Below are 57,671 nucleotides of genomic sequence, written 5' to 3'. Positions count from 1 at the left end.
CTGCGCCATAGAAGCTTTAGATGCTTTTGCTCTAAATTTCTCGATCAACTTCTCGGTTTGCTCTATTTCTTTTTGCTGATTCTTCTGCGCTGCAAGTTGCTGCTCTCTTAGCTCTCCTCGCAATTCTAAATATTTGGAATACGGCTTTTTATAATCGTAAATTCTACCCAAAGATATTTCTATAGTACGATTGGTTACATTATCTAAGAACATTTTATCGTGAGAAACCAGAATCACACAACCGGGATAAGAATTCAAGAAACTTTCTAACCAAATGATACTTTCTATATCCAGGTGGTTTGTAGGCTCATCCAGCAACAAAATATCGTTATTTTGAAGCAAGAGCTTCGCTAGTTCTATTCGCATTCTCCAACCTCCAGAAAAGGTATCAGTTAATTTTTTAAAATCTGCTCTACTAAAACCAAGCCCTAGCAATACCTTTTCGGTATCTCCCTCATAATTATAACCTCCAATAATCTCGTATTGATGTGTTACATCAGTAAGTTCCTGAATTAATTCGGTATAAGAATCGCTTTCATAATCGGTACGGGTCGCCAGTTGATGATTAATCTCATTCATTTTGGCTTCCAGGCGTTTAATCTCTTCAAAAGCCTGATATGCTTCGTCCAAAACAGTACGTCCCTGTACAAAATCTATATCCTGTTTTAGAAATCCAATTCTAAGCTCTTTGTCTTTGGCAATTTGCCCACTATCATATTCCTGATCGCCAGCAATAATCTTAAGCATAGTAGATTTTCCCGCTCCGTTTTTACCAATTAGACCTATGCGGTCTCCGGCTCCTAAACGAAAACTAATTTCCTGAAATAAATATTCTCCCTGAAAAGAGACTGAAAGATTATGGATGTTGAGCATTTATATATAAAGTAACTTAGGTTTGTGCAAAGATGATTAAATTTGTAGTGCAAAAAAAATTTTATGAAATTCTTGAAAGGCACGAAGTTGTATAGCATTTTAACGGGAACCTGTCCCGTATGTCAGGAAGAGAGCATGTATAGAGAAAAAAATCCTTTTAAACTAAACAAAGTTTACGAGATGCATGATCATTGTTCTCACTGTGGTACCAAATATAAGATTGAGCCGTCATTCTTTTACGGAGCAATGTATGTAAGTTATGCGGTAGGAGTTGCATTTTCTGTAGCTGCTTTTATCATTGCGCACTACTTTCTTGGTGGCGGACTATTAACTTCTTTTTTTGCTATCGTAGGCACACTTATCGTCTTTATGCCAATTATTATGCGCTTATCCAGAAACATCTGGATCAATTTATTTCTGAAGTACGATAAAAATGCAGCAAAGAGAAAACAAAACAGGAATTAGTTTTTGTAATATTTTTTCTGAAATCGAGTAATATCAACTTCCGGAGGCAGTGGAATACCATCCTCTATAAAATTTAATAAATTTTCTGAAAGCAAAGGGCCAATAAGTACACCTCTACTACCAAAACCATTGCATAAAAAAAGATTTTTATGCTGAGGATGATTACCTAACAACGGTCTTCTATCTGCTGTGGCAGGTCGAATTCCTGATACCTGATCTACAATTTCGTATTCACAGCTAATTAGCTTATCCAAATCTTTTTGAAGCTTTGTTCTCGCTTCTAAAGTAGGTTCCTTCGTTTTATCCTTATGATCGTATGTTGCGCCTACCTTGTAGAGATCATTACCTAAAGGCAAAATAAAAACAGATGATTTTACAGCTTGTTTTAACTTCAAATCTTTCGATTTGATAATTAAATATTCTCCCTTATTTCCTCGTAATGGTAAATAATTAAAAAATGGGTTATCTACAAGCCCAAAACCATCACAAAAGATAATATTTTTAGCTTTCTTATCTTTATAAATAACAAAATCACCCTCGATTTCTAAAGCCGAATAATCGAATTTTTCTTCTTTTAAAATGGAATACTTTTTTAGATAATCTCTGTTTGCTGAAATTAACTTTTCCGTATCTATGGCGCCAGTTTTCTCTAACTTTCCAAATGAAAAATCTCCGGAGATATTCGAGTTCACCTCTCTTACTAGTTGAGTGCCCATAAAAGGGGCTAATCGCAAATTATCTGCCGCTTCAAACCAATTATTTTGTTCCTCTATAGATTGAAATCTCCTATAAATATTAAATGGCTGAATAAAATTAGTATTTAGCTTTTTTTCAAGCTCTTCATAAAAAGGAATTGAGTAACTAATTTGTTTATCTGCTTCCCAGGCTAATGTAAACCGTTTTAATATAATTGGATTATAAATACCACCGGCAACCTTCGAAGATTCTTGAGAATTATCCTCAAAAACAACGAATTTCTTATTTCTTTTTTCAAGATGGTTACTAATTGCTATTCCGCTTAAACCTAAACCAACGACGATATAATCCAGCATACTTTGTTATTTTCAAATACAAATTAAGCATAAAAAAAGCGCCTATTAAAGGCGCTCTATTTATTATTTGCAGAATTACGAATTAATAATTCCACATATCTTGCTCAAAATTACGAATCTGTTCTTTAATACGCTCAGACTCTAATAATTGCATAAAGCTATTATCTACAATATAATCGTTAATTGCTCTATCGCCCTGTACGTTGTCTTCCTTAAAAATAACAGAATTGAATCTTCTGGCATTTAAAAGTTGATCGTACGAGATAACAGTATTATTCCCTATATATGCTTTAGCCTCGTACAATGCATCACGAGCATCTGGATACCAAACCCAAAACAAATCAACAAGGTCGTTAAGTTCTGAGTCGTCGATAAAGTTTACATCTGGAGCCCTTGGTGCAATACCAAGAATTCTATACTTAAGCTCTGCTTGTCTTTTATCGAAATACCAAATTCCACGTATTTTATACTGAACGATATCGGCAGCACCCAAATCTCTTCGATCAATAAATTGCTCATCAACTTCTTGACCGGCATTGTATTGTTCGATACCATAATCTGTAGTATCTACACGAGAAATTGTTGCTCTAATATCCTTTAAAGTTCTTTTCTCCGTAAAGTAGGAATCGGCATAAATATTTTCAATTTTACCGTTTTTTATAGCACGAATTAAAACATCGTAAAGTGACCTTCTGTTGGATGAAATATTCATTGTATCCACAGGGTAGTACAAAGGAAAATTAACTCTCTCATTCAAATCGATGATCTCCCAAGTCCCTTTAGACCAAAGTACATCACGATCATCTACATAACCATATTCTAATGGCCCACCTTCAGTATTATCTTCGGAGTCTGTTTTAGACTTCCCAATGTCTTCTGGCTTTTCTGCATTTAGAATACTCGCTGTTTGTGACATACCGGTAAAACCGATAAATAACAATAAGCTAAATATTATATATTTTCCTTTCATAAATAATTACTTTTCTTAATTCGTAAGTTCTACAAATACTGGTGCAATTTTTTTAAGTCTATATCCACTGTTTGAATTAAGTGAAGCTTCAATATCAAAAATTTGCACGGTTTCTCCTCTTCCTGCTCTACGTAAAGCAGCTTTCGCTGCATTATCCAATCTATTACCTCTAACAGTCACTGTTGGCTGCCCAGAAACCTTAAAACTAAATCCAGTTACTCGAAGACCTATATCAAAATCGAAATCAGGCAATTCTGCTCCAACTTCAGAAATCTCAAGACTATTTCTCTGCATTTTAACTGAACCGGTTTCTTTACGAATAGAACCAACCGGACTAGGGATATCTTTAATTCTAAATGTAGAACTAGAAGGATAACTTTTACCGTCAATTGTTCCGGTTACATTAATTTTTACTTCTCTCGCTTGTACACTAGTTACATCCATAACGTAACTACTTCCCGAAACTCGGCTCAAACCAGGTGCACTTGCACTAATATTATTATCCTGAACACCAGCCATTGAAATTGTAAGCGGGTTTTTAACTCCACGATATACAACATTCATTTTATCAGCTGAAATAGTTGCACTATTAGGCTTAGGAATTACTGCAAATTCTTGTTCTACAGGCACTAAAGTTTCTTCTCCATCTTCAGCAAAAATTAACTGACCTGTTAACTTATGACTACCAGCATTACCCGCAGGAACATTTAGAACAACTTTACCGCCTTGTAAAGAATAATCGTCACCAGAAAGTGTTCTCCCGTCTAATTTCAATTCTACCTTATTTGGTTTAGTAGTAGCATCTGTCCTACCAAGAACAATAGCTCCATTGAATGTTTCCCCTTGATAATAAGCAGACTTAGGTGTTTCTAACAATGTTGAATAATTTGTCATTGAAACTTCTTCCTGCAATTGTCCCGATAACATTGAAGAAAGAATATCATTTTCGGTCGTTTTAACATCCGACTGAATTTGCGTCATCTGAGTAATGGAAGCAATTAATGGAAATCCTTCAAAATTATAAGTTAACCAAGGCTTTTTAGTACCTTCGCCATCTTCTTCTTCTGAAGTATCAAATTTTGCCGCAATCTCTTTGTTAAGAGCGCTATAATCCTCCCCTAATGTATTAATTACACCCTCTCTATATTCGTTAATCTTATCTACGAATTCCTGACCTCTTGGACTAACTTTTCCACCAGTGAAAAATCGTTCATCCAGAATATCTGTTTTATCCATTGCCTGATAATCCTGTGGATCATCTAAATCGGCAGTCAATTCGCTTTTAACCCCCTCAATATAAGAATCTAAATTCTGTGATAATTGATTAATAGTTTCCGCTTTTTGCGCTAGTTCAGCATATTTTTCTGCCTGCTCATTTGCTTTTGATTGCAAACCTTGCATAGCTGATGCGTTTCGCTGTTCGGTAGTGGCGTTTGCCTGCTCCAACTTCTCATTCATAGAACCGAAGGCTACCAAAACTTCTTTAGACATATTAAGTGCCATCATTGCGATAAACACTAAATACATCAGGTTGATCATCTTCTGCCTAGGGCTTTGTTTTCCTGATGCCATGTATTATTTTCTAATAAGTTTATATTATAAAGTTCTTAAAATTAAGCTCTACGTTGACCATTCATCGCAGTTAGCATACCTCCATAAACACCGTTTAAAGAAGCAAGATTCTGTGTTAAAGAATCCATTTCAGCTCTAAGTTTACCAGCATTTTCTGCAACAGCTTTGTTAACCTCAGCTTGTTTTGAAGCAGATTCTACCTGAACTTTATAAATACTATTTAGAGTTTCCATTTGCGTAGCAGCAGTTGTTAACTCCTGGCTATATTTTTTCTGAGAAGCCATAGCATCTACTGTTGGAGCAATTCCTTTAGCTGCACCTTCAAAATTTCTAATGCTATCTCCAAGACTTGACATTAAAGCCGCGTCTACTTTAGCATCTCGTAACATTTCATCAAGCTTTTTAGAAAGCATACCCTGAGCGTCCTTTGTTTCCTCTACAACTACCTCTTTTTTCTTAGGAGAAACCATAGCAGCACTCCCTTCAGACAGTTCGGGATATACAAGAGACCAGTCGTAACCTTCGTCTACAGGTTCAAATGCTGAAACAAGGAATACAAATGCCTCAGTCACAAGACCTGCGATTAGCATCTCGTTACCCAAAGGCCAGTGCATAATTTTAAAAAGCGCTCCAATAATAACTACGGCCGCACCGATACCGTAAACCATGTTCATCACCTTCATTCTAGTTTTTGATTGTGCCATAATAAATAATAATTAAAATTTAAGTTTTAGGAATGTATTTAGGGTTAAGTGGTTACTCAAAAGTAGTTTGTTGATTTAATGGAACATCGTTGCCAAGATAATCCTGCACAGTTCTAAAGCCAATATAACTTCTCGCAGAGTCTGCATATTCATAATCTCTTGATGAAACTTGTAAGAAATAAGCCACATCTTTCCAAGATCCACCTCTCACAACTTTTCGTGCATCATCATAATCATTTACAGTAGGATTCATAGAAGACATATAATCATAGCTAGATGCATCGTAAGAAGAGTTAACCCATTCTGCGACATTTCCTGCCATATTATATAAACCATAACCATTTGGATCGAAAGATTGAGCTTCAACAGTGTATAATGCCTGGTCGGCAGCATAATCTCCTCTTAAGGGCTTAAAATTAGCCATAAAACAACCTCTATCATTTTTTGTATATGGTCCACCCCATGGATAAGTTCCTCCTTCCAGTCCACCTCGCGCAGCATACTCCCATTCTGCCTCTGTTGGCAAACGGTATGATGGCACATTACTATCTCCTCTAGATTTGCGGAAATCATTGTTATATTTTGTTCTCCATTGTGCAAATGCTCTGGCTTGTTTCCAGTTCACTCCAACAACAGGATAATCATCAAATGCGCTATGCCAAAAATAATCGTTGTGCATAGGCTCATTATAACTATAATTAAAATCTTTAATCCATACTGCTGTATCAGGATAAACTTCTACAACTTCAGTCTTCATATATTCCCGACGATTTCCTTTACCTCTTGCAGCTGCCTGAATATCCATCCAGCTGTACTTGAATTTCAATTTCTCAACGTCGATAGTTCGAGTGCCATTATATGCGTCTTCCTGCGGAATATATAACTGGTCCATCACTCTTGCGTAAGCAACATCTGGATAATCCTGCGTATCCCATATAATATCTACGTCTTTATTTAACTTACGGTTTTCATAAGCATCCATTTCTCCACCAGAACCATAAGTATCCAACATGTATTGTTGATAAGGTGTAAGATCAGATTCATCGGCATCTGCAAAAGCATATTCACCAATACCTTCTGATCCAGCAGTAGCGCCCTCTAGCTCGGCTTCCATAGCCAGCATCACGCGAACAACCGAATCTTTAACATAATTTACAAATTGGCGATATTCTGCGTTAGTGATTTCAGTCTCATCCATATAGAATGTATTAACTGTAACCGTTTTTGGGGGAGCGTTTAATTGTCCTGCTATATCATCATCTGATTTCCCCATGATAAATGAGCCTCCAGGCACTAAGGCCATACCAAACGGCTCCTCTGGGTTCCATCTTTCTCCTTTCGCACCTACAAGCTGCCCTCTGTCATTACTACCACAACTGTAGATTAAAGCAAGAACAGCAACCAGCGAAACAATTTTCTTCATAATACTTTTAGGTTAAGACATCTCAAATTTAGGCGGTAAACCTATCCAATTATTTTCTAAAAAACAACAGTTTTAAGAAAATAACCACATACAAAGGCTATGCCTAATTATTAAACTTCGTTTTTTCTTTTTGCTTTATACCATCTTTCTGGAATCACCTGATTGCAAGCTTCCAGATAATCTTCCTCACTACAAGGTAATAACGTAGTCCTCTTTAATTTAGTATGGAGGCTAGCTACGTAAGGAATTTCGATCCACCAGCGCCCACTTGTAGGACTTTTAAAAAACACTAAAATATCATCATCTATAGGGACTTGATATTTTATAAAATCCTGTTTAGCGGCAACTGTATTTTCGTTATTTCTATAATTAACACCTTCAGCAAAGTACCAAATCATCTGAGCCACAAGCATCTCAGACAACGCATTCAAATTAGAATTATATTCAAAAATACCAAAAGAACTCACTTTATCACTTAGCCCTGCATACCTGGATATAGCACAAATTTCTTTTCCATTAAAGCCGTTTGGCGATTTGAAGTATGAATGCCCTATTGAAGCTGCATCTATACTATTTAAATCTACGCTTACCAAATTCGCTGCTCGCATTATTGGTTCTATTAGGGAAATGTCATTACTAATTTCTCCCAAGCGGTAGGCATCGAAAAATAACCGATCCATTAATTCTATTTCTTCCTGAGAGTTAAAATAAGTTTGATATCCTATATTAGAATAGTTAAAAAGATTGTAAGGCTCATTAACTATAATTTTAGAAACGTAAGATTTATTAGAAATCACCTGCTCTGCATCACCAAGATCAAATCTGGCATCTACATTTACAAGATTTACCATCTCATCTAAAGTGTCATAAGCTCTGTATTGCGCATAAAGCAGATCCTGAGAACCGCCAAGCAAAACAGGAATTACGCCTTTTTTCACTAAATCTGCAACCGTTTTTTCTACTGCAAAATAAGTATCTTTTACAGTAGCTCCTTTCTGAATATCACCCAAATCGGCAATATTTAAATGCCAATTCCCCGGAAAAAGACTGTAAAAAGCTTTTCTAATGCTATCGAAACTGAGCAAATCATCTTCATCATTTTCAGATAAACGGCTTTCTCTAATACCAACGATTGCAATTTGAACATCATCAAGATCCGGTATCCCAGTAAATTCTGAATTAAATTTAACCTTAGAACCCATACTATGCGCATTTAAGCTTTTTGCATAGTCAATTAAATCGTTACTAACAGGACTTAAAAAATCCAACTCCATTCAGCTTATTTTTTCGATGTTTTTTTTGTGGTCTTCTTGGTCGCTTTTTTCTTAGGTGCTTTTTTGGCGATTATGTCTTTAGCTTCTTCCAAAGTAATTTTTGTAGCGTCTACTGTTTTTGGCAATTCTACCTTGGTTTTACCCTTAATAACATTAGATCTTCCCCATCTGGCTTTTTCGACTCTAATCCCTTCCTCTTCCCAGTTATGAATTACTTTTTCGCGCTCCTTACGCTTTTTATCTTCAATAAGCTCTTCTATATCTTCATTAGAAAGATTATCAAAATCGTATTTCTTATTTACATTTATAAAAATACCATTCCATTTTAGATAAGGCCCAAAGCGCCCTACTCCTTTTTGAACCGGCTTTTCCTCGTAATGATATATTGGAGCATCGGCTTTCTCTTTTTCTTTAATTAGCTCCATAGCGCGATCGAAATCTACACTCATAGGATCTTCTCCTTTTTCAAGAGAAACGTATTTTTTACCGAATTTCACATAAGGGCCAAAACGGCCATTATTTACCTCTACTTTTTCATCCTTATATTCCCCTAATTCCTTCGGAAGCTGAAAAAGATCCATTGCTTCCTCATAAGTGATGGTATCTAAAGTTTGATCTGGACTTAAACTGGCAAATTTTGGTTTTTCATCATCTTCTACCGAGCCAATTTGAACCATTGGACCAAATTTACCTAAACGAACACTCACCGGCTTTCCGGTTTCGGGATCTTCTCCTAAAATTCTTTCCCCAACTTCACGATCTGCATTTTTAGCAACGTCCTGAACATGAGGATGAAAATCGGTATAAAAATCTTTCATCATTTTTGTCCATTCTTCATTTCCTTCGGCAATATCATCAAAGCTTTGCTCTACTTTTGCTGTGAAATTATAATCAAGAATATTAGAAAAATGATTTACTAAAAAGTCATTTACTACTTTACCTACTGCGGTTGGCACCAATTTACCTTTATCACTTCCTACGGTTTCACTTAATTTCTTTTCTGAAATTTTTTCGTTCTCAAGGGTAAACTGGATATATTCACGTTCTGTCCCATCTACAGAACCTTTTTCTATATAATTTCTATTCTGAATTGTAGAAATCGTTGGTGCATAGGTAGACGGCCTACCAATACCTAACTCCTCTAGTTTCTTTACCAAAGAAGCTTCAGTATATCGATAAGGCGGTCTTGTGAATCTTTCCGTAGCATTAATAAATATATTCTGAAGCGCTTCATTTACCTTCATTTCCGGCAACATTCCGCTTTGTTCTTCAGAATCTTCATCATCGCTACCTTCCAAATAAACTTTTAAGAATCCATCGAATTTCAAAACTTCACCGTTTGCCGTAAATATTTTATCGTGTTTATTTGCTTCAATCTTAACATTAGTTCGCTCTAATTGCGCTTCAGACATTTGAGAGGCAATAGCGCGTTTCCAAATCAATTCATACAAACGTTGCTCGTCACGATCTGCTTTAACCGAATGACTTGCGAAATTAGTAGGACGTATGGCTTCGTGAGCTTCTTGAGCTCCTTTAGTTTTACCTTTAAATTGCCTGGTTTTAGCGTATTCTTCTCCGTAAGCTTTTAAGATTTCTCTATTGGCTCCTTTACGCGCATCTTCAGAAAGGTTTACGCTATCGGTTCTCATATAAGTAATGTGACCAGCTTCGTAAAGACGTTGCGCTAAAGTCATCGTTTTACTTACCGAAAAATATAATTTCCTGGAAGCTTCCTGCTGTAACGTAGAAGTTGTAAATGGCGGTGCCGGAGATTTCTTAGCAGGCTTTTTAGTAAGATCGGCTACTTTAAAATTAGCACCAAGGTTATCTTTCAAGAAAGTCTCTGCCTCTTCTTTTGTATCAAAATTTTTAGGCAGTTTAGCCCTAAACGTTTTACCTTCAGCATTGGCAAATTCAGCATCTATTCTATAGGAAGCTTCGGCTTTAAAATCTTCAATCTCACGTTCTCGTTCAACAATAAGCCTAACCGAGACACTTTGCACTCTTCCTGCAGAAAGTCCTCCTTTTACTTTTCTCCATAAAACAGGAGATAATTCGTAACCTACAAGCCTATCTAAAACTCTTCTTGCCTGTTGTGCGTTTACCAAATTATAATTAATCCCTCTGGGATTATCAATAGCTTTTAAAATGGCCGTCTTGGTAATTTCATGAAACACAATTCGCTTAGTACGATCGTCTTTTAGCTTTAGCTCCTCAGCAAGGTGCCATGCGATAGCTTCTCCCTCACGGTCCTCATCACTAGCAAGCCAAATGGTCTCTGCTGTTTTAGCTAAACCTTTTAGTTTCCTAACTACATCTTTCTTATCCTTGGAGACTATATATTTAGGAGCAAAATCTCCCTCAGTATCTACACCTAACTCTTTTGTTGGAAGGTCGGCAATATGCCCAAAGCTAGAAGCCACCTTATAATCTTTACCCAAAAACTTTTCAATCGTTTTGGCTTTGGCAGGAGACTCCACGATCACTAAATTTTTTGCCATAGTTTACAGTTTTGTAAGTGCAAAAGTATATCAATTTTTTTTTAACGTAGGAAATGAATCATTAAATCGGTTTTAAAATGCAAGTATTTAGTCTTAAACTGCTCCATTTTGGAAGCTATTTATGTAAAATAACATGCCCGCAATACTGCAGGCATGTAAAAAAATAACCAAACATAAATAACAATAGTATTTAATACACTTAATAGATTGATTTTACTATCTTTATAACCAATTACAACTAGTGTTTACCCCGATCTCTAACAGTCATCATTAGGCAGAATTATTTCATAGGTGTTATATTTTCATTGATTTTGTTAGCAACGATCGGGGGTTTCACTCTTTTCTTTATTTTTCTGAAAGAAAACATCCTCAGCCTTCCATAAAAATTGTTTCGTTTTCACAAAATCAAAAGGTTCTACCTTTAGCTTTTTTAATTGCTTTTCTCATCTTAGATGCAGAAAAACATAAAAGGTTGCTTAAAAATTATAAAAAAAATTACTGCCACTTTGGCACAATAACCTTAAAACGTATCTTTGCCATCTAATTACCTAAGCTTAGTATAGCATTATGGAGAAGATTATTGATGAAAAGCAGCAGGGAAACACCCTGATTATTGAGCCAAAGACCGAAAATAAAAGAAAACTCTTTATTGAAAGTTATGGTTGCCAGATGAATTTTAGCGATAGCGAAATCGTTGCTTCCATCCTTTCTAAAGAAGGTTATAACACAACACAACAGCTGGAAGAAGCCGATTTAGTTTTAGTAAATACCTGCTCGATTAGAGAAAAAGCAGAACAAACGGTAAGAAAACGTCTCGAAAAATATAATGCTGTTAAGCGCATCAACCCTAATATGAAAGTTGGGGTTTTAGGTTGCATGGCCGAGCGTCTTAAAAGTAAGTTCTTAGAAGAAGAAAAAATTGTGGATTTGGTTGTTGGGCCAGATGCTTACAAAGACCTACCAAACCTTATAAGTGAAGTTGAAGAAGGTAGAAATGCTGTAAACGTAATTCTTTCTAAAGAAGAAACTTATGGTGACATTTCTCCTGTACGCTTACAAACTAATGGAGTTTCTGCTTTCGTATCGATTACCAGAGGATGCGACAACATGTGTACTTTTTGCGTCGTTCCTTTTACCCGTGGTAGAGAACGTAGCCGAGATCCACAGAGTATTATCGAAGAAGTAAACGATCTTGCTGAAAAGGGCTACAAAGAAATTACCCTTTTGGGCCAAAATGTAGATAGTTATCTTTGGTATGGTGGCGGATTAAAAAAAGATTTTAAAGACGCCACACCAATGCAAAAAGCAACAGCTACCAATTTTGCTGCTCTATTAAATTTGGTTGCAGAAGCTCAACCAAAAATGAGAATTAGATTTTCTACGTCTAATCCGCAGGATATGACGTTAGATGTTATAGAAGTTATGGCTGCACATCGCAACATTTGTAATTATATTCACTTACCCGTTCAAAGTGGTAGTGACCGTATGCTTCAAAAAATGAATCGCCTTCACACTCGTGAAGAATACTTCACCTTGGTTGATAATATCAAAAAATTAATCCCAGATTGTGGAATTTCTCATGATCTTATTACGGGATTCCCTACCGAAACTGAAGAAGATCATCAGGATACTATTTCTTTAATGAAATATGTGAAATATGATTTTGGTTTTATGTTCGCTTATTCTGAAAGACCGGGAACCATGGCTGCCAGAAAATTTGAAGACGACATTCCACACGACATCAAAAAAAGACGTCTTTCTGAAATTGTTGCTCTTCAGCAGGAACATAGCAGATATAGGACTCAGCAATTTTTAGGAAAAACTGTGGAAGTACTTATCGAAAAATCATCAAAAAAATCTGATGCACATTGGAGTGGTCGAACTTCACAAAATACAGTAGCTGTTTTCCCAAAAGAAAATTATAAGGTTGGTGATTTTGTAAATGTAAAAATTAATGATTGTACCAGCGCAACATTAATTGGCGAACCTGTTGGATACAGCGACAATAATTAAGACGATTTTCAGTTTAATTTTTCAGGAATTAATCAGTAATAATCAATACTGCATATTTTTAAATGGAATCAGTACAGGCCATAAAGCAACGTTTCGGGATTATAGGAGACGACCAAAAACTTAACCGGGCAATTGAAAAAGCAATACAGGTTGCTCCAACTGATATTTCGGTTTTAGTAACTGGAGAAAGTGGTGTTGGTAAAGAAAGCATACCTAAAATAGTACATTCGCTTTCGCATAGAAAGCATGGAAAATATATAGCGGTAAACTGTGGTGCAATACCAGAAGGCACCATCGACAGTGAGCTTTTTGGACACGAAAAAGGTGCATTTACCGGTGCAACACAAACCCGTAGCGGTTATTTTGAAGTTGCCGATGGCGGAACCATTTTTCTTGATGAAGTTGGCGAACTTCCGCTTCCCACCCAGGTTCGACTTTTACGGGTTTTGGAAAATGGAGAATTTATAAAAGTAGGTTCTTCTAAAGTACAGAAAACCAATGTAAGGATCGTAGCTGCGACCAACATCAACATGTTCGAATCGATCAAAAAAGAGAAATTTAGAGAAGATCTTTACTATAGATTAAGCACTGTAGAAATTAATTTACCCGCTCTAAGGGATCGAAAGGGAGATATTCATCTACTTTTCAGAAAATTTGCTTCAGATTTCGCATTAAAATATAAGATGCCCACCATTAGATTGGAAGATGATGCTGTTCTTTTGATGCAAAAATATCATTGGGGCGGTAATATTCGCCAGCTTCGCAATATTGCTGAGCAAATTTCAGTTTTAGAACAAAAGCGATCTATCAACGGTAAAGAGCTGAAAGAATATTTACCAGATATGGGTAGCAATTTACCCGCAGTAATTTCAGATAAGAAAAAAGAAAGCGATTTTAGCAACGAGCGTGAGATTTTATATAAGGTTCTTTTTGACATGAAAAACGATCTTAACGATTTAAAGAAACTTACGCTAAAGTTAATGCAGGAAGGCAACTCTAAGGAGGTTAGAGATGAAAATGAAGGTTTAATTCAGAAAATCTACGGAAATGGCGATGAGGATGAAGAAGACTTTAATGTAGAAGATCTGGATAGTGACAATCTTGAAGTTCTACAAATCCCGCAACAAAGCAGTAATAATGATTATGATCCTCAGCCAGAGAACATGTCTGAAAAGGACAAATATCACTTTGCTGAAGAAATCGAAGAAGAGGAAACACTTTCACTTCAGGATAAAGAATTAGAGCTGATCAAAAAATCACTGGAGCGACACAGCGGCAAACGTAAAGCAGCTGCTGAAGAGTTAGGTATTAGCGAACGCACACTTTACCGAAAGATCAAACAATACAATTTATAATTAATATTTGCCGTTTTAGAAGCAATATTTGGCAACCGAACCTATGAAGAAATTAGGACTAGTTTTATCGATTTTTAGTATTTTAACACTGGTTTCCTGCGGAATTTATTCTTTTACAGGGGCAAGCACAGGAAATGCGGAAACCTTTCAAGTTAACAATTTTCAAAATACGGCAGATTTAATTGAACCAGGTATCGAGAGAACTTTTAAGTTAGATTTACAGGATCTTATTCAAAGCCAAACCAACCTTACTTTAACCAATAACAATGCAGATCTAATTTTTGAAGGCGAAATTATCGATTATTATATCGCCCCAATGACGGCGACTGCGCAAAATACAGCTGCACAAAACCGTTTAACAATCGCAGTCCAGATAAGATATTATAATACTTTAGAGCCAGAAAAAGATTTTGATAGACGCTTTTCTTTTTATTACGATTACCCGGCAGGACAACAATTAATTGGTGGCAATTTGGATACCGCCATCGATGAAATTTATGATCGAATTACACAGGATATTTTTAATGCAGCTTTAACCGACTGGTAGAAATTATATGGATATAAAGAATTTCACATATTTATTAGAACATCCCGAGGAAGTTTCTCCACAGGAAACCAGAGAGCTGGAAGATATTCTAATGAATGCACCTTATTTTCAGGCGGCACGTGCAATTCGATTAAAAGGATTAAAAGATGCAGAGAGCCCATCGTATAACTCAGCTTTAAGAAAAACCGCTGCTTTTACTACAGACCGTGAAATCCTTTTTGAATACATAAGCTCTGTAAATTTCAACCAAAGTAGAATTGCAGATCAAATTAAAGAACAAGAAAACAAACTTTACAATCTTGAAGTTACCGAACCAATACAGGTACTTGGTAAAAAAAGTATGGCGATTGGGGAAGCGATCCAAATGAAGCAGGACGAATCTGATAAAGTGATGGATCCTGAATTATTTGAACGTTCTAAATCTAAAAATGCTGCGGAAGTACAAACAGAATCTGAATCAAAACAAGAACCGAAAGATCAATTAAAAATTGGGCAACCTTTACAGTTCAATAATTCTGAATCTCACAGTTTTTCAGAATGGTTACGTTTAACTTCAGCCCAGCCACTTCAGCAAAAAAAAGAAGAAAAAGAGGAGGATACACCAGAAAATATTCAGAAGAAATTTGACATTATTGATCGTTTTATTTCTAAAAATCCCAAAATCAAACCAACTAAATCTGCACCGAAGGCCAGCACACCAGATTTATCCACTCCCGCACCCGAAGCCTTAATGACAGAGACTTTAGCCCGGGTTTATCTGGAGCAAAAGAATTACAAAAAAGCAATTCAGGCATATAAAATTTTAATTTTGAAAAATCCCGAAAAAAGTGGTTTCTTTGCAGACCAAATTCGAGCAGTCGAAAAAATTCAGGAAAATAATAAAGAGAAAGAATGAGCACTTTTACAATTTTTTTAGTTTTAATAGTTATCGTAGCATTTTTGCTAGTGGTAGTTATCATGGTGCAAAATCCTAAGGGAGGAGGATTATCTTCTTCTATTGGTGGCGGTGGCCAACAAATTGGTGGTGTACAAAAAACAAATGACTTTCTAGATAAAAGTACATGGACACTCGCAACCGTTTTACTTGTACTTATTCTTGTAAGTAATGTATCTATTATGGATGGTGGTAATGGTTTCGAAGATTCCAAAATTTTTGATGAGGATGAAGTAGAAAATACTTTACCACAAAACAATGTACCAGCACAGCAAAATGAGCAATCACAAACTGCTCCTGCTGCAGATAGTGCTCAATAAAATACGATCCCATTTTTATTAATGGTTAAAAATGCCAGCTTGTCACTAAGCTGGCATTTTTTATTTATTAATGTCAGCTTTTTTCACGTGGCATAATTTTCGAAATATTCAGTTTCGAGTTTTTAAATTAATTAATCAAAATAAAATTATAGAAAATGGGACTAAACATTAAACCGCTTTCTGACAGAGTTCTTATCGAACCTGTAGCAGCTGAAACTAAAACAGCTTCGGGTATTTACATTCCAGAGACTGCTAAAGAAAAACCACAAAGAGGTAAAGTTGTTGCAGTTGGTAAAGGAACCAAGGATCATGACATGACTGTTAGTGTTGGTGATACAGTTCTTTATGGAAAATTTGCTGGTACCGAACTTAAATTGGAAGGTACAGATTATCTTATCATGAGAGAGGACGATATTCTGGCTATCGTATAGTTTCTTTCTAAATTCAATTTAAAATTAACCAATTTTTAGCTGACTTTTTTCGGCTACTAAAATTTACAATAAAATGGCAAAAGAGATAAAATTCGACATCGAAGCACGTGACGGAATTAAACGTGGTGTAGATGCTCTTGCAAATGCAGTAAAAGTAACATTAGGACCTAAAGGTCGTAACGTAATTATAAGTAAATCATTTGGTGCTCCAACAGTAACTAAAGATGGTGTTTCTGTAGCTAAAGAAATCGAGCTTGAAGACGAGCTTGAAAATATGGGAGCGCAGATGGTAAAAGAAGTTGCTTCTAAAACTAACGATCTTGCTGGTGACGGTACAACTACTGCTACTGTTCTGGCTCAAGCTATCGTTAAAGAAGGCCTTAAAAACGTTGCAGCAGGTGCAAACCCAATGGATCTTAAAAGAGGAATTGATAAAGCTGTAGAAGCTTTAACTAAAAACTTAGCTGAGCAAACTCAGGAAGTTGGTGATTCTTCAGAAAAAATTAAGCAGGTTGCTTCTATTTCAGCAAACAACGATGAGCTTATTGGTGAATTAATCGCTGAAGCTTTTGGAAAAGTTGGTAAAGAAGGAGTTATTACTGTTGAAGAAGCAAAAGGAACAGATACTTATGTAGATGTTGTTGAAGGTATGCAGTTTGATAGAGGTTACCTTTCTCCTTACTTTGTTACTAACAGTGAGAAAATGACTGCTGATTTAGAAAATCCTTATATTCTTCTTTTCGATAAGAAGATTTCTACAATGAAGGATCTTATGCCTATTCTAGAGCCAGTAGCGCAATCTGGAAAACCACTTTTAATTATTGCTGAAGATGTAGACGGTGAAGCGCTTGCTACTTTAGTTGTAAACAAATTAAGAGGTTCTCTTAAAATTGCTGCTGTAAAAGCTCCAGGATTCGGAGATCGTAGAAAAGCAATGTTAGAAGATATCGCTATTCTTACCGGTGGTACTGTAATTTCTGAAGAAAGAGGATTCTCTTTAGAAAATGCAACTATCGATATGTTAGGTACTGCTGAAAAAGTAGCTATCGATAAAGATAATACTACTGTAGTTAACGGTTCTGGTGATGATAATGCTATTAAAGAGCGTGTAAACCAAATCAAAGCTCAGATCGAAACTACAACTTCAGATTACGATAAAGAAAAACTACAGGAGCGTCTTGCTAAATTAGCAGGTGGTGTTGCAGTACTTTATGTAGGTGCAGCTTCTGAAGTTGAAATGAAAGAGAAAAAAGACCGTGTAGATGATGCACTTCATGCAACTCGTGCAGCTGTAGAAGAAGGTATTGTTGCCGGTGGTGGTGTTGCTTTAGTAAGAGCTAAAGCAGTTCTTGAAGCAATTTCTACTGAAAATGCAGATGAAGCAACCGGAATTCAAATTGTAGCTCGTGCTATCGAATCTCCGCTTAGAACAATTGTTGAAAACGCAGGTGGTGAAGGATCTGTAGTAATCAATAAAGTACTAGAAGGTGATAAAGATTATGGATACGATGCTAAAACCGACACGTATGTAGATATGATGAAGGCTGGTATTATTGATCCTAAAAAAGTAACTCGTGTAGCTTTAGAAAATGCAGCTTCTGTATCTGGAATGATTTTAACAACAGAATGTGCTTTGATCGACATCAAAGAAGATAATGCTGGTGGCGGAATGCCTCCACAAGGAATGGGTGGCGGAATGCCAGGAATGATGTAATTACATCTCTAAACCCAAATCATTTAAAAAGCTGTCTTATTCATTTAAGGCAGCTTTTTTGTTTTAAAATAACCAGAGAGAGAGAGAGTAGAGATAGCTATAAATAATTTTTAACTCCAGAAACTATCTACAAGATTATTAAATAAATCTGATGAAAATCATAAACTAAAAATCCTTTTTTTCTTCGAAACTTTTTGAGGAAAGGTATTGATCAGTATTTATTTCACTATTCAAATTTTCCCTAAAAATCAAAATAACTATTCTGAAAAAGTAATAGAAAATATATCCTGAAAAAAGTAAAGAATTCAGATTTATCGGTGAACAAAAAAGTGATACAAATTCACCTAAAATTAATAGAAATTGAAGTCTGACCTATTGCATATAGCTATCCTTCTGAAATTCACAAGTTTCGTAAGAAAAACTTAAACCGCAACATTTGTTGGTTTAGTGAACTAGCGCTCCTATAAGACCTGTTTTAAAATCGCTCCAATCCATAATTATCTGAAAAACAACTATCGCCAGAATAATTAATACGGTGATTTTAAGATTTTCCTCCGGTTTTCTCTTCTTTTCAGCATTCATATTAAAAAACGTTTGGACTAGCTAAATTATAAAAAATTATTAAAACACACCAACAATTTTACGCCCATGATAAGCTCTTGCACCGATACATTTATGCATTTCGCCTAAATTGCTACTAGTAATTCTTCCAGCGGGCATGATTTCCAGCTTTTTATCTGCAATTGCAAGCATTTCTTTCAAAGTTGAAATTCCTTCTTTCGCGGTCGTTTTTCCTCCTGAAGTCAAAATCGTAGAAATTCCATCGATTTTAACTAAGTCTTCAGTTGCTTTTAAAATATCCGGAGTTTCATCAATCGCTTTATGTATGACTACTTTTAATGGTTTAGAATGCGCTACCAGAGTCGAAATTCGGTCTAAATCTAATGTGTTATCTGTATTCAAAATTCCAAAAACTACTCCTTCTACTCCAACTTGATGACAAAATTCAATATCCTTCTTCATTCTTAAAAATTCATCTTCAGAATACACAAAATCTCCTGCGCGAGGGCGAATCATAACTCGAATTGGAATCTGCACCTGCTCTTTTGCCTGCTGAATTACATTTCTATCAGGAGTAATTCCATCTAAAGCTAAGTTTGCGCATAATTCAATTCGATCTGCGCCAAACGCCTCAGCTCTTAAAGCTTCTTCTAAAGATTCTACACAGGCTTCTTTTTTTAAATTCGTCATTTGTCACAAAATTAATTCTGGGTCAACTTAAAAAATTTAAAGCGTAAACTTTAAAGTGGCCATTACCTGAGACGGGCGCAAACGATAACTACTTTGCACGTAATAATACTGGTTGTTACTGGCGTTTATAAATTGATCGGTATTCAGGATATTTCGCCAACTAATATTTAAATCCATTTTTGGTTTTTCAAAAGTAAACTGATAACCCAGGTTCAAAAAATAATTATCGCCATTTTCAGATAAAGAATTGCCATAATATTCACCGCTGATACTTAAGTATTGATTGTCTTTTGGATAAAAATAAAGATCTGCAGTATGCTGATGCGTTTCTATTTGCTGAAAATCGTTGCCCCCAAAACCCGAAGTAAAAGTTGAGAAATTACCCGAATAATTTGCAATTAACCAACTGCTAACCTCAGCATCTACACTTCCTCGTAAAACAAAACTTTTCGTATTTACCTCTGCTAGCGTATTATTTAAAAGTTGTTGGCGTGTCGACAAATTATAAGAAGCATTCAGTTTTACCGTTGTTTTTATTTTTCTGAAATATTTACTTCCGCCGGCACTAAAACTATGAGCATCAAACGTATTTTCTTTTTCTATTGCTTCTAAAATTGTAGCTCCATTTTCACCAATAGTAGAACTATACAATAAATTATTTTCAGTATAATTATACGAATACGACGCGTTTAAAAACAATTGCTTTAAGGGATTTCGATAAGCCAGTCCCGCACTATAATCCTGTCGTGTTTTTTCTGAAATTGGCGCGTCATACCGATTCAAATTTCGATAGCCATTCAGCAAAAATCCGTAGTATAATTGTTGAATTTCACCAAAATCATAACGCAATCCTGCAGAAGCATCTACTTCCCAAAAGGTTGAAAGTTTTTTATCTACAGAAAACCTGGGTTCGAAAACCAATCGATCTAAATTTCTTTTTTCTTTAAAGTTATCATCTTCAAGATCGAAACTTTTAAACGCTAACGGCGTACTTAAACTTAAATTCCAGGTTTCATCCTTATTTTTAAATCTGAAATAGTTTTTGAAATATATTGAAGACTGTAAAAATTTGGTTCGGTTTTTAAAATCGGTATCTAAAACCTCTACCCCATCTTCCAGAAAAATATCGGTCTCCAATTGTTGATTTTGAATAGAAAATCCAAATTTTGGCGATATTGTAAATTTGCCAAGCGCTTTGGTAAAACCAGCTAAATTATTGGTATACCATTTTCTTGCGGATACCAGTTGCTGAATTTCACCATAAGAATCGCCATCATTAAAAATAGTCTCAAATTGCCCAGGTTGCACCAGCAGATCTTGATTGGTTTCCGTAAAGCCGGTGTTTGAAGTAAAAGTAATTAATTGTTTACCGACAGTTCTAAGCAGGCGCAGATCGTTTTTTATTCCGAAGAAAGGATTATCTAACTGCTGTTTTATTTGGGCATTAGAACGATCGATTAGCCCACGATTAGCATTCCAAGAACCATTAAATTCCAATTGATTTTTCAGATAATTTTTATCAGCATTATTCTCAAAGGTAAGTTGCCCTTCTAACTTGCTTATAAAAATATCGTTGCTGGTGTTTTCAATCACATCAATCGTATCGGTAGGCGTAAAATACCGAGTTTGCGTACGTCCATCCTGCTGTTGGTAATCGTTAAGATAAGAAATATTCAGTTTTAGATCCCTATCTTTTTTTATACGCTGTAAGATGTTTGCTGAACCTAAATGAACATTATTATCAAGCCAGCGCTGTGATGAGAATGGTGGCTCAGATACATTTTGTATCGAAAGCCAATCGGTTTTATCGATATCAAACTCTGCTCCAACAAAACGGATAGAAAAATTGCGAATCTCACCAGATATATCGCTTCCGGTATTATTACTTTGATAAGTAAGGATGGCCTGCTGCTTTTTAGTAAAAATCATCGGCGTTATTTTAGTTTGCCAAAGCAAAGGCGCAGCGCCAATCCCGGCAGTCGCCGTTCCGCTAACCGTAACCTCTTTTTTAAGCTTGATATTTATAGAAGCGCGCTCTGAAAATTCTAAACTATCCAAAACTTTTACCGGCTGATGATTTTCCAGAATTTCAACTTTAGAAACTGCATTCGCTGAAAGATTATTATTAGCCAAATTATAGCGACCTTCTAAAAGATCTAAACCTTCGATATAATATTTTTGGATAGGCTCGTCTTTATAAAAAATCTGTCCGTTTGGCCGAATATCGATTCCCGGTAATTTCTTTAGAACATCGGCAATCACACGATCATTTTTCCCCTTAAAAGCAGCTACCGAAAAACTAAGCGTATCGCCACGTTGTTGTAAAATTTCAGATTTCACGATAACTTCTTTTAAAGCTTCTGAAGAAGGCGAAAGTTTGACTTTTAGTGCCTGCTTTTTATTCTGAATCGTTTTTTCAAAAGCCCTAAAACCAATATAGGAAACTTTTAAAAACAAAGATTCTGATTCGGTTTTAACGCTGACTTGAAATTTTCCTTCACCATCTGAAATCCCATAAGCTAAGATCGAAGAAACCGAATCTTTACTGATCATCACCGTCGCGCCGCTAAGCTTTTTACTGTTATTGTCTAAAACCTGCCCGGTAATTTCAGTTTGAGAATAGCCTGTAAAGGCAACGCATATTAATAGTATTAAGAATAAAGCTTTTGCTGATCTTTTCAATGTTTATATTTTGATTGATGATGCTTACTAATTACTGAAGTTCAATTGGATTATTTCGTCGCTTATACTTTTTAGTGAGTTCTTTTTTTTGTTTAGCTTCGTCTTCTTCACTCCAACCAAATACGATTCCTGCCTTTTCCATTGTTCCAATAGGATCGCGGTTATAATCGTCTCGAACCTGATCAAGTTCTTCCTGAGAAACAGTTTTATAACTATCAAGATCCAATAGTATACTTACCGGTTTTTCTAATTCCTGAAATCCGGTAAGAGTAAAATGATAATCATTTTTCTGGTCTGAAATCTCTACAATAAGTCCCGGCAAACCATTAAACTTATAAGGGCCATCAGAAAATGGTAATTCTGGAGTAAACCAGGCAATATAATTTCTAGCCGCAAAAGAGCCCGTCGCCTTCTGAACGCTAAAGCCTAAAATTTCTTTTTTCTCGGGCTGAATTTCCCAATCGATTTGTTTAAGATCCTGCTTATATTTCAAATCATATTGGAATATTTTTTCGGCTAAAACAAGTTCGTTATTCTGGTAATTTTTAAAGATTTTATATTTAAAATCGGTCATTTTATTGTACTCATCCATCCTCATCCTTTTAGGATTAGGCATATTCTCTAAAGAATCTTTAACCGCTTTACCTAAACTTGAATATCGAGATATTCCTTCTCCTAAGTAAAGCACAACAGTTTCAGATTTTATTGAATTTTGATCGGTAGAATCTTCCTGATATTCGAGTTGATAAGTTGCTTTATAATTGAATTTTCTTTTCGGTTTCTCCTGTGCTGTAATCTTAAAAAAAAATAATAGCAATATTAGACCTATTTTGAATTTCATAAAGATTTTAGATTAATAAATTTATTTTGGCTGAAGCTCAATCGGATTATTTCGTCTTTCGTACTTTTCGCTTAGCATTTTTCTAGTTTCAATTTCATGCTCCTTTTTACTAAAAGCGATTTTTAGACCTGCATTTCTCATTGCAGCAATGGGATCACGGTCATTATCGTCTCTAAATTGGTCAAGCTCTTCCTGAGAAACCAATTTATAATTATCCAAATTCGATTTTTTGGTTACCGGTTTTTCGAATTCCTGAAATGCAGTTAATCTAAAATGGTAATCATCTTTAATATCAGAAATCTCTAAAATAAGTCCAGGCAAGCCATTAAACTTATAAGGCCCATCAGAAAATGGTAATTCCGGAGCAAACCAAGCGATATAACTTCTACCCGCAAAAGACCCCACAGCCTTCTGAACGCTAAAGCCTAAAATTTCTTTATTCTCTGGCTCAATTTCCCAATCGATTGTGTTTAAATCTTGCTCATATTTATATTTATATCGGTCTGCCGTAATACTTTCGGCTAAAGTGATTTCATTATCCTGGTAATTTTTGTAGATCTTGTAGTTAAAATCGGTTTCCGGAGCTTCGAAAGCTCCTAGAGAATCTTTAACCGCTTTACCCAAACTTGAATATCGAGATATTCCTTCTCCTAAATAAAGCACAACAGTTTCAGATAATATCGAATTCTCATCGGTAGAATCTTCTTGATATTCGAGTTGATAAGTTGCTTTATAGGAATATGAATTTTGCGCCACCACATTTTCTAAACAAAGTATAAACACAAGGATAAAAAGACTTCTCATTTTTCTAATTCTATAGAATTATTTTTTTTAGCCAGTTCTGCTCGATGTTTTCTAAGATAATCTTTTTTTTCCTCACCTTCAAGACCTATTCGAATCACCTTACCACCTTCACCTACATAATTATTAACATAACTTATAGGATCTTTTTCATAAGTTTCTACTAGATCTAAAAGTTCTTTTTTCTTGACTTCTTTATATTTTTCAGGAAAAATCTCGTACTCTAAAGGATTGGCAAGCTCTTCAAAACCAGCGAACTTAAAAACATATTCAGCTTCGGTATCCTGCAATTCTAATATCAGTCCCGGTAAACCTGCAAATTTATAAGGGCCATCGGTAAGTGGAATTTCCGAAGTAAACCAAGCGATATAATCTCTACCGGCAAAACTTGTTGTCGCTTTTTGTGCGTTGTAGCCAGCGATCTTTTTAGCGTCAGCGTGTATGTCCCATTTTATTTTATCGATATCTTGTGAGTAATACAATTTGTCGTCCATCAGTTTAATTCCGTATCCCAGCTTATTTTCAGATTTATTTTTGAAAATTCGATATTCAAATTCGGTTTTTGCAGCTTCCATTTTACTTTTCCATCTTTCAGATCCAATATCTGCAATGTTAACATTTACAGATATAGAGTCTTTTAAAGCTGCTCCTCTACTTATAAATAAAGACGAATCATTATTTGCGAAAAGCCACATCACTTCAGATTTACTGGATTCTAAATCTGTTGAATCTAATTTATAAGTAAGTTCATAGCTCACTCGATAGTTAAGTTTATTTTGAGCTTGGAGTGGAAAAGCACTTAGCATTAAAAAAGCTAAAATGAAGATAAATTTATTTTTCATATTGATTTCTGATTGATTCATCCACAATATCTTATATAAATTAAAAAGAAACAACTAAAAACAACTATTTTTTTAGTAATAAAACTATTAACATAGTAATACAGCGGACTGTTTTGCTATTCAGAAAAATAATTATCTTCCGGCTGAATAACATATTGTAAATGAACAGCACTTTAAAAAGCCTAATATTAATATCAGGTCCTTTAATTTTCGGAATATTTCAATTTTTACAACCTCCGGCAGAAATGTCTCCGGAAGCATTTGATATTTTAGCGATTACGTTATGGATGGCAATTTGGTGGGTAACTGAAATTATTCCCATTGCGGCAACTGCTTTATTACCTATTATACTTTTTCCTTTAAGCGGTGCTCTAGACATTGGTTTAACCACAGCTTCTTACGGTCACAAATATGTTTTCCTATATATGGGTGGTTTTATATTGGCAGTAGCAATAGAAAAATGGCAACTACATCGAAGAATAGCACTCAACATTATTAATATTATTGGAACAAATATCAAATTCATCATCCTGGGTTTCATGGTAGCAACCGCATTTTTATCCATGTGGATTTCGAATACAGCAACCTCTGTAATGATGCTTCCCATCGGGACGGCGATTATCACTCAGTTAAAAGATAACCCGGAAACTAGCGAAGATGAAAATAAAGTCTTCGGAAAAGCACTAATGTTAGCTATTGCGTATAGCGCATCTATTGGAGGCATCGGTACGTTAATCGGTACTCCGCCTAATCTAGTTTTTGCAGGAATTGTAGAAGAATTATACGGTATTGAAATAAGTTTTCTGAAATGGGCACTTCTTGGAATACCAATATCTATCCTGCTACTAGCCTTTTGTTGGAAGTATATCACCAGCTTTGCTTTTAAGTTTAAACAAACTGAATTTCCCGGTGGTAAAACAGAAATTAAAAGATTATTAGAAGAATTAGGCAAAATTAGTTTACAAGAAAAACGAGTTTTAATAGTGTTTGTATTAACAGCCTTATGCTGGATTACCAGATCTTATTTTCTTCAGGATTTCTTACCCAATATCGACGATACCATTATAGCAATTACCGCCGGAATTTCTTTGTTTTTGATTCCGTCTGGCAAGCAAAAAAAAGATCAAAAAAGACTTCTAAACTGGGAAGAAGCTGTAAAAATTCCCTGGGGAATTATTCTGCTTTTTGGTGGTGGTATGGCCTTAGCCAAAGCTTTTGATGATACTGGATTGGCAAACTGGATAGGTGAGCAACTGGTTAACCTGGAGAATTTACCACTGTTTTTATTATTGCTGATATTGATTACTGCCATGAACTTTTTAACCGAAGTTACATCGAATACCGCTACTACTGCAATGTTGTTACCTATTTTAGCTCCTATGGCATTAGCTTTAAACCTTCATCCCTATTTGCTAATGGTAGCAGCAACATTAGCGGCCAGTTGCGCTTTTATGCTTCCGGTTGCCACGCCACCAAATGCCGTAGTATTTGGATCGGGGTATCTAAAAATAGCTGATATGATGAAAACAGGATTTTGGTTAAATATATTATCTATTTTATTAATCAGCCTTATTATCTATTTTGCCCTACCAATTTTATGGGATTTCGATCCTTTTACCATACCAAAGGTTTTTAAGTAGTTGTTATTAGTTGAAACAAAAAAGACCGGAAATACCGGCCTTTTTTGTTTAAAATTAATATAAAATTTATTCCTTCGGGCCTGAACCATAATCAGGGTTATTGATATCAAACCAAATCCTTTCCTCATTCAGGGTTTGAGGATTATTTGTACCCGCAGTGAATCCTTGAGTTTCCAAAATATTTAATCTATTTTGATAGTTTTGGTTATCTGCACTAGGAGCGTCAATTCTAAACCGCCTTGGGATAGTAAGCTCTGCAACACTCGAGGCAAGTTTATCCCAAGGTAAATATTCACTATTTCTTTTCGGAATACCAGATCTTCTAACCGTAGTCCAAACATCACCAGGAGTTCCCATGAAATTGATGTATTGTTGGATATAAATTTTTTCTAAGCCATTTGTAGATAGATCGTACGCTGATTTAGAAAGTAACATATCTAATTCTCCAGGTTTTAGCCCGCTTGCCGCCATGGTTGCCATTTCATCATCCATATAAACGGGATCTTTTTCATAATATGGAAAATCATTATTATTAGCCAATTGATCCAATCTTCTCACCGAAAACTCAACACCTGCATTAAAATATTCCTGAGCCGTACCAGTAATATTAGCTCCTAATAATTTAAATTCAGCTAAATAAAAATAAGTTTCAGCTGCAGATCCCATAATCACCTGTAGTGGTGGATAATTATCTCGTTTTTCAATTACCCTTCCTCCCGGTTTAGTAGGATAAACAAATGCATAACCCGTGCGCACAACTCTTTCGTTGAAATTAGAAGTTGAAGCATATGCTTTTTCTACGTCATTCAGACTAATTCTATTTAAAACTCCTTGATTAAAATAGTACTGATTTTCACTTTTAAGAACTTCTTCTGGCGCTAAAGGTACACCAAAATATCGTACCCAAGGTTCACCGGGACCACTCCATCCATTGAAATTGCCATTCTCATCGGTTATTACATAATCTTCTACATAAGGAGGTAGCTGTTGATCGACATCTATAAAAGCTTGCACAACTTCTCCATTGAAAGAATTCTTTTCAAATAATACCCTCACTCTTGGATCACGATTATCAACCATAAAATCTATCAGGTTTATTCCACCAATTCCTGGCTGTACTCCTTCCCCTGTACCAAAATAATTTATTCCTCTTTGATAAATAAAATCATCGTCTAAAGAGTTCATATAACCGGCTTCAGAATTCATTACCTCTTCAACTATTTGAATCGCTTTAGCCCTATCTGCATTTACTAATCTTGCAGCAATCTTTAACTTAAGTAGATTACAAAATTTAGCCCATTTCTGATAATCACCTCCATAAACTATATCTTGACTTCCTATATCAAACTGATTTGGTGCCAGTAAAGATTCAATAGCTAAATCTAACTCCTCCAACCATAAATCATAAAGCTCTTCTTGAGTATCATATTTTGGAGTAATAAGCGGTGGAGTTGTATATGGAGCGAGTCCTGCTTCGGAGTAAATCATTGCTCCATAATAATCGGAATATTGCATTACAGGTAATATCTGTATAGGATATGTCATGCCTCTCATCGCCTGCATTTCGGTTTGTTCTTCTTCAGGCATTGCATCAATTCTTGCACGCACATCTCTCATATTTGGTATAATATAATTATAAATGTGCATGAACCCCCCATTACTTCCCATTTCAACCAATCCTTCAGTGTTACCACCTCCTGCAGAACCGGTGGTTACCTGTGACCATGGATATGTATAATCGAAGGAATCATAGAACCAAGATGTATAATCATTACCATACATCTGTTCAATTCCCTTGGTTATAGAAAATCTCAACTCCGCGTTTTGACTCACTGATGGGTCACTATTAAGATCTGCGAAATCTTCTTTATCACATCCATAGGATGTAAAAATGATCAGAAGAATAACACTTATTTTATTTAAATTTTTCATGTAATATCTTTTTTCTTAAAAATCTATAGAAACAGTAAAAGTATAACTTGCTTGGTATGGTAAAAAAGCTCTTTCTCTAAAAGAATCTGAACTTGTGGTACCCCTAAAACTTTCTGGATTTATATCATTTGGCATTGAATTGTAGAGATATCCAAGATTTCTACCATTTATACCAACATATAAGTTTTTAGCTTTTATATGGTCACTGATACTCTTAGGTAAGTTATATCCTATGCTAATATTTCTTAAGGCTACATATTTTAATTCTGTAAACCAATCATCATTTACCACACCGTTACCCCAAGAATTTCTAAAATAATGGTAATAACCCGCATGAGTAGGTTCTACATATCCTTGATCATAAGCTTCCTGATATGTCATACCACTAACATCTACTGAATTCCCATCAGGAGTGGTAACCATTTGTCCTTGCTGAAAAACACCTTCAGGAATTATTCCATCTCCATATTCTTCTCCTTGAGTATCTGCGTATTCTGAAGTCCAGGATACACCTCCATAGTTTTCATCTCTTCCTCTCAAAGATGTTTCCAAATAACCATAAGCAGTACCATATCTACTGGAATAAGATGCAATATTACCTCCTATTCGCGCATCCATAAGAATTGATAATGATAGACCTTTGTACGTAAATTCATTATTCCAAGAGCCCTCAAAATCTGGCTGAACCTTCCCAACCCTTTCAGGCTCACCACTTCTAATATATGTTGCACCTCTTCTAGAATCGTTATAAGTTAATAGTTTCATCCCATTTCTTGCATCATCGATAGGATTTCCTTCTTCATCTGTTGATTGCCAAGTTTTTGGCTTACTATCAGACATTAAAACCCCATACTCACCACCTTCAAAAGCTACAGAACCTACTCTAAAATTACCATAAGCTATATCGCCACCTAAAGCTTTGTATTCGCCATAATCTTCATGTAGATCTCTTACCTTTGTTCTATTTCTCCAATAATTAAAAGTTGATAACCATTTGAAATCATTGGTTTTTACAGGCGTAACATTTAAACTCACCTCTACTCCGTAATTAGTTAGCGTACCGATGTTAGTAAGAAGATTACCATACCCACTTTCAGCAGGAATAGGTATAGAGCCAATTTGATTTTTAATAGTTTCGTCATAATAAGCTATATCCAGACCAAATCGATTATTAAAAAGACGAATATCTGCTCCTATTTCAAAAGAATTTTTACGCTCAGGTTCAATACTACGATCTACTGAGGTTGTATTCACTGTATTTGTATTTACAAATCCACCTCCTGGCATTTCATAAGAATTAATCTCATACCCCCTGTTAATTGCAAATGGATCTGTGTCACTACCTACCTGTGCCCATGAAGCTCTTAGTTTTCCAAAACTAACCCAATTTGGAAGATCTAAAGTTTGATCAAATATCCAAGATGTAGAAATCGACGGATAAAAATATGAGTTATTCCCAGTACCATCGCTATACACCAAAGCTGAAGACCAATCATTCCTTCCTGTTATATCTAAAAACAGTTCGCCCTTATAATCGAAACTGGATAGAAAATATAATGAGTTGATTTGCTTTGTTCCAGAAACGGCTGCAGTACCGATAGGATTTCTTCTTGAGTTATCCATAAAAAATCTACCTGGCACGATTAATCCACCATCTGTTCTAACATTGCTAAATGATCTTTCTTGATCCCATAGTTCACCTCCTAGTAATAGGTTAGCGGAAAGATCTTTGGTTAGCTTATGTGTAAGGTTAATATTAAGCTTACCGTTTCTCGTAAGATCACGAGAATGATTTAAGGTATAGCTCCCCCCTTCATTTGCATATCCAGAACCTAAGCTTTTTCCCTCGTACCTAATACCATAATAATTCATATTCCCTTCTAAGTTAACGGTCATCCAATCAGTTACATCTGCAGACAAACGAAAAATTGGTCTAACAACGGTCTCTTTTTGTACATTGTCCGCTGTATTATAATTGAACCATAAATCGCTTCCAGGAACATTTGCGTATTCATCACCATAATCAGAAGACGGAACACCACCATGAGAAGCCTGCCAATACTTATTTTGCTGATACTTATCGGTGTTATAAATTCTCTCAAAATAACCTTCGAAATAGAATTGAGAAAAATCATTACTTGCATTTTTTGCTTTAGATTGTGTAAAAGACACAGATCCATTAGCCCTTAGCCAACTTGCTAAATTATAAGATCCTCTAAATGAAAATGTATTTCTATCAAAACTATTATTTGGTAAAATTCCTGTCCTTTCAGAATAAGAATCTGAAAGATAGAAATTGCCTTTTTCATTACCTCCTTTTAAAGCTACATAAGTATTGGTGTTCCAACCTGTTTCATATGCATCTTTCATATTATCTTCATTAGCACTGTAAGGAATCATAGAACCGTCATAATCTTCTATTAACCTACCATCGAATCTAGGACCAAAACTTAACCCACCTCCTGGATGATTAATTAGCGTTGGATCTCCATCGCTGTTATAATGAAATTGTGGTGAGAAACGATAGTAACTACCATCAGCTTTTTGCTCTCCATATCCTACATAACCTGGTAAAGTTCCTGGTCCGAATTCATTTTGTAATCCTGGTTGCTTGAAAACATAATCCATTCCAACACTCTGCCTAACACTTACACCTAAACCTTTTGCTCCGCTCCCGTCCTTAGTTTCAATTAGTACAACACCATTAATTCCTCTTGAACCATATAAAGCGGTTGCTGCAGCCCCCTTTAGCACAGAAATACTTTTATAATCATCTGGATTTAAATTCTTAAGGATATTTCCGTAATCATTTGCATTTGCAGCCCAGTCTGCACTAGAATTTGATGTGTTATTATCCAATATAACACCATCAATTACAAAAATAGGCTGGTTATTGCTAGAATTTAATGAGGAAACCCCTCTAATCTGTATTTTAGAATTTCCAAAAAGCCCACCATCTGAAGTTCCAACGCTTAGACCTGCGACTTTACCCTGTAATCCCCTAACTGGATTTACTGTATTGGTTTTTACAATTTCTTCACCCTCAACTTCACTCATTGCATATCCCAATTGTTTCACTTCACGCTTAATTCCAAGCGCTGTGACCATAACCTCTCCAAGAGCCTGAGTATCGACCTGAAGGTTAATATCTATCTGATTGGACGAAACATTAATTTCTTCTGATTTATAACCGATCATTGAAAAAACCAAGACCGCATCTTCCGATACATTTATTTGATAATTTCCATCGAAATTGGTTGCAGCTCCATTTGATGTTCCTTTTTCCATAACTGTTACCCCTGGCAAAGGCAGCCCACTTTCTCCATCCATCACTGTTCCTTGAACAGTGCGTTGTTGCGCTTCAATAAGCTGAGAAAAGAATAAGAAAAGAACAAATAAAATGAGTAATTTTTTGTTCATGTGATAAAGTTTTTAATTAAGTGATTGTTAATGATTGCTTAAAAATTAACAATTGCTTGACATTATCAAAATGAATTCGACCAATAACGAAGCTTATGCTCCAAACAACATTTAACCCGCTATGTAATGTTATATTTTTAATAAAAAATCACAATGCTTCAATATAAACCAATAAAAAAGTCAAAAATCAAAATTTTATCTAATAAAATTAAGTCTAAAATACTTAATCCTCTTCCTATCGTAGGTATAGGTGATATGAATTTCTCCGGTTTTAGACTGAATAATAGCAGGATAGCTATATTCTCCTTCTTCTTGATCTTCGAGTTTTAGAATATCTTTCCAATGTTCTCCATCCTTAGAATACGCTAAATTTAATTTACTACGACCTTCCCACCAATCTTCACCACTTTCCATTGGATTATAAACCATTAAGAAACCTCCATTATCTAGACTTAAGGCATCGATACCTGAATTTGGATTTGCTAATTCAGATTCCATAAATTCGCTCCATGTTTCTCCATTATCTTTACTGATACTCTCTAAAACAACATTTTGATCACTTCTGAAAAAAGCTTTTAAATCGCCATTTTTAAGCTGAATAATAGTCGGCTGAATCACTTTAGAATCCGAATCTTGATTTACCGGAATCTTCCTCCAGGTTTTCCCAAGATCATCTGAAATTTCCATATGTGCATGCCAACCAGCACCGTCTTGAAGTTCTACGCTGGACGGACTAACAATTTGGCCATTTTCTAGTTGTATTGGCTTATTTTTAATTGGACCCAGTATTCCTTCAGGCAATAAGATTTTATCGCTCCACGTCTTTCCCTGATCTTTTGAAGTTTTATAAGCGCCCCACCAGGTAGAAGGCGATGGACCAATTTTATAAAAAAGGAATAAATTTTCACGAATATTGAATAAAACAGGATTCCAGGTTGGATAACTAAGCGTATCATTTTCAAAACCATCGGCTACCTTTCTAGGAGAAGACCAACCGACTTCAGTTTTTATACTGGTATAAATACTCACATCTGGATGTCTTTCGTGCGTGCCACCAAACCAGGCTGCAATAAGATCGCCGTTTTCTAATTCTGCAATAGTAGATGCGTGAGCGCTGGGAAAATTCGCTTCCGTATAAATAAAACCCGATTCTAAAACTTCAAATTTCACATCTTCCTGAGCTTTTATATTCAGAAAAGATAATACAAAACAAATTATTAAAATGGTTCTCATAATAGATTCAGATTAAAACAAAAAAAGGGAAGAGGGGAACTACTTCCTCTTCCCAACCAATGCATAAAACAAACTTACACTAAGTTAATTTTCAATATTTTGAGCGTTTATATTAGCAAAAATCAATTTAGTATTTTACAAAAAAAGAAAGGAGGATGGCGGTCCTCCTTTCATTGTCAAACAAACTTTTCACTAACATGTTATGTCGTGAAAAACATGAAGAATTATTGAGACAAGCTTTCCAAAATCGGCTTCACTAAACCTGAAATTGTCGATTTTGAATCTTCATTAAGCTGCTCAAAAATGGTTATTTCGTTACCTTTTTCTTTTAACCAACATCCCGGTAAATACAGCGTTTGCTGTGGACCAACATTCCAATATCTACCTAAATTATGCCCGTTAATAAAAACAATACCTTTTCCCCAATCCTGCATGTCCAAGAAAGTATCTCCAATCTCATATAGATCGAAATTCCCAGAATACACGACCGGTAATTTTTCTTTTATTTCTTCGGAAGCCTTTACTTTCGGTGAATCTTTAAATGGCGCTTTGTACATTTCCCATCCGCCAGAGATTTCGTAATCATTAATACTTACAGCGCTGATGATTCCTTTTTTATTTTCGGTCATTTTTGCCCCGTAATTAATTCGTCCCATATTTTCTACAAGAATTTCTAAACTCCCGTTAAACGGAATTTTAATATCCATCTCGTATTCGTTATTCATACGGTTAAGCTTACCTACATATTTTCCATTCACATAAACTGTTGCAAAATCTCGTAAGCCAGGGATTTGTAATTTCCCGTTAATAGGCTGTGTGAATTTTTTTCTATATAAAACATAGCCATAACCTTGATCTAATGCCTCAAAACTCATCGGTGTATCAGCAATTACAGGTTCAGATTTTTTAATCATCTTCAAAGCACTTTGCTTTTTATCCAGTTTAATTTCAGGAATCGAAATAACCGGAATTTGCTTCGGAATTTCAGGAATATCGTATGCTACGTACTTCTTCATCAATTCTCTAATCGCGGTATATTTTGGCGTTACCCAACCAGGTTCAGAAATTGGCGCATCATAATCATAACTAGTAATATCTGGCTGAATATCATGATCTTCGTTATAATTGGCACCACTGGTAAACGCAAAATTTGTTCCGCCGTGAACCATATAAAAATTGAAATCTACCTCGTTTTTAAGATACACTTCCGTTTGCTTTGCAATCGCATCGGCTCCAATTCTTGTAAAAGGCTCTGCCCAATGATCTAACCAACCGGGATAAAATTCGGCTACCATATAAGGGCCTTCGTTATGATGATATTTATTTACCGCTTTTTTAAGATTGTTTACATTATTCTCGCCATTGGCGGTTGGCAAAGCACCTTCTACCGCGCCACCTTCAAAAAGCCAGGTTCCATCTGAAGTAAAAAACGGTCCTTCTAAACCAGATTCTTTCAGCATTTTAAAAATCTTTTGCTTGTAAGCTTTATGATCTTCCGCAGCAATATCTTCTCGTTGTGACACAAAAGAACCAAATTCGTTTTCAGCCTGAACCATAATTACGTTTCCGCCTTTATTTACCTGAAGTGGTTTAATTTGCGTCGCCAGCTCATTAATATACGTTCGGCAAGAATCTAAAAATGCCTCGTTATTTTGACGAATCTTAAGTTCTGGATTCTTCTGGAGCCACCACGGATATCCGCCAAATTCCCACTCGGCACACACATAAGGGCCGGGACGTACAATTACAAATAGCCCTTCTTCTTCGGCCATTTTTATATATTCCTGAAGATTTTTGTTTCCTGAAGTCCAATCCCATTCTCCCGGTGCGGTATTATGATAATTCCAGAAAACATAGGTGGTAATTGCATTTAAACCCATAGCTTTTACCATCTTCATCCTATGGCGCCAATAAGGTTTAGGAATCCTGCTGTAATGCATTTCTCCCGAGTAAATATGAATAGGCTCTCCTTTATACTGAAAATTACCATCTTCAATTTTAAACACTTCTTTTTGTGCCTGCATGCTAAAACCTACAAGACAAAAAAGAATAATAAGATTCGATAAAATTCGCATTCGTTAATAAATTTCAAGATTAGCTAATATTGGATTTGCTTTTGCTGCCTCAATTTCAATTTTTAAAGCGGTGGTTTCTACGGAAGGAACTTTTAGAATTCGCTTATACCCGATCGTTGTGCCTTCAGCAATTTGCTTCCATTCGCCATTTTCCTTTGCACTAATATTGAATTTTTCTACACGTTGTCCTAATTCAATATATTCCTGAAGTAATACAAAGTTAACCGTTTTAGCAGCATCGAAAGTGATTTCTACTGAAGATTGTATAACTTCATCATCGGTAGCCCAATACGTTTCAGAATCTCCATCGATTAAATTTTCTGCGGAATATGCTTCTGATTCCCCTCGATAATTACTTGCTGATATTTGTGCATTTTCAGCTAAATTATTAGCAAAAACACTATCGATAATTTTACGCATTCCTAATAAAGAAGCCACATCATTTTCATGAAATTGACCACGTTGATCTGGCGGAACATTCAGCAATAAAGTAGATCCTCTACCAACCGATTGCAAATAAGTAGTAAATAATTCTTGTGGAGATTTTACTAAAGAATCTTCCTCTTTATGATAAAACCATCCCGGGCGTATGGAAACATCTACCTCAGCCGGAATCCATTTTGTACCGTCTTTAGCTCCAGTTTGCAATAAATCGCTAATTTCAGGTTTCCCCGCATACAGTGTATCGGGATTAATGATATTCCAATTAGTTGATCCTGCTTCGCCTCTTTCGTTACCTACCCAACGTAAATCTGGACCGGCATCACTAAAAAATAATACAGAAGGTTGAATTTCTTCTACCATTTCTAAAGTAGTTGGCCAATCGTAATAATGTTGTTTATCGATTCGTCGTTCTTCTTTTGCGCCTCCGTAAAATCCATCGCCACCATTAGCACCATCAAACCACATTTCGAAAATATCGCCGTAATTTGTGAATACTTCTTTTAATTGATTTCGGTAATATTCCACATAAGATTTCTCTCCATAATCTTCACGATTACGATCCCAAGGCGATAAGTAAATCCCGAATTTTAAATCGTGTGCTCTGGCCGATTGCGCTACTTCTTTTACCAAATCTCCTTCTCCATCTTTGTAAGGAGAATTTGAAATGTCATGATCGGTATAATCTGAAGGAAATAATGCAAAACCATCATGATGTTTTGCCGTTAAAATTACGCCCTTAAAACCGGCTTTTTGCAAAGTTTCCATCCATTGGTCCACATTAATATCTGTAGGATTAAAAATTTCTGGAGATTCGTCCCCGTATCCCCATTCTTTGTCTGTAAATGTATTAGTGGTAAAATGTATAAAAGCATTTAATTCCATTTTGTGCCAGGCCAATTGTTCTTTACTTGGCGTTGGCCCAACAGCTTCTGGTACTTTTACTTCTTGTTTTTCCTGGCAGGAAAACAACATCGTTGCAATCCCTAAACCAGCTATAATTCTATTGAAATACTGAATCATTTTTTTTTAATTTTCGATTGAAAATGCTACTCCTGAACTATTTTTTGCTGAACGAATTTCTTTAGGAAGTGTGATTTCAATCGTTCCATTTTTTATTCTGAAATCTACTTTTTTTCCGGTTTCCAGCAATTTGATCTTTGCATATTCTGAAGGTAAATTTTTACTAAAAGTGATTGTTTTAGGAAGCTTAACATCATCCTCAAACATTGCTATCGCATAAATTGTTTCCTCCTTTTCAGTAAAATAAATATTCTCTTCCTGGTAATCATCAATGGCATGTGTACCATAAATAGCTTCGCCATTTTTATCTAACCAAGCGCCAATTTCATGTAACTGATCAACCACTTCCAGCGGTATAGTTCCATCTGGTTTTGGGCCAATCCCAAGAAGCATATTTCCTCCTTTAGCAACCACTTCTACAAGATTATGCAACACTGTAGTAGAGGATTTAAAAGGATCGTTTGGCACATATCCCCAGTTATTCCCTAATGGTAAATTACTTTCCCATGGATTATCTAATTTGGTTTCAGGAATTTTACGTTCTGGTGTTTGATAGTTTTCGTAAGGGCCATGTACCGTACGATCTGCAAAGATAATTCCAGGTTGTTTTTCTCTGGCCATCTCCGCTATTTTCGGCATATCGATTTCCTGACTAAAATCTGGAATTGGCGCACCCCAGGCTCTCACCTCATCGTTTACGGTTTCTTTTGGGCGTACCCAACCGCCATCTAACCATAGAATATCGACACTCCCGTAATCGGTCATTAATTCTTCAATCTGGTTGTAAGAGAATTCCTTGAATTTATTCCAACGCCAGTCATATTTTTCGATATCATAATTCGCATTTCGATTAGGTGTAGCATATTTATCCCACCAGAAATATTGCGAATGCCAATCGGGTTTCGAATAATAAGCGCCGATCATAAATCCTTTCTTCCTAAATGCTTCAAAAATATACTTCGTAACATTCGCTTTTGGATGATTTTGAAAAGGCCCATTGGTAATTTTATAATCGGTTTGCTGTGTATCGAACATATTAAAACCATCGTGATGCTTCGTGGTAAACACCATGTACTTCATCCCAGCAGCTTCCCCGGCTTCTGCCCAACTATCGGGATCGAAATTTACCGGATTAAAGATCTTATCTAAATTCCAATACCACTTTTTATAATCGTTATAAGCAATAGTGCTATCACGCTCAATCCAATCTTCAGAACATAAATTCCAGCTTTCCATAATTCCGGGAACCGAATAAATACCCCAGTGAATAAGCATTCCAAATTTAAGATCTTTCCATTCCTCTAGCTTTTCTAAAACCTGAGGATCGGTTGGCGCCACATATTCCTGAGAGCGACCATGTACGCCATGCTCATCTTCTTCCTGAGTTTGTGCCTGATTTTGTTGCGCAAAAACCAACAGGGCCAAGCAAAAAAGTGATTTCAGATTATTGAATTTCGACATTTCTTAGATATATTTTATTTAGTAATTTCAATATTTTCAGTGATTTCAAAAGTAGTTTCCAATCGGATATCTTCAGAAGAGGCACCAATCATTAGTTTAAATGCTCCGGCTTCTACCAACTGCTTCATTTCCGCATTAAATAATGATAATTCCTTCGGAAGCAATTCAAATTGAATAGTTTTCGTTTCTCCTGAAGCTAAAGTAACACGCTCAAAACCTCGCAACTGCTTTACGGAACTTAGAACACTACTTACCATATCTCTGATATAAAGCTGCACCACCTCATCCCCATCAACTTCACTGATATTCGATACTTTTAGGCTAATTTCTACTTTGGTATTTTTCCCTTTCCCTGAAGTTTTCAATTTTAAATCTGAATATTCAAATTCAGAATAACTTAAACCAAAACCAAATGGATACAACGGCTTAGCATCGGTCTCTACATAATCTCTACGATTTGGGAACCAATAATTATAATATACCGGGATTTGCCCTAAAGATTTTGGTACAGAAACCGGTAATCTTCCCGCAGGATTAAAATCACCAAACAATACATCGGCAATAGCATTTCCGCCTTCTTGCCCGGGATACCAGGCATCTAAAATAGCAGGGACATTTTCTGAAGGCCAATTTAGCAATAATGGACGACCTTTTATTAAAACTAACACCGTTGGCGTTCCAGTCGCTACAACTGCCTGAAGCAATTCTAATTGTTTCCCCATCAAATTAAGAGTTGAACGATCGTAGCCCTCGCCACTTTCCATATCGCCCAAAATCTGGTCTTCTTTAGAAGAAACAGTAGCCGCTCCGGTTTCTAAATATTCGGTTTTAAAATCTCTTGCGCTTGAACCTCCTAAAACAACAATGGCAACTTCAGCTCTTTTAGCTGCTGCTACCGCTGCCGGAATATCTGTTTGCGTAGTATCACGAACGGCAGTTCCTTTTACGTATTCGATATTGGCATTCGGCATTTTATGCTGAATACCTTCTAGCACGGTAATTATATTGTCTTCAGATTGCGGAGCGGTATAATCGCCTAACTGATTATATTGCATATCGGCATTCGACCCGATTACCGCAATGTTTTTCAATTCTTTGTTTAATGGAAGTATGTTGTCTTCATTCTTCAGCATGGTAACCGATTGGCGAGCGACTTCCCTTGCCAATTCGATGTGTTCTGAATTTCGAACTATTTTTTCAGCTTCTTTTTCCTTTACATAAGGATCATCAAAAAGCCCTAATTTGAATTTTACAGTAAGAATTCTTTTAACCGCTTCATCGATTCTTTCTTCGGAAACTTTTCTTGAATTTACCGCATCCAGCAAGGCATCGTCATAACCATTCCCGCCAAGATCAACATCAACTCCGGCATTCATGGCCATAGCTGCCGCATCTTCTGAAGTTTCAACCACATGATGATCTCCTAAAAGCCCTTCGATACTTGCCAAATCTGAAATTACAAAACCATCAAATCCCCAATCTTCTCTCAGTGTATTTGTCAACAAACTTTTATGTGCTGTACTTGGAATCCCATCGATAGAACTGTAGGCCGTCATTACCGATAACACACCGCTATCTACCGCTTCTTTTACGGGATACATATAATTCTGGAATAAATCGCGTTGTCCCACATGTACGGCAGCACCATTGTGTCCTCCTTCTGAAACTCCGTATGCTGCAAAATGTTTTAGTGTTGCAGCTACGTGTTTACCATCTTTTAGATCGCTTTCTTTTTCACCTTGAAAGCCTTTAATTATCGATTTTCCCATTTCAGCAATTAAATAAGAATCTTCACCAAAAGTTTCTTCTACTCGAGACCATCTTGGCTCTCTGGCAATATCGATGATTGGGCCATAACCGGTATTGGAGCCCTGTGCTCTAATTTCTTCAGCAATAGCTTCAGCCATTGTCATAATCAGTTCTGGATTCCAGGTGCTGGCCTGGCCTATCGCCGTTGGAAATACCGTAGTCCCAATAGCCATATGCCCATGCATGGCTTCTTCTTCTAATAATAATGGAATCCCTAAACGACTATTTTCAATCGCATATTTTTGTATAGCATTCGTGATTTTGGCAGCTTCCTTTGGATGCAAGCCATTTTCTAAAGTCTTCTGCGTCCAGGGATCTGCTCTTAACAATCCCCATAAACCGCCAATTTTTCTGTTCTTTATTTCTTCTTTGTAATGTTCACTAATTCCCGATGTATTTCCTTCTTTCTTATACATTTTCCAGCCAAGCGGTGTGGTTAACTGACCGATTTTCTCATCGATGGTCATTAAAGAAATAAGGTTTTCTACGCGTTCATCAACACTAAGCTCACTATTTTTATAAGGCGCATTTTTTAAATCCTGCGCACTCAACAAGTTTGAAATTAGTAAAAAACAAAGGCAAATTTTTTTCATCAATTTTTCAATTTTAATAACAAAACTGGTTAGTTAAATACCAACCAGTTTTAAAGCTAAATACAACTAATAAACTACCTAAGGCCAAGCCAAAAGGCATCATAATTTTTATTTCAAGCCATGATCCCGATAACTATCAGAACCGCGTATTTAATCTCGATTATCGAGTAAAATTTTTTAATCTTCAATATCCCAAACGAATTCCCCATTTTCTACTGACCAGTCATTTCCGAAAAAGCCACTCCCCTTTATACCCGATAATCCGTCTTTGGGCATTTCATCATTAAACAAAAGCAAGTCTGGATAAAATGTTCCGTTCTCTAAATAATCATTAGCATAAGCAGCATGCATTCCTTTAATACCAGAGGCGGTGACCACACCAATACTTGCGAACTCGTGATTCTCTTTAGGATAAATAAAGTAAGCACCGTAATGCTCACCTTTTATGGTTTTATTGCCAATTTTTACCTGATTTTCAGAAAATTGTACAGGCGAATTTTTGAGTAATTTCTTCCATGCAGCGTTATTCGATTTGTTGCCATACATTATAATATTACGATCGATATAATCTGAAGCTTTAAAATCGGTATCCTTTATAATTTCTACGCTTCCGTTTGCACGATACCAAAACTTTTCAGCATCAAACTTTGCGCGATTAAAATACCATTCATTTTCTTCTTTAGATCCTTTAGTTGCATATACGAATACCATATTATGGCGAAATGCATCTTTAAAACCACCATATCGAAGCGGACTTTTCTGTGAAGCATCAGGCTTTTCTGAAGTTTTCCAGCTGCCTGCTTCATTTTCAAAGTAAATAATTCCTGAAGTGGAGGTTGAAATAGAATCCCCATCGATCACCATCGCTTTTAAATTCGGATGCTCCATTGCGACAAGATCGATACTTAATGTTTTTATATTTGAAGTTTCAATAGAAAGTCCATTTTCGGTTCTTTCAAATTTGAAATTACTAATCTCGAAAGGATGTTCTTGCTGAAGAATTGTAATAAAATGGGATTTAGACGACACTCCCGGTGAAGCTGTGCTAAAACCAATTTTATTCATTTCAGCATCGCTTTTTATTTTTCTTCGATTAAAGAAATAGAATATTGGTGGCCAGTCTACACTTTCATCACCAAACCAGTGCTCGCCTCCCGGATATTCATAATAGGCAAAATCATTGTGAAATTTACCTAATTCCTCGCGCATTCCCTGCGCAAGATAGGTAGGAACTACATTATCAGAATCACCATGCAAAATATAAACTCCGTAATGTAGATAATTGTTTTTTAATTTTAGCGTTCGGCTTGGATTACCGGCCCGTCGAGTAATTAGATCAAGATCTTTTTCAGTAGTATTCTTGAAATCTGGATTAATTTTTTGTTTAAAATCTGCAGCCGACATCTCGAATTGCTTTTCAATCTGCTCGTCGGAAATACGACTAATAAAACTATTACGATAGTCTAATAAATCTGGATAACCTGCAGCGGGTGCAATTGCCGCAAACCTATCGGGATAGGTTACACCCAAATACCAACTACCGTGGCCACCCATTGAGTGCCCGGTTAAATAAGTATGTTGCGGATCGGTTTTTAATAAATTTTCTGAATGTTCTAAAACTTCCAATGCATCTAATCTTCCCCAATCTTCCCAGGCAAAACCAAAAGGCCTACGATTAGTAGGAGCAACTACATGCCCCCAATCTTTTTGTTTGTATGCGTTGGCCTGATTTACAGCTTCAACTGAAGCTCCGTGAACCGATAAAAATAAGGCCTGATTTTCTTTGTTCTTAGTTAAGGATGGTGCAACACTGTAATATTGCACGCTATTGTCTACCTTACTAAGAAATGTTTTTTTATGATGTTTAAATTTTGATTTGATATCGAGTATAATTTTGGCGGTATCGATATTTCTGCCATTAGCTGCTTGTAGATAAAGATGAGCAGTAATGCTGTCTCCTTCTTGAAGATTGGAAGGAATAGGAATTGAAAATGGAACTTTTCGAACATTTTTCGAAACAATATTCGGGACATTTGTTTCTGCTGAAATTCCATTTATTTCCACCTTAATTTTAGCTCCTTTTAAGGAGTTCTTTTCAGTATTAATAATTCGAATTGCGCCCCATAAGTTTTCGTTTTCTTCCTGAAGTAAATCGGGTAGCGTTAAGTCTCTAGTAGTAAATTCAATCGGCTTATAAGTTGTTAGTAAACGTGCGCGAATTCTAGAAAAACGACCGCCAGAAAGTAGAAATTTGTTTACTCCTTTTTTTAAAGTTATTGGAATTAGATTCCAACCGAAATCATAATGATCTCCTTCATGTGGTAATCCGTTAATAATAACGTTGGTATGCCCTGAAGCTTCAAAAATTACGTTTTTTTCTTCTTCGGAAATGTATTCTAAATACAAATATCCATTTCGACGTAATTTAGGATCGTTGAATTCTCCGTTTTCACTAATTGCTATATTTTGCCAAGCAATTGTTTCTTCTTTGAAATTGTCGTAAACTTCTTTTCCTTCATTTATCTGAAAACCATTCTGCAAAACCTCAGCAAAAATAGGATCATACTGAATAGCTGAATTACTAAATGGTGTTCCTGAAGTTCCTAAAATAAGACCTTCTTTAAATAGATGAATCACCTCTCCTTCACTAACATCATTAACTTTTTCCTTGCCAAAATACTCTACGATGTTGCCTTCTTTATCTTGCGCTTTGGCATTACTAAAAAAGATCATAAAAAGAAATAAAATTGGAATTCTAAGTTTATTCATTGGTGTTAGGTAAAAAGAGGTGACTTATTAAAAGTTATATTATTATTCTACATCCCACCAAAGTCTAGTTCCTCCGGTATCAGGTCCATCTAATAATTCTACTGCTGCATCAACAGCTTCTCCGTTTGAAGATATCTCATTAGTCACATAGATCACACGTTTCATTAATTCTTTACCAACTCCTTCATCAGGATTATCTGTATTAAGCAGCGGATAAATAACTTGCTCATCTGTTCTTCTCAAGTCTGCCCAGGTTTCCCAGGATTCAGGGAATAAAGCCAGATACTTTTGAACTGCTATTTGATTACGTTGTTCAGCCTCACTTGATGCCCAACTCACAGGTACTGTTACCGGTGGAGTATACAACAAGTCTAGATCAGGATAAAGATCTGTTATAACAGGTACTACAGGAGTAGAAGTTCCTTCTATGTAATTAGATATGTCTTCAGCATCATCTACACCCCATTGATTCATAGAAAGCTCAATTCCTGTTTCATAAAAATCTTCAGCACTTCCATTCATATTCCAACCGTTTAAAGCACCTTCTGCTCTGTTTAAATAACATTCAGCAGCCATTAAAATTTCAATAGGTTTGGTTTCTCTGTAGTCGTTGCCTAAAACGTTATTATTAAACGCTGAGAATTCAGTAGTACCAAACTGGTCATTTAAACCTCCAGCAGGCTGACCTCTAAACTCTCCATCTTCAGTTTCTGAAAACCAAACTTCCATTCTAGGATCATTGTAACCTTTCAAAATACTTTCCATTGAGGCGGTCATAAAATAGCCCCAACTGTTAACAATCATATTTAAATTGTTAGGAGTAATATCACTTACTTCAAAAAATGCACTATCATCATTACTTTCCATAACGCCATTAGTAACAGCTAATTCTGCTTGCTCCTGTGCTTTTTGGGGTTGAACATCAGATATTCTAAGTGCTAAGCGCAAGCGTAAACTGTTTCCAAAAATCCTCCAGCTTTCTACGTCACCTGCGTAAATACGATCTGAAGTTTGAAACAATGCAGAAGTTGCTTCAGAAGATGTACTCAAAACAGTATTAGCCTCATCAAGAAGGACAAAGAAATCATCATATAATGATTCTTGTGAATCGTAAGCAATCTTTTCTGCCCCTGATCCTGCTTCTGTATAAGGAATAGGGCCGTAATGGTCTGTCATCTGGTTATACATAAAAACTTTCCAAACTTTTAATATGGCTAGGGCTTCTTCATCACCTTCTGCTGCCTTCATAGCATTTTGTAAAGCAGGCACTGCAACTGTATAAAAACGAGTCCATCCACGAGCCTCATATCCTCCAAAAGCATTTCTATCTGTGCTATAACCAGTATTCATATACTGAACGAAAGTTGAGGAAATGATTCCTGTAGCAATACCCCAAGTTCCCTGATCATCTACCCCTGGCGATGAGTAAGAACCATTATGGATACCTGCATATTGAGCAGAAGCAAAGGCTGGCCCGGCAAGAGTCGCATCGAGCTGGTCTTCGGTTAGCGCGTTATCATTAGTATTAATTTCTTCAAAATCATCTGTACACCCTACTGCCAAAGCGACTAATAGAGAAACAGCTGTTGCTTTTATGTTTAAAGTTTTATTCATAATAATTTCTTTTTTTTAAAACCCAAATTTTACACTCATCCCATAATTTCTAGTAGAAGGAATATTGAATGATTCTATACCTTGAAGATTTCCGGTACCTGCACCTTGCTCAGGATCAAAGTACTTTGCTTCATTAAGAATAAAGAATAAGTTTCTTCCAACCAAAGAAATATTTACACTTCTAAACGGAGAGTTTTTCAATAAGCTTTGCGGCATTGCATATCCTAAAACTAATTCTCTCAAACGAATGTTTGTGGCATCATAAATAAATGGTTCTGCAATAGGTGTTCTTTGCCCAATTGCGGTCCAGTATTGTTCTGCTGTAATATTTGTTGTATTAGGTGAAAATGTACCATCATCATTGGCTACAACACCGTCTACCACTAAACCATCTTCTCTACCCTCAAGAGTCATTTTATTAACCCCTAATCCTGCTTGTCTAGCCTGTGTATAAGAAATCACATCACCTCCAATTCTCATATCAATTAAGAAACTCAATGAAAAATCTTTATACCTAAAGTTATTTTTGAGGCCACCTGTCCAATCTGGATTAAAGTTCCCTCCATAAACATCAAAACTATTTGTTGCTAATGGTATACCGGCAGAATTAACTATAATCTCACCGTCATCATTTCTTTGAAAGCCTTGAATATATAAATCTCCGTATTGACCTCCTTTAACAACTTTACTTCTAACAAGTCTACCTTGACCTAATACAAGTTCGTCTCGTCCTTCAAATATAGATTTGATTTCAGAATCATAAGACGCATAATTTGCTAAAATGTCCCAGGAAAAGTTTTCTGTCTCTATTGGAGTTGCAGTAAGCGAAATTTCTATACCACTATTTTGAACCTCTCCCCCATTAACAATTGCATTCGAATATCCTGAAGACTCTGGAGTATTTATACTAAAAATTTGATTCTTAGTATTTGTTTTAAAATAAGTAAAATCAACACCCAGTCTATTTCCTAAAAATCTAAAATCAGCTCCAAATTCTACAGAGTTTGAAATTTCAGGTTTCAAATTAGGGTTCGCTGCTGTAGTTTGGGCATACAACATACCACCATTTCCTCCTATATAAGATAACTGAGGACTCAATTGATAAGGATCTGTATCATTACCTACCTCTGCATAAGAAGCTCTCAATTTAGCATAAGATATAAACTCTGGCAATTCAGTCATTTCTGAAATTAAACCAGAAATACCTATAGATGGATAGAAAAATGAGCGGTTTTCTTCCGGTAAAGTAGATGACCAATCATTTCTGGCTGTTACATCTAAAAATAACATACTTTTATAGCCAAGTTGAGCAAAACTATAAAGTGAATTTATTTGTTTCTCCCATTTAGATGAAGTCGAAGTTACTGTTTCAACATTTGCTAAAGCGAAAAAATTACGTTTGCTTAATGTGCCTCCTGAATTTAGAGAAGTATTGGTTTGTTTTAAGATGTTTGCTCCCAAATTCACATTCAAACTAAATTCACCAAACTTATTATCATATGATAAAAGTGCATCAGAATTTAACTCTCTTACAGTTTCATAATATTCACTATAACCTCCTAAATTATTATTAAAAGCATTAGTTGCATATCTATTTCTAAAAGTCTTGTTCGTCATATCGTCAATACCAGTACGCACTTGTAAACTCAATGCATCTGTAAATTGATATTTTAACGAAGCTAAACCTATAAAACGATTCCTTTTATCCGTTCTGTCATCATTACGCAATGCTGACCAATACGGGTTTCCACCTGGAGCTCCTACTTCATCTCTAAAATAGTTTGTTTGTAACTGCCCAGCAGCATCCACATATTCATAATCTTTGTAATCATCAAAGGCAATACTTCGAGGTAGTAAATAAGCTGATGTTCCTACAGACTCTTCACCTGTTCTCAATAAATTATCAATATCCTGAACTATATAGTTAGTCTTTACATCTAAAGATAACTTATCAGTAAGCTTGCTGTTCAAACGTAAGTTAGCGTTATGCCTGTTCAATTTATTTCCTGCAACAATTCCTTCTGCAGTAGTGTTCGTGTATGAGAAATAAGCTTGAGTCTTTTCTGTTCCTCCACTTACAGATAATGTATTGGCTAAATTATAACCTGTTTGAAAAAAATCTATAACATTATCTGGCTGCGGCGCGTATGCATATGTCTCAGGACCTTCATAATCAGGATTTCTTACCAGTTGCCAAGCTTCAACCTGACTACCATCTAATCGACCACCCCAACTTGAACTCGAATTCGACACATACTCACCGTTAGTACCCTGCCCATATTGATTTTGTAAATTCAAAAGGTTATAAGCTGAAGAAGCCATAAAGTTAGATGAAACAGTGATACGTATTCCTTGAGCACCATTACCCGATTTTGTAGTAATTACAATAACACCATTACTCGCTCGAGTACCATAAAGTGCTGCTGCTGAAGGTCCCTTTAAAACACTTATACTTGCAATATCATCTGGGTTTATATTTGCGATTCCGTCAGGTTGTGTTGTACCTCCTGTGTCTATATCAGAATTTCTACTCCCAGAACCATTACTAATTGGCACACCATCTACTACATATAAAGGTTGATTATTACCCGTTAATGATCTATTACCGCGCAAGGTGACTCTAGAAGCACTTCCTACCCCATTTGAAGTTGTAGAAAAATTAAGGCCGGCAACCTTTCCAGATAGCGAGTTAGCAACATTCAAAGAACGTGCTTCAGAAACTTCATCTACTTCGACATTTTGAGCAGAATAGGTGATAGCTTTCTTTTCTCGCTTTATACCTAAAGCCGTTACCACAACTTCTTGAAGCGATTCAGTATCCGTTCCCATTTCAACATTTATAAGACTGGAAGTCACAGGAATTTCCTGAGTAGCATACCCAATCATGGAAAAAACCAAAGTGGCACCACTATCTACCATAATGGAAAAATTACCATCAAAGTCTGTTGAAGTTCCGTTGGACGTACCTTTTTCTAAGACAGTTACTCCAGGCAAAGGCATACCTGTTTCAGCTTCTGTAATGGTTCCGCTTACCTCTTGCTGTTGGGCACTGGCAAGTTGTACGAACCCCATTACAAGCAAAAACGAAAAAATAATTTTTTTAATCATACTTGTAATTTAAATTTTAGTTAGTGCATGTTTAATTCAACCCTAAAGTTGCTAAATTTATCTTAAATGTTAGCATTTAGTTAAGCTTTTGGAAATAAAATCGACGGATGACACTGCTGAATAGCTAAACAACTTATATACAAAAATCGTTTTCGTTTAAATTTTCAGTTAAAAATTAAATCAATTAAAGACTATTTTTAATTTTTTTAGCCTTAATGCTGATTAAAGTCTAATTTTTTAGGGAAGTCTGATATTGGCATTTCGAATATTAGACCTTTTATGCTTTTTTGATCTATTATCAAATTTAAGGCTTCATTAGGATTCGTTTTATTCTCAATGATTAGTTTTTTATTTGGATATATATTCTCATCTAAGTGAAGCGTAATCTTGTCGAATGTCGGCGTTATAAAAGTGTAAACAGGTTCTGCTGGAGTTATTGGATAAATTCCCATCATCGAATAAATAATCCAAGCACTCATTGTTCCGGTATCATCGTTACCAGGAATACCATCTGGAGCATTTTTCCAATAGGTTTTAATTAGCGCATGTATTTTTTCTGAAGCCTTATATTCTTTCCCAGGAATAAAATTATAAAGATAGCCATAAGCGAAATCGGGTTCGTTAGCCATGTCAAATTGACCTTTCTTAAAAAGTTCATCTAAACGAGTCTCAAATTTGTTATTTCCACCCATTAATTTCTTAAGTCCGTTCACATCATGCGGCACCATAAATAAGTATTGCCATGCGTTACCTTCTATATAACCTGGATTTTTTGTAAAATTAGCTCCGGCTAAAGGATCGAAATCAGCAAACCAGCTACCATCACTATTTTTAGGTTGAAGAAATTTTGTTTCTGGATTATACAATTTCTTATACGACATCGAGCGTTTTAAAAACTTTTTATAATCTTTCTTTTTTCCTAGCTTTTTAGCTAATTGCGCGATGGCGTAGTCAGCAATATTATATTCTTGAGTAGTAGAAACCGGCCCTTCCACATCGCTATCTACTCCAATATATCCGTTTTCGATGTATTCCTTAAGGCCAGGACGAAGTGGGTTATTTGTTGTATCCAACGCACTTTTCAGCATCGCTTCGTAGGCTTTTTCAACATCAAAATCTGTTAAGCCTCGTAAGTACGTATCGGCTAAAACTACCGCTGCAGGATCACCTACCATGGTAAAGGTTTCGGTTGAATTTAATTCCCATTTTGGCAACCATCCATTTTCATCATACATTTCTAACATCGATCTCACCATATTCAGCTGCTCTTCCGGATACAACAAACTCATCAACTGATGATAATTACGATACGTATCCCATAGCGAAAAAGTGGTGTAACGAGTTCCGTTAGTCTTCCCAATTTTTCCGGTTGCAATTTCAGGATATTCGCCGTTGATATCATTTAAAATGTTCGGATGAATTTGAGTATGATACAAAGCGGTATAAAAAATCGTTTTCTCATCATTAGTTCCGCCTTCAACTTCAGCAACCTGCAATTTCTTTTTCCATGCATTTTTTGTTTCTGCTAAAACTTCTTCAAAAGTGGAATCTCCAACTTCCTTTGCTAAATTTTCACGAGCATTTTCAATACTTACGTAAGAAACGCCAATTTTTACTTCAACTTGTTCTGGTTGTTTAAAATCATAAGTCATATACGCGCCAATACTATCGCCTACCACTTCTCTTGTAAATCCTTTTTTGATTCGGGTTTTGCCGTTATAACCCATCCACTGCGATTCTAAACCTTCGTATTTATAAGGTGTTTTCCACACCCCAAAATCATCGGCTGGTTTAGAGAATTTCGCCACAAAATATACAGGATAAGCAGCTTCGGCACTGTTATAACAAAAACTTCCTACCATGCGCATTCCTTCGATTTCATCTGGCCCAACCACATGTACCATAGCGCCTTGTTCATTGGTTAATCCTAAACCTAAGTTCAACAAAATATTCGATTTTCCTGCCGGAAATGAATACCGACTAACTCCTGCTCTTGTGCTTGCCGTAGCTTCAGCTTTTACATTATATTTATCTAATTTTGCTGTGTAGTATCCAGCTTCGGCTTTTTCTTCAGAATATGTTGTTCCATAATCGATATGATTTGTTTTTAGCTCTCCGGTGGTAGGCATGGTAATTATCACACCAAGTTCTGGGCAACCAACTCCACTCATATTGACATGACTAAAACCGGTTAAAAACTGATTTTCATGCACGTATGGATTGGATAACCACTGGCTATCTTTTTCTAGCGGATTTAGATCTATTCTACCGGCCACGTTAAACGGCGACACACTTGCCATCCCTCTTGGCGCAATTGCCCCGGGGTTTGTAGCCCCATAATTTGAAGTTCCTATAAAAGGATTTACATACGGAAGTGGATCAAAACTACTTTGTGCCGAAGCCAACTGAACGCTAATACATACGACAACTACTACTGAAAGAATATTTCTTACTAAAAACATCGAATATTATTTTACCTGAATTTCATCTAAAAATAACCACGCACCGCCTCCATTCGGGGTTTTCGCTAATGGTTCTATACGTACTCTTACAAATTGAATATTTTCCTGAGTCTCAAATTTCAACTCAAAATTCTCGATTTTTGCACCGGGATTGGTTTGATATTCTCTTTTTAAGGAAGCTACTTCTTCAAAACTTTTTCCATCTTTAGAAACTTCCACTTTTAATTGCTGCGGAAAATAAATTCCGGTGCCCTGCTCTTCCAAACTTCCTACAACCACTTCACTTACGGTCGTAGCTTCTTCCAAATCGATGGTCGCAATTGCAGGATTTCCTATCCATCCCTGCCAACGACCGTCTTTAAAATACTTACTTCCTTTTAAAACATTTACAAGCGCAGTTTCACCTGAAGAGGCATAACTTTGATTATAAGGATATTTGTAAGTCACCGGTTTACCAACGGCTTTGTGGAATTCAAAAGTTTTATCCATTACCGGCCCCATAACTTTAGCATTACTAAAAACAGCAGCTTTAATTTTAGTATCGGTATCTACTTTTATTTCATTTTTATAAATACTGGATTCGGCAGTAAGTTCTTCTCCGTTTAAAGCATACCTAATTTCAGTATTTGGAAACTCAGATTTTAATTTGATCGTAATTTCTCCGGTTTCCAGATCAATATCAGATTTTGGCTGAATCGCATACGCACTTTTCGCATAATTAATTCCCATCACCTCAAAACGCTCCATCATTTTACGGATTCTTACCGAGAAATCTTCCCAGCTCAATTTCTCTTCAGGGCTCCAAACTACTTCAGCTAGCGCCGCTAATCTTGGAAACAACATATATTCTGAATGTTCTTCCGTAGGCACATATTCTGCCCAAAGATTAGCCTGCCCACCAAGCACATGCTTTTTCTGCTCCACACTCATTGAATCTAATACCGGACGAAATTCATAAACTCGCTCTAGCGGTGTAAATGCATTAAAAGCCACCGGCTCGTGATCTGGGCTGCCCTGGTAATAATCGAAATATAAATGACTGGTTGGCGTCATAATCACATCGTGTCCTTCTTTTGAAGCTTCCCATCCACCTTCAAAACCACGCCAACTCATCACCGTTGCTTCTTCTGGCAGACCTCCTTCTAAAATTTCGTCCCAACCAATTAGCGTTCTGTTATTTTCATTTAAAAACTTCTCGATACGCTTTATAAAATAACTTTGCAGCTCATCTTCATTGGCAAGACCTTCTTCTTTAATTCGGCGTTGGCAATCGGGACAACTTTCCCAGTTGGTTTTAGTCGCTTCATCACCACCAACATGAATATATTCTCCCGGAAATAATTGCATCACCTCATTCAGCACCTCTTCTAAAAATTCAAAAGTCGTTTCTTTCCCGGCACAATAAATACTGGTAATTGGCCAAATTCCACCTGAAGGAACCGCAATAGGTTCTCCCGTGCACGACAACCAAGGATAGGCTGCAATCGCGCTCATTACATGCGCTGGCATTTCGATCTCTGGGATTACGCGAATTCCTTTTTCTTGAGCATATCCTACAATTTCTTTAATATCTTCTTGAGTGTAAAATCCGCCAAAAGTCGCTTCAGCATTAGGATCATTTTTGGTTCTTGCATTCCAGTGGCTATCTTCCTGATCAACTCTAAATCCGCCAACTTCAGTTAATTTTGGATATTTTTTGATCTCAATTCTCCAACCCTGATCGTCCACTAAATGAAAGTGAAAGGTGTTCAGTTTTAAAAATGCAAGCCTGTCGATATGTTTTTTGATATATTCTTTTCCGAAGAAATGACGTGAAACATCCAACATATTCCCACGATACGAATATTGCGGTGCATCGCTAATTTCAACATTTGGGATATACCACCCAATATTCGATATTTTCGAGGCGCTTTCTATCTCTTTTGGTAGTAATTGTCGAATCGTTTCTAATCCATACACAAATCCCAGTTTCGAATTTGCTTCTAAAATCACATTTTCTGAAGTCACTTTAAGATCGTAAGCCTCTTTTGCGATTTCTGAATTTATTTTTAGCTGAATACTATTTTCTGAAACTGCTTCTGCTGAAGTTTCCAACTCAAATCCGGCAGCTTTTTTAAAAAGATCATTTAAAATTGACGAAACTGAAGCTAAACTATCCTGCGGAATGATAATTTTGGTGTTTTCATTGACTTCAAAACTTCCGTTATTGAGTTTTAAAGATTTTGGCTGCGGAATGAGCACTAAATCATCCTTTGTAAATGACGGATTTTCCTTTTCAGCACAACCAATTGTTGAAAGCGCTATAAAAAGAAGTAAAATTTTAAACAATTTCATGTAATCTTGATTTAGAAAATAAAATGATATCCAGATTTATCGAATATTAATAAATGGTATTCGGTTGCGGTGTTTCTAAAACTTTATCCGCCGGTTCACTGCTCATCTCGAATAATAACTCACCACCTTCAACAATTTCTTTATGAGTGATATAAGCGCGATCTAACTCTTTTCCGTTTAATTTCACCTTTGCTACAAACTGATTATCTTCAGCAAAATTCGATGTTTTAATACTGAATTTTTTACCGTCCGGCAGATTAATTTCAGCAGATTCAAATAACGGAGCACCCAACATATAAGTTCCCTGCGCCGCATTTACCGGATAAAATCCCATCGAACTAAAAATATACCAAGACGACATTTGTCCGCAGTCTTCATTTCCGCAGTGACCGTTTGGCTCATTTTTATATTGCTCGGTCATAATTTTGCGCACCAGTTTTTGCGTTTCTGAAGCTTTACCTACATAATCATACAAATAGGCCACATGATGACTCGGCTCATTTCCATGCGCATATTGCCCAATCATTCCTGTACTAAAAATTGGCAATTTATCATCTGCAGCAGGATTAAACGAAAACATCGAATCTAGCTTTTGCGTAAAACGCTCTTTCCCTCCGGTAGTTTTAATTAAGCCGGGAATATCCTGCGGCACAAACCAGTAATATTGCCACGCATTACTTTCACTAAAATAATTGGAATACTCTTTACTATTAAATCCTTCGATAAATTCACCATTTTCGTCTTTTGCTCTAAAAAAACTGGTTTTAGAATCATAGGTATTTTTCCAGTATCCAGATCGTTCCAAGAAGTATTGATAATCGTCTTCTTTGCCCAAATCTTTTGCAAACATGGCAATACACCAATCGTCGTAAGCATATTCCAACGTTTTAGAAACACTCCAATCGCCTTCTTTATCTTCTGCCGGCACATAACCTTTTTCAGCAAAAACATCTATTTTTCTTGTGCTAGTCATCGCACTGACTTTACAGGCTTCGTAAGCTAATTCCGCATCAAAATCAAAACCTTTAAAATAAGCATCTACGATCACGGGGACCGAGTGATACCCTAACATCATATTGGTTTCGTTTCCTTGCATCGACCAAACCGGAAGCAATCCCGTTTCCTTGTAATGCGCTAACATCGATTTTATAAAATCTGGCACTCTTTCTTGCTGAATGATCGTGTATAGCGGATGCGCTGCTCTAAATGTATCCCAAAGTGAAAAGGTATCGTAACGATTAAAACCATTTGCATTTTCGATGCTATCGTTTGCGCCTTTGTAATTCCCGTTGGGATCACTCAATAAAGTTGGCGCCAACATCGATTGATACATCATCGTATAAAACACCGATTTTTGATCTGTGTTCGAAGTTTTTATTTTTATTTTCTGAAGTTCACTTTCCCAAGTTTCATTCGCTTTTTTGCGATAATTATCAAAATTAAAGTCGGGTGTTTCAGTTTCTAAACTTGCATAAGCACCTTGAATATTTGCTGAAGAAACGCCGGTTTTCACTACAATTTGTTCTTCGGAAGTGGTTTTGTAATTCAGAATAATCTTCGTCTTTTTCGCAGTAATTTCTTTTGCTGAAATAACCTCATCATTCTTCAGAATTTCGAAATCCTGAAAAGCTTTAGAAAACTTCATTACAAAATATACTCGCTGATCTTTTGCCCATCCTGTGGATTTTCGATAACCTTCAACAACCGAATCGTTTACTACTTTAATATATGTATCTGTTGCCTTATCCCAGTTTAAAGCATATCCTAAATCCACATGAATTTGCGATAACGAATCTTTAGGAAAAGTAAACCGCTGAATCCCGGTTCTTGGCGTAGCAGTAAGTTCCGCTTTAATATCATAATCTAGAAGCTGCACCGAATAATAGCCCGGCGAAGCTTCTTCCTTCTCGTGACTAAACTTTGAAAAAGGTTTGTGATTATTATTTGCAATACGATCTGAAAACTTACTGTTAGTTGGCATCACCAAGATATCGTACAAATCGCCGGCACCCGTACCTGTTAAATGCATATGCGAAAAACCGCTAATAATCGAATCTTGGTAAAAATAACCTGCAATACGATCCCAACCGCCAATCCCGATATCGGGGCTTAATTGTACCATTCCGTATGGCGTGGTTGCACCGGGATACGTATTCCCCGGCCCATCGGTACCGATAAATGGATTTACAAACTGCGTAATTTTCTCATGAGATGTTCTACTGATTTCAGTTTCCTCTTTTTTACAGGAAAAAAAAGTTACTAAAACAGCGATTCCTAAGAATTTTAATTTCATGTTTTTAACGGTTAGCCTTCAATAATAATCTTTCAGCTTTTGTTTTAAGCATTTAGGAACTCGCTGCGCTCAAACAGCCTAAAATTTAAACGCTTCTGTCATTTCCAATTTTACGAGCAATTTTCGATAGGCCATTTTTATTTCATTCAAAATTCAGCATTCAAAACTTAAAATGATAAGTCCTAGTTCTTGCTTCTTATCTCTTCTCTCTGTTCTCTAGTCTACTTTCTATAATCTAAATTCTAACTTCTAACAGCGCAGCGATCTAAAATCTCTATACTATTTTCTAACTTCGTACTTCAAACTTAATTTTCACTTGCCTTCTTCACTGCTTCCAACTTCTCATCTGTAAAAGCACCTCCATCAAAGAAAGAAACACCTTTCGCACCGTTTTCTTTAGCCAACTGAATTGATTTTGTAATATCTTCCGGGGTCATTTCAGGAATGTAAATTCCGGTATGTAATTGTGTGTTTTGACCTTTTAGATCGTTTACTCCCTGCTTGGTTGCAAAACCAATCCAATCTAAATCTTCATTATAAAAATTGTTATAAATCATTGGCAAAACATAATCTATATTCCATTTATCCCAACGTTGGCGTACCATATGATCGGCCATTTCTGGATAAGGAAAAACAGCTGCACTTAATTCTTTTCCGTGCTCATGTGCAATTTCATAAGCGTGGTCTACCACATTTTTAACTTGGTTTAAACGGAACTGTTTCCATTCGATATCAATTGCCGGATTTTCCATTTCTCGGGGATCTCTACCAAATTTCTCTTTGAATGCATTTACGCTGGCATCAGAATAATCAAAATCGTAATCTGGCAGCTCAGTTTCCTGTTTTAAATCATATTTTGGCAACAACCCAACCGGAAGGAAGACATCTGGATATCTAATATAATCTAAATGAACTGTAGCTACACCTTCAACTTTTGCTAGACCTTCAATAAGATCATAAATATGTTGCACTGCTTCCGGATTACTTGGCGAAAGCCATTGGTAATAATCTACATACGGGCGATCGTCAAAAGCAGATTTTCCGCTGCGGCTCACCTGATACCAATCTGGATGTTGCAGCGCGACAGAATCTCCCGGGCGATTCATTGTCATTAACCAGGCATGCACTTCTAAACCTTCTTTTTTGGCAAGCGGCGTTAATCGAGAAAGCAAATCTGGATCGGTATTCGTATTAATCAACACGGCATCCAACCCGTTATCTTTGTATTTTTTGAATTCAGCAGTATATGAAGAATCTGTTCTCTTCGCATCGGCGGTAATCCATGTCCAGAATTTAAAATCTGAGGATTCGGCTGATTCATTTTTAGCTTCTTCGGAAGTATTTTTTTGTGCACTTTGCATATTATCCAAACATGAAATGCTCGAAAAAGCTACTAAAAAGGAAAGGAATAAAAACTTAATTTTCATTTGATTTATTTTTAAAGGCCTTAAACTTAAAGGTTATTTAATTCTTTAATTCTAAAAATTCTCCATCTTCTTTTATCAGGTATTTTATTGCTGAAAAAGGACTTTCAACAATCATATTGTAACCTGAAGCATGGACTTCGATTTTTGGCGTTATGGTTTTATGTAATACTGAAGTAGGTTGCTTTTGAAGTTGATCTATACTAGTGGCCCATTTTTGATGTTTTTCATAATATTTTTTTTGAGCACGGTACAATTCATACATTTCCCAACGAATATGTTCGTCTTTAGGGATCTCAAATTGGATACTTTTAGAAGGTTTTTTATCACTAAAAAACACATATCCCCAATGTTCCGGCTCGTGCATATTGATAACGCCTTGTGGCGACCAAACCCAATTATATTCCGGCAGATATTGGCCATTTTCACCTTTCTTTCTTGAATATCGACCATCATTTAGTTCGTGATCCCAGTTTACGCGCGAAAAGTTAACACGCCAAAAGTCATTCTGCGGAATTTCAGCTTTTTTTCCGGCTTCGGTTAAAGCATCCCAGGGCATAGCAATTTCCACTTCCCAATATTGGTCTTTATCTGAAGCATCGTTTAAAGTACCTTCGATATTCACGGCAGATTTAATTCCGTTAATATCCCAGTGATCGATCGCAGGACCGCCTTCGCGATAGGTTTCTAAAAGCATTAAATCCCAAACCGTATTTAATGCATTTACTTCAAACTCCATATATTTTTGAGTATCACCATCGGGATCTATAAAAACTTCAAAGTCGTTATTATAGAAAATTACCGTATCTCTTTGCTTTAAAGTTGCCCAGATATGCGGTTCTTCCATTTTGGCATACATATAAAAATACTGGTCGTCCCAAAGCATTTTTATATTGGTTTTATACTTTGGGACTTTTTCACCTTCAATATCTATAAAATCGGCAGTCCATTTTGCTTCTTTCCAGCTAGTTTCTTCAGGCTTACCATCAATAATAATTTCTTCGGAAGTTTTGTGCGCCACATAAGAGCGTGGCGTTTCCTGCGCAAAAGCATTCAAACAAAAAAAGAATCCAAAACTGACTATTATCGATTTCATCTTACAAACTATTATTTTTTACAAAATCTACAACTTCGCTTATCTTACCATAGGCAACACCTGTACAGGTATCTGCCGCTCCGTAATACAAAGCTAGCTTATCTTCTTCATGAGAATGCAAGGCTGCACAAGGAAAAACAACATTTGGTACATCCCCCGTCATTTCGTAAAGTTCTGCCGGAGCCAACAAATAAGGCTGCGAACGGTATTTTACTTTATCAGGTTCATTTTCATCTAAAATTGCAGCACCTACCGAATATCTAAATCCGTTACAGGTAGCAATAACACCGTGATAAAACAACAACCAACCTTCATCGGTTAAAATCGGCACGGGGCCAGCGCCGATTTTTGTGCATTGCCATGCACTTTTTTCAAACGG

The 57,671-nt window shown here is 36.1% G+C and carries 39 protein-coding genes (2 of these 39 running past the window's edge); 9 read left to right on the top strand and 30 right to left on the bottom strand.

The features are described from left to right. A protein-coding gene (abc-f, locus tag PBT89_RS02795) for a ribosomal protection-like ABC-F family protein (protein WP_270059270.1) crosses the window boundary here: on the bottom strand, nt 1–873 show its start. Its footprint begins 1,044 nt before the window's first position; the window shows 873 of its 1,917 coding nt (coding positions 1–873); its start codon is at nt 871–873; the stop codon falls past the left edge of the window. A 63-nt stretch (nt 874–936) separates the two neighbouring features. On the opposite strand from abc-f, the gene PBT89_RS02790 reads away from it, so the two are divergent. Further along, on the top strand, nt 937–1,338 hold the full coding sequence (locus PBT89_RS02790; RefSeq protein WP_270059271.1) for a DUF983 domain-containing protein: 402 nt from the start codon (nt 937–939) through the stop codon (nt 1,336–1,338). On the opposite strand, the gene PBT89_RS02785 is transcribed toward PBT89_RS02790, so the two are convergent. From PBT89_RS02785 to topA, 7 genes are all read right to left on the bottom strand, one after another. Then, nucleotides 1,335–2,390, bottom strand: a complete 1,056-nt coding sequence (locus PBT89_RS02785; protein WP_270063302.1) for an NAD(P)/FAD-dependent oxidoreductase — start codon at nt 2,388–2,390, stop codon at nt 1,335–1,337. The two genes, PBT89_RS02790 and PBT89_RS02785, sit on opposite strands and share 4 nt — an antisense overlap. Nucleotides 2,391–2,472: 82 nt before the next feature. Further along, nucleotides 2,473–3,360 (bottom strand): type IX secretion system ring protein PorN/GldN, encoded by an 888-nt coding sequence (gene porN / locus PBT89_RS02780; protein WP_270063301.1) that lies wholly within the window; start codon nt 3,358–3,360, stop codon nt 2,473–2,475. Nucleotides 3,361–3,375: 15 nt separating this feature from the next. Continuing rightward, a complete protein-coding gene (gene porM, locus PBT89_RS02775) occupies nt 3,376–4,932 on the bottom strand; it encodes a type IX secretion system motor protein PorM/GldM (RefSeq protein ID WP_270063300.1) in 1,557 nt (518 codons plus the stop codon). 41 nt (nt 4,933–4,973) lie between these two features. Next, nucleotides 4,974–5,636, bottom strand: a complete 663-nt coding sequence (gene porL, locus PBT89_RS02770) for a type IX secretion system motor protein PorL/GldL (protein ID WP_270063299.1) — start codon at nt 5,634–5,636, stop codon at nt 4,974–4,976. 52 nt (nt 5,637–5,688) lie between these two features. Continuing rightward, nucleotides 5,689–7,059, bottom strand: coding sequence for a type IX secretion system lipoprotein PorK/GldK (porK, locus tag PBT89_RS02765; protein ID WP_270059276.1), 1,371 nt, complete (start codon nt 7,057–7,059; stop codon nt 5,689–5,691). 110 nt (nt 7,060–7,169) lie between these two features. Further along, nucleotides 7,170–8,333 carry a formimidoylglutamase gene (locus tag PBT89_RS02760; protein WP_270063298.1) on the bottom strand — a complete coding sequence of 388 codons (1,164 nt, stop codon included), beginning with the start codon at nt 8,331–8,333 and terminating at the stop codon, nt 7,170–7,172. 5 nt (nt 8,334–8,338) lie between these two features. Next, a complete protein-coding gene (gene topA / locus PBT89_RS02755; protein ID WP_270063297.1) occupies nt 8,339–10,834 on the bottom strand; it encodes a type I DNA topoisomerase in 2,496 nt (831 codons plus the stop codon). A 567-nt stretch (nt 10,835–11,401) separates the two neighbouring features. On the opposite strand from topA, the gene miaB reads away from it, so the two are divergent. The 7 genes from miaB (at nt 11,402) to groL (ending at nt 18,148) form a co-directional block, all read left to right on the top strand. Next, on the top strand, nt 11,402–12,847 hold the full coding sequence (gene miaB / locus PBT89_RS02750) for a tRNA (N6-isopentenyl adenosine(37)-C2)-methylthiotransferase MiaB (protein WP_270063296.1): 1,446 nt from the start codon (nt 11,402–11,404) through the stop codon (nt 12,845–12,847). Nucleotides 12,848–12,909: 62 nt separating this feature from the next. Continuing rightward, nucleotides 12,910–14,202 carry a sigma 54-interacting transcriptional regulator gene (locus PBT89_RS02745; RefSeq protein ID WP_270063295.1) on the top strand — a complete coding sequence of 431 codons (1,293 nt, stop codon included), beginning with the start codon at nt 12,910–12,912 and terminating at the stop codon, nt 14,200–14,202. A gap of 43 nt (nt 14,203–14,245) precedes the next feature. Beyond that, nucleotides 14,246–14,749 carry an LptE family protein gene (gene lptE, locus PBT89_RS02740; RefSeq protein WP_270063294.1) on the top strand — a complete coding sequence of 168 codons (504 nt, stop codon included), beginning with the start codon at nt 14,246–14,248 and terminating at the stop codon, nt 14,747–14,749. 7 nt (nt 14,750–14,756) lie between these two features. Further along, nucleotides 14,757–15,644: a hypothetical protein gene (locus PBT89_RS02735; protein ID WP_270063293.1), complete on the top strand. Its 888-nt coding sequence runs from the start codon at nt 14,757–14,759 to the stop codon at nt 15,642–15,644. After that, nucleotides 15,641–16,003 carry a preprotein translocase subunit SecG gene (gene secG / locus PBT89_RS02730; RefSeq protein WP_270059283.1) on the top strand — a complete coding sequence of 121 codons (363 nt, stop codon included), beginning with the start codon at nt 15,641–15,643 and terminating at the stop codon, nt 16,001–16,003. Before PBT89_RS02735 ends, secG begins: the two co-directional genes overlap by 4 nt. Before the next feature lie 155 nt (nt 16,004–16,158). Then, the gene (locus PBT89_RS02725) at nt 16,159–16,434 is read left to right on the top strand and encodes a co-chaperone GroES (RefSeq protein ID WP_270059284.1); all 276 of its coding nucleotides are present in this window, start codon (nt 16,159–16,161) and stop codon (nt 16,432–16,434) included. Nucleotides 16,435–16,507: 73 nt separating this feature from the next. Further along, on the top strand, nt 16,508–18,148 hold the full coding sequence (groL, locus tag PBT89_RS02720; protein ID WP_270063292.1) for a chaperonin GroEL: 1,641 nt from the start codon (nt 16,508–16,510) through the stop codon (nt 18,146–18,148). Between the two features lie 444 nt (nt 18,149–18,592). Here the strand turns inward: groL and PBT89_RS02715 are convergent, their stop codons facing one another. From PBT89_RS02715 to PBT89_RS02690, 6 genes are read right to left on the bottom strand one after another with little or no spacing between them, the layout of a single operon-like run. Beyond that, nucleotides 18,593–18,730: a hypothetical protein gene (locus PBT89_RS02715; protein WP_270059286.1), complete on the bottom strand. Its 138-nt coding sequence runs from the start codon at nt 18,728–18,730 to the stop codon at nt 18,593–18,595. Between the two features lie 39 nt (nt 18,731–18,769). Beyond that, nucleotides 18,770–19,399, bottom strand: a complete 630-nt coding sequence (locus PBT89_RS02710; RefSeq protein WP_270063291.1) for a copper homeostasis protein CutC — start codon at nt 19,397–19,399, stop codon at nt 18,770–18,772. A gap of 36 nt (nt 19,400–19,435) precedes the next feature. Next, complete coding sequence (locus tag PBT89_RS02705) at nt 19,436–22,081, bottom strand: carboxypeptidase-like regulatory domain-containing protein (RefSeq protein ID WP_270063290.1); 2,646 nt, start codon at nt 22,079–22,081, stop codon at nt 19,436–19,438. Nucleotides 22,082–22,112: 31 nt separating this feature from the next. After that, nucleotides 22,113–22,922: a GLPGLI family protein gene (locus tag PBT89_RS02700; protein WP_270063289.1), complete on the bottom strand. Its 810-nt coding sequence runs from the start codon at nt 22,920–22,922 to the stop codon at nt 22,113–22,115. A 21-nt stretch (nt 22,923–22,943) separates the two neighbouring features. Continuing rightward, a complete protein-coding gene (locus PBT89_RS02695) occupies nt 22,944–23,726 on the bottom strand; it encodes a GLPGLI family protein (RefSeq protein ID WP_270063288.1) in 783 nt (260 codons plus the stop codon). After that, nucleotides 23,723–24,565, bottom strand: coding sequence for a GLPGLI family protein (locus tag PBT89_RS02690; RefSeq protein ID WP_270063287.1), 843 nt, complete (start codon nt 24,563–24,565; stop codon nt 23,723–23,725). Before PBT89_RS02690 ends, PBT89_RS02695 begins: the two co-directional genes overlap by 4 nt. A gap of 161 nt (nt 24,566–24,726) precedes the next feature. On the opposite strand from PBT89_RS02690, the gene PBT89_RS02685 reads away from it, so the two are divergent. After that, nucleotides 24,727–26,205 carry an SLC13 family permease gene (locus PBT89_RS02685; protein WP_270063286.1) on the top strand — a complete coding sequence of 493 codons (1,479 nt, stop codon included), beginning with the start codon at nt 24,727–24,729 and terminating at the stop codon, nt 26,203–26,205. Nucleotides 26,206–26,271: 66 nt separating this feature from the next. On the opposite strand, the gene PBT89_RS02680 is transcribed toward PBT89_RS02685, so the two are convergent. The 16 genes from PBT89_RS02680 to PBT89_RS02605 form a co-directional block, all read right to left on the bottom strand. After that, on the bottom strand, nt 26,272–28,137 hold the full coding sequence (locus PBT89_RS02680) for a SusD/RagB family nutrient-binding outer membrane lipoprotein (protein ID WP_270063285.1): 1,866 nt from the start codon (nt 28,135–28,137) through the stop codon (nt 26,272–26,274). Nucleotides 28,138–28,152: 15 nt separating this feature from the next. Beyond that, nucleotides 28,153–31,557, bottom strand: a complete 3,405-nt coding sequence (locus PBT89_RS02675) for a SusC/RagA family TonB-linked outer membrane protein (RefSeq protein WP_270063284.1) — start codon at nt 31,555–31,557, stop codon at nt 28,153–28,155. Nucleotides 31,558–31,752: 195 nt separating this feature from the next. Continuing rightward, nucleotides 31,753–32,790, bottom strand: a complete 1,038-nt coding sequence (locus PBT89_RS02670) for a sialidase family protein (protein ID WP_270063283.1) — start codon at nt 32,788–32,790, stop codon at nt 31,753–31,755. A 224-nt stretch (nt 32,791–33,014) separates the two neighbouring features. Beyond that, on the bottom strand, nt 33,015–34,865 hold the full coding sequence (locus tag PBT89_RS02665; protein WP_270063282.1) for a beta-galactosidase: 1,851 nt from the start codon (nt 34,863–34,865) through the stop codon (nt 33,015–33,017). 3 nt (nt 34,866–34,868) lie between these two features. Then, entirely contained in the window at nt 34,869–36,329 is a 1,461-nt protein-coding gene (locus PBT89_RS02660; protein ID WP_270063281.1) for an alpha-L-fucosidase, read from the bottom strand. 6 nt (nt 36,330–36,335) lie between these two features. Further along, nucleotides 36,336–37,790, bottom strand: coding sequence for an alpha-L-fucosidase (locus PBT89_RS02655; protein WP_270063280.1), 1,455 nt, complete (start codon nt 37,788–37,790; stop codon nt 36,336–36,338). Nucleotides 37,791–37,804: 14 nt separating this feature from the next. Next, a complete protein-coding gene (locus PBT89_RS02650) occupies nt 37,805–40,192 on the bottom strand; it encodes a glycoside hydrolase family 3 N-terminal domain-containing protein (RefSeq protein WP_270063279.1) in 2,388 nt (795 codons plus the stop codon). Nucleotides 40,193–40,369: 177 nt separating this feature from the next. Beyond that, nucleotides 40,370–42,961, bottom strand: a complete 2,592-nt coding sequence (locus PBT89_RS02645) for an alpha/beta hydrolase (protein WP_270063278.1) — start codon at nt 42,959–42,961, stop codon at nt 40,370–40,372. A gap of 42 nt (nt 42,962–43,003) precedes the next feature. Next, nucleotides 43,004–44,575: a SusD/RagB family nutrient-binding outer membrane lipoprotein gene (locus PBT89_RS02640; protein WP_270063277.1), complete on the bottom strand. Its 1,572-nt coding sequence runs from the start codon at nt 44,573–44,575 to the stop codon at nt 43,004–43,006. A gap of 15 nt (nt 44,576–44,590) precedes the next feature. Beyond that, nucleotides 44,591–47,683, bottom strand: coding sequence for a SusC/RagA family TonB-linked outer membrane protein (locus PBT89_RS02635; protein WP_270063276.1), 3,093 nt, complete (start codon nt 47,681–47,683; stop codon nt 44,591–44,593). 212 nt (nt 47,684–47,895) lie between these two features. After that, the gene (locus tag PBT89_RS02630) at nt 47,896–50,145 is read right to left on the bottom strand and encodes a GH92 family glycosyl hydrolase (RefSeq protein WP_270063275.1); all 2,250 of its coding nucleotides are present in this window, start codon (nt 50,143–50,145) and stop codon (nt 47,896–47,898) included. Nucleotides 50,146–50,151: 6 nt separating this feature from the next. Next, nucleotides 50,152–52,479 carry a glycoside hydrolase family 20 protein gene (locus tag PBT89_RS02625; protein WP_270063274.1) on the bottom strand — a complete coding sequence of 776 codons (2,328 nt, stop codon included), beginning with the start codon at nt 52,477–52,479 and terminating at the stop codon, nt 50,152–50,154. A gap of 46 nt (nt 52,480–52,525) precedes the next feature. Next, entirely contained in the window at nt 52,526–54,772 is a 2,247-nt protein-coding gene (locus PBT89_RS02620) for a GH92 family glycosyl hydrolase (RefSeq protein WP_270063273.1), read from the bottom strand. Nucleotides 54,773–55,077: 305 nt separating this feature from the next. After that, on the bottom strand, nt 55,078–56,199 hold the full coding sequence (locus PBT89_RS02615) for a family 10 glycosylhydrolase (RefSeq protein ID WP_270063272.1): 1,122 nt from the start codon (nt 56,197–56,199) through the stop codon (nt 55,078–55,080). 37 nt (nt 56,200–56,236) lie between these two features. Continuing rightward, the gene (locus PBT89_RS02610) at nt 56,237–57,292 is read right to left on the bottom strand and encodes a carbohydrate-binding family 9-like protein (RefSeq protein ID WP_270063271.1); all 1,056 of its coding nucleotides are present in this window, start codon (nt 57,290–57,292) and stop codon (nt 56,237–56,239) included. Nucleotide 57,293: 1 nt separating this feature from the next. Next, nucleotides 57,294–57,671: the 3' portion of a glycoside hydrolase family 130 protein gene (locus tag PBT89_RS02605; protein WP_270064294.1), read on the bottom strand. 588 nt of this gene lie beyond the right edge of the window; only the last 378 of its 966 coding nucleotides appear in the window; the start codon falls outside the window, past its right edge; its stop codon occupies nt 57,294–57,296.

This window comes from Zunongwangia sp. HRR-M8 (genome assembly GCF_027594405.1).
Lineage (GTDB): Bacteria > Bacteroidota > Bacteroidia > Flavobacteriales > Flavobacteriaceae > Zunongwangia.
Note: the sequence above shows the minus strand (reverse complement) of the source record. Positions and strands in the feature narration are given on the sequence as shown.

Excerpts from the sequence above, each read along its gene's own strand:
- PBT89_RS02790 (WP_270059271.1), top strand. The coding sequence starts at position 937 with ATGAAATTCTTGAAAGGCACGAAGTTGTATAGCATTTTAACGGGAACC.
- PBT89_RS02785 (WP_270063302.1), bottom strand. The coding sequence starts at position 2,390 with ATGCTGGATTATATCGTCGTTGGTTTAGGTTTAAGCGGAATAGCAATT.
- porN (WP_270063301.1), bottom strand. The coding sequence starts at position 3,360 with ATGAAAGGAAAATATATAATATTTAGCTTATTGTTATTTATCGGTTTT.
- porM (WP_270063300.1), bottom strand. The coding sequence starts at position 4,932 with ATGGCATCAGGAAAACAAAGCCCTAGGCAGAAGATGATCAACCTGATG.
- porL (WP_270063299.1), bottom strand. The coding sequence starts at position 5,636 with ATGGCACAATCAAAAACTAGAATGAAGGTGATGAACATGGTTTACGGT.
- porK (WP_270059276.1), bottom strand. The coding sequence starts at position 7,059 with ATGAAGAAAATTGTTTCGCTGGTTGCTGTTCTTGCTTTAATCTACAGT.
- PBT89_RS02760 (WP_270063298.1), bottom strand. The coding sequence starts at position 8,333 with ATGGAGTTGGATTTTTTAAGTCCTGTTAGTAACGATTTAATTGACTAT.
- topA (WP_270063297.1), bottom strand. The coding sequence starts at position 10,834 with ATGGCAAAAAATTTAGTGATCGTGGAGTCTCCTGCCAAAGCCAAAACG.
- miaB (WP_270063296.1), top strand. The coding sequence starts at position 11,402 with ATGGAGAAGATTATTGATGAAAAGCAGCAGGGAAACACCCTGATTATT.
- PBT89_RS02745 (WP_270063295.1), top strand. The coding sequence starts at position 12,910 with ATGGAATCAGTACAGGCCATAAAGCAACGTTTCGGGATTATAGGAGAC.
- lptE (WP_270063294.1), top strand. The coding sequence starts at position 14,246 with ATGAAGAAATTAGGACTAGTTTTATCGATTTTTAGTATTTTAACACTG.
- PBT89_RS02735 (WP_270063293.1), top strand. The coding sequence starts at position 14,757 with ATGGATATAAAGAATTTCACATATTTATTAGAACATCCCGAGGAAGTT.
- secG (WP_270059283.1), top strand. The coding sequence starts at position 15,641 with ATGAGCACTTTTACAATTTTTTTAGTTTTAATAGTTATCGTAGCATTT.
- PBT89_RS02725 (WP_270059284.1), top strand. The coding sequence starts at position 16,159 with ATGGGACTAAACATTAAACCGCTTTCTGACAGAGTTCTTATCGAACCT.
- groL (WP_270063292.1), top strand. The coding sequence starts at position 16,508 with ATGGCAAAAGAGATAAAATTCGACATCGAAGCACGTGACGGAATTAAA.
- PBT89_RS02715 (WP_270059286.1), bottom strand. The coding sequence starts at position 18,730 with ATGAATGCTGAAAAGAAGAGAAAACCGGAGGAAAATCTTAAAATCACC.
- PBT89_RS02710 (WP_270063291.1), bottom strand. The coding sequence starts at position 19,399 with ATGACGAATTTAAAAAAAGAAGCCTGTGTAGAATCTTTAGAAGAAGCT.
- PBT89_RS02700 (WP_270063289.1), bottom strand. The coding sequence starts at position 22,922 with ATGAAATTCAAAATAGGTCTAATATTGCTATTATTTTTTTTTAAGATT.
- PBT89_RS02695 (WP_270063288.1), bottom strand. The coding sequence starts at position 23,726 with ATGAGAAGTCTTTTTATCCTTGTGTTTATACTTTGTTTAGAAAATGTG.
- PBT89_RS02690 (WP_270063287.1), bottom strand. The coding sequence starts at position 24,565 with ATGAAAAATAAATTTATCTTCATTTTAGCTTTTTTAATGCTAAGTGCT.
- PBT89_RS02685 (WP_270063286.1), top strand. The coding sequence starts at position 24,727 with ATGAACAGCACTTTAAAAAGCCTAATATTAATATCAGGTCCTTTAATT.
- PBT89_RS02680 (WP_270063285.1), bottom strand. The coding sequence starts at position 28,137 with ATGAAAAATTTAAATAAAATAAGTGTTATTCTTCTGATCATTTTTACA.
- PBT89_RS02675 (WP_270063284.1), bottom strand. The coding sequence starts at position 31,557 with ATGAACAAAAAATTACTCATTTTATTTGTTCTTTTCTTATTCTTTTCT.
- PBT89_RS02670 (WP_270063283.1), bottom strand. The coding sequence starts at position 32,790 with ATGAGAACCATTTTAATAATTTGTTTTGTATTATCTTTTCTGAATATA.
- PBT89_RS02665 (WP_270063282.1), bottom strand. The coding sequence starts at position 34,865 with ATGCGAATTTTATCGAATCTTATTATTCTTTTTTGTCTTGTAGGTTTT.
- PBT89_RS02660 (WP_270063281.1), bottom strand. The coding sequence starts at position 36,329 with ATGATTCAGTATTTCAATAGAATTATAGCTGGTTTAGGGATTGCAACG.
- PBT89_RS02655 (WP_270063280.1), bottom strand. The coding sequence starts at position 37,790 with ATGTCGAAATTCAATAATCTGAAATCACTTTTTTGCTTGGCCCTGTTG.
- PBT89_RS02650 (WP_270063279.1), bottom strand. The coding sequence starts at position 40,192 with ATGAAAAAAATTTGCCTTTGTTTTTTACTAATTTCAAACTTGTTGAGT.
- PBT89_RS02645 (WP_270063278.1), bottom strand. The coding sequence starts at position 42,961 with ATGAATAAACTTAGAATTCCAATTTTATTTCTTTTTATGATCTTTTTT.
- PBT89_RS02640 (WP_270063277.1), bottom strand. The coding sequence starts at position 44,575 with ATGAATAAAACTTTAAACATAAAAGCAACAGCTGTTTCTCTATTAGTC.
- PBT89_RS02635 (WP_270063276.1), bottom strand. The coding sequence starts at position 47,683 with ATGATTAAAAAAATTATTTTTTCGTTTTTGCTTGTAATGGGGTTCGTA.
- PBT89_RS02630 (WP_270063275.1), bottom strand. The coding sequence starts at position 50,145 with ATGTTTTTAGTAAGAAATATTCTTTCAGTAGTAGTTGTCGTATGTATT.
- PBT89_RS02625 (WP_270063274.1), bottom strand. The coding sequence starts at position 52,479 with ATGAAATTGTTTAAAATTTTACTTCTTTTTATAGCGCTTTCAACAATT.
- PBT89_RS02620 (WP_270063273.1), bottom strand. The coding sequence starts at position 54,772 with ATGAAATTAAAATTCTTAGGAATCGCTGTTTTAGTAACTTTTTTTTCC.
- PBT89_RS02615 (WP_270063272.1), bottom strand. The coding sequence starts at position 56,199 with ATGAAAATTAAGTTTTTATTCCTTTCCTTTTTAGTAGCTTTTTCGAGC.
- PBT89_RS02610 (WP_270063271.1), bottom strand. The coding sequence starts at position 57,292 with ATGAAATCGATAATAGTCAGTTTTGGATTCTTTTTTTGTTTGAATGCT.